The organism is Centipeda infelix ATCC 43532, from assembly GCF_000234095.1.
Lineage (GTDB): Bacteria > Bacillota > Negativicutes > Selenomonadales > Selenomonadaceae > Centipeda > Centipeda infelix.
The window spans coordinates 439610-497280 of sequence record NZ_JH376799.1; the positions used below are offsets into that span (position 1 = coordinate 439610).

Genomic DNA, 57671 nt, shown 5'->3' on the forward strand with positions numbered 1-57671 from the left:
CGTCTGATACGGCAGACGCTGCTTGATTCCGCCCGCCTCTGCGAGCGCACCGTCGAGCTCCGGCCCTGTCGAAGCGCCCGTCCAGATGTTCACCTTGAACGGATTCTTCTTCATGCGCTCGGCGATGGCAAGCGTGACCGCCTTCGGATAGCCGGACGGCGTAAAGCCGCTGGCACCGATGGTCATGCCGTCGGCAAAGTACTCTGCCGCCGTCTCTGCACTGACAACCTTGTCCGCTAGGGACTTGGGAATGCGATCGGAAATATCGATCATAGAAAAACCTCCCTTTGATGCTCATCCGACCGATGCACAAAACGCTCTTGCAGCACTTCAGAACTCGTATTTCGTCGTGTTCTACTATTCACGGCAGGAATGTTCTAAATAACTACAAGTTATCGTAGGTGCATAAGTCAATTATATCTTTCCATAGGATAGCACGAAAAAAAAATGCCGTCAAGATTACATTGACGGCATTTTCTGTGATTTGTGAAAAAAAGGGCAAGCAAGCGTCAAATTAATGGATTTTTGTCTGATAGCACATGTGAGTCCGTACTCACATGTGCCAGATAATACGACAAACTACTAAGTCCGACGGACAGATCCTCGCTGACAAACGGGATGTGCGAAGGCACGCGTAAGTTGACCGGTGCAAAATTCCAAATCCCGCGAATGCCCGCCGCGACTAGTCTGTCGGCAACATCCTGTGCCGCTGCTGCGGGGACGGCAATGACGCCGATGCGGATATCACGCTCTGCAATGATCTCCGCAAGGTAGGCAATGTCCTCCACGCGCCGCTCCCCGACACGCGTTCCGATGACAACAGGATTGACATCGAAAATGGCGGCAAGTCGGAAGCCGAGGCGGGTGATTCCCTGATAGTTTGCAAGCGCAGCTCCCAAATGTCCCATCCCAATGATCGCGACGTTCCAATGTTGATCCAATCCCAAAATCGAACCGATGCTCTCCTTGAGCTCCGCAACGTAGTAACCCACGCCCTTTTTTCCGAACTGCCCAAAAAGCGCTAAGTCTTTCCGAATTTGTTCGGGGTTGATGGCAAGGCGGCGGCCGAGCTCCTCCGAGGAGGCAATCTCCACGTCCTCGTCCGCCAGCTGACGCAGACAGCGATAGTAGCGCGGCAGACGGTCAACCGTTGCCTTCGATATCGATAGGTTTTCCTGCATCGTCATTCTTCCTTCATCTCCTCCGCAACTGCATACACCGCCGCAGTCACGGCGGCGAGCATCCAAAGCAGCATAGAGGACGGTATATTAAAGAGCAGATGATCTGTGAGCCCGTTCAGTGCAACAGAGATGAACGCAAGACCGAGCCCGGTCGAGAGCCCCTCGACAAAACGCCGTCTGCGCCAGCGGCCGAGTGCCGCACGCACATCGGCAACCGTGTGCCACTCATGTTCATGCGCAGCGAGCACCGTCTCCCACGGCGGTGTCCTGCGCGGCATACGAAAGGCGAGGACAAGCGTGCCGAAGAAGAACCAGAGAAACGACAGTGCGCCGGGGACACCGATCTCCGCCGCATAGTTCAAGTACATATTGTGTGCGTGGACGATCTGTACAGGGGCACCCTGCAAGTAAAAGTCGTACTCGGGGTAGACCATGAAGTACATCCCCCATCCGATGCCGAGGAAGGGATGATCCATCACCATCGCGACCGTGCTCTCCCAGAATGCGAGCCGCATTTCCGAGGAGGTATCAATGCGCGTAAAGACGGAGAGCAGTCGATCCGCAAGTACGGGATCGGCGAGAAGCGCCCCCGCTCCGACGATGACGATCCCGAGGAGGATGCGCCAATCGCGCAGTGCACCGTAGCCCGCCAGTACGAGGGCAACGACAAGGCACGCACCGCGTGCATAGGTCATGCCGAGGCACGCGAGTGCGGCGACGAGCAGGAGAATTGCAAGGATGCGCCAGCCGCGCTGCAGAACGCCGATCAGTCCGACGGCGACACAGGCGACGATGTCCAGATAGCCCGCGAGGATGTTCGGATTCTCCCACGTCGAGAAAACGCGCTTCGAGAGTTCGGGGAACGCCTCCCCATCCACCCATTTCATCGCCGCAATGTCGATGCCAAAGACGAACTGATAAAAGCCGTAGAGAATAACGAGTGCCGCCGACAGTGCCATCGCAAACACAACGCGCTGCAGCTCACGAGTTTTCCGCAGGGTCTGTCCCGCGAGCAGGTAAGTCAGAGCGTAGATGGGCACGAGATGGTAGAAGTTATAGAAACTGAATGCCTTGTCCGGCGCAACCGCCACGGACAGGAGACCGATGACGACAAAGAGCAGCGCGGGCGCATCGTACGGCAGCCGATGCAGGTGAAAGTTCCGATCGATCCGCAGACGCAGGAGCATCGCCGCGCAGCCGAGGAGCAAAGCAACCATCGCTACAAGCGGTGCGAGAGGGATGAGGAAAGCCTCGGCAATGACAGCGTACATCATGATGCGCGCCATGCGTCCGCCCCAACGGCGACGGCGCAGAACGCGCCGCCGCTCCTGAAAAGAATCCTCTGCCATGCCGTCACCTCCCCGCCGTGAGGAGCGCACGAATGCCGCCCACGAGATAGAGCGATCCCGCGACAACGAGCAGCGCACCGCGTTCCCGTGCGCGCGCCCCCGCCTGTACAAGCCCCTCTGCCGCATCGCTGCAAGCGTGACTCTCAAGCCCCATCCCAAGCGTTACAGCGGCGACCACGTCTGCGCTCGCCGCACGTTCCGAGTTTGGGCGCACAGTGATAACCGTATCTCCCGAGCGCAGGAGTGCGGCGAGCATCGCGTCGATATCCTTGTCCTTCAGGATGCCGAGCAGGAAAACGCGGGGCAGATCGGGAAAATACGCATCCAGTCCCGCACGCAGGGCGCACATCCCCGCAGGATTGTGCGCACCGTCGATGACGACGGGCAGATTCTCCTGCGTGAGGATTTCAAACCGCGCGGGATGGCGCACTGTGCGCAGCCCCGTACGCAGTGCGGCCTCTGTAAAGCGCGCATCCTCACGCTCGAGGAGCGTTGCCGCCATGATGACGAGCGCGGCGTTCTCCGCCTGATACACCCCCGCGAGCGCGAGATCGAACGGCTCCGGCGCACGGCAGAGAGCGGAGTGGAAGGCAACGCGCTGCCCCCCCTCCTGTGGAAAGAGGAGTTCGGCCGAAAAGTCCTCGCCGCAGACAAAGACATCCGCACCGAGTTCCTCCGCACGCCGCTCGATGATCTCCAAGGGCTCTCCCGTCGCTGCCGTGATGACGGGCACGCCCTCCTTGATGATGCCCGCCTTGTGCTCCGCGATGCCCGCGAGCGTTCCGCCGCAGCGGTCGGCGTGATCCATCGCCACATTTGTAATGATCGTGAGCGCAGGTTCGACGACGTTCGTCGAGTCGAGCAGTCCGCCAAGCCCCGTCTCAATCACAGCGATCTCGACCTGCTCCTCAGCAAAGTAGAGAAACGCAAGCGCGGTCAGAGCCTCGAACTGTGTCGGGTGCTCGTGCCCCGCCGCGACCATTTCGTCTGCAGCCGTGCGCACGCGCGTGAGGAGTTCTGCAAACCGCTCCTCGGAAATATCGTGCCCGTCCACGCTCATACGCTCCGTATAGGAGATGAGATGCGGCGAGAGATAGCGCCCTGCACGGACATCCGACGCACGGCAGACGGCATCCATCATCTGCGTGACAGAACCCTTGCCGTTCGTGCCCGCAATGTGAATAGTCGCATAACATCGCTCTGGATTCCCCAAACGTGCACAGAGCTCCTCCATGCGTGCAAGTCCGAGACGAATGCCGAACGTATTCAGTTCATCGAGATAGAGAAGGGCTTCCGCATAGTTCATCGGCACACCTCAGAGCTTCGCCAGATCCGCGAGGCGGCTGCGGATGAGCCCGATCTTCTCCTCATAGCCCGCGAGCTTTTCGCGCTCCGCGGCCACAACCGCCGCAGGAGCCTTCGATGTAAAGCCCGCGTTCGCGAGTTTGCCCGAAAGGCGTGCAATCTCCTTTTCGAGGTTATCGCGCTCCTTCGTCAGACGCGCGGTCTCCTTCTCCACGTCTATGAGCCCCGCGAGCGGCAGATAGACCGCCGCCCCCGCGAGTGCGCCCGTGACGACGTTCTCCGGATCGGGTGCGGCCTCTGCGAGGAAGGTCACCTCGGATGCCGAGGCAAGCGCGTGGAAATAGTCCGTATGCGCCGCAAACACATCGGCAAGTGCCGCATCGCGCACGCGCAGGAGGAGCGCACTCTTCTTGCCCGGGGGCGTGCCGAGCTCCGCACGCAGGTTGCGTGTCACCTTGATGACCTCCATGATCGCGGTCATCGCCGCCTCTGCCTCTGCGTCAATTTCCTTTTCATCGACCTCAGGCCACGGTGCACGCATAATGCTGTGCCCCTCGTGCGGCAGCTTCTGCCAGATTTCCTCGGTAAGGAACGGCATAAAGGGATGCAGGAGGCGCATCGTGCGCTCCAGCACCGTACGCAGGACGTAGAGCGCAGTGTTCTTTGCACGCACATTCTCCTTGTCATAGAGACGTGCTTTCGTCAGCTCGATGTACCAGTCGCAGAACTCGCTCCACAGGAACTCATAGATGGCGCGTCCCGCCTCGCCGAGCTCGTAGTTCTCAAGGTTCGCCGTCACCGCGCGCGCCGTCTCGGCAGAGCGCGTAAGGATCCAACGGTCGGCAAGCGTATAGTCGCTCTCCTCGGGCACAAACGCATCGTCCGCGCCCTCAAGGTTCATCAGCATATAGCGCGATGCATTCCAAATTTTATTTGCAAAATTGCGCGCCGCCTCGACGCGTTCCCAATAGAAGCGCATATCGTTGCCCGGTGTGTTGCCCGTGATGAGCATGAAGCGCAGCGTGTCCGCGCCGTACTTCTCAATGACCTCCACGGGGTCGATGCCGTTGCCGAGCGACTTCGACATCTTGCGCCCCTCGCTGTCGCGTACAAGCCCGTGGATGAACACATCGCGGAACGGCACATCGCCGCCGAACCGCAGCCCCATCATGACCATACGAGCCACCCAGAAGAAGATGATGTCGTAGCCCGTGACGAGCGTCGCTGTCGGATAGAAATGGCGCAGATCCACTGTCTGCTCGGGCCAGCCCATCGTCTCGAACGGCCAGAGCGCGGAGCTGAACCACGTATCGAGCACGTCCTCATCCTGATGGATATGCGTGCTGCCGCAGTGCATACACGCCGTAATGTCCGTACGCGAAACAGAGGTCTCACCGCAGTCCTCACAGTGCCATGCGGGAATGCGATGCCCCCACCAGAGCTGGCGCGAGATGCACCAGTCGCGGATATTCTCAAGCCAGTTTTCATAGATTTTGGTAAAGCGTTCGGGGACGAAGCGGATGCGTCCGTCCTTCACTGCCGCGATGGCGTGCTTCGCCAGATCCTCCATGCGGACAAACCACTGCTTCGAGACGAGCGGCTCGATCGTCGTCTTGCAGCGCGAGCAGTGCCCGACCGAGTGCTCGTGCTTCTCCGTGCGCACGAGTGCGCCGATTTCCGCGAGCTCCTGCACGAGCTTCCTGCGGCATTCGTAACGGTCAAGACCCTTGTACTTTCCTGCGCCCTCGCCCATCGTGCCGTCGGCATTGATGACGACCACCTGTTCAAGATTGTGGCGCAGCCCCATCTCAAAGTCGTTCGGATCGTGCGCCGGCGTCACCTTGACCGCACCCGTACCAAATGCGGGATCGACGTACGCATCCGCAAAGAGGGGAATGCGACGCTCCACCACAGGCAGGATCAACGTCTTGCCCACGAGGTGCTTGTAGCGTTCATCGTCGGGGTGCACCGCGACACCCGTATCGCCGAACATCGTCTCGGGACGCGTCGTTGCAATTTCAACGTAGTCGTCCGTGCCCTCAATCCGATAGCGAAGATGCCAGAGATGCCCCTCCTCCGTCTCATGCTCGACCTCGATGTCGGAGATCGCCGTCGAGCAGCTCGGACACCAATTCGTGATGCGCGTGCCCTGATAGATCAGCCCCTGCTCATAGAGGCTCACGAACACCTCGCGCACCGCACGTGAACAGCCCTCGTCCATCGTGAACCGCTCGCGCTCCCAGTCGCAGGACGCGCCGAGCATGCGCAGCTGATACATGATGCGGTCGCCGTACTGCTGCTTCCAGTCCCAGACGCGCGCGAGGAACTTCTCACGCCCGAGTGCAAAGCGGTTCGTCCCCTCCGCACGCAGACTCTCCTCCACCTTTGCCTGCGTCGCGATGCCCGCATGGTCGCAGCCGGGAATCCAGACAACATTTTTTCCGCGCATCCGCTGATAGCGCACGAGAATGTCCTGCAGCGTTTCGTCGAGTGCGTGCCCCATGTGGAGCTGCCCCGTCACATTCGGCGGCGGGATCACCACACTGTACGGCTCGCGTGATTCATCCGCCGCATCGTGAAAAAGATTGTGTTCTTCCCAATATGCGTACCATTTGCGCTCAAAGCTCTGCGGGTCGTATGTCTTTGGAATATTTGCACCGGATTCCTGGCTCATCAATCTGTTCCTCCCGAAAGAAACGCCCCCGTCCCGAGGGGACGAGGGCGTCCGCACGTCGTCAATGCTATTATTGCAACGATAAGATTAGCATAAATCGACGTATTTTGCAAGAATGACACACAGGAGTCTTTATCAGCGGTTCAGCTCCTGCACGAAAGGATCACTTCGCAAATACGATCCACCGCAGCCTCCTCCAGATCCGGATAGATCGGCAGTGTCAGCACGCGATCCGCAACAGAACGGGCAACGGGGGTCTGTTCCACATCATACTTGCCGCGGAAGCAGTCAAACGTATTTGTGAGCGGATAGAAATACTTGCGGCTGTGTATATCCGCCCGTTCCAATGCAGCAAAGACCTCGTCGCGTGTGCTGCCAAATGCCTTTTCATCGAACACAACGGGGAAATAGGCATAGTTCGGCACGACATCCGCCTGCGGTGTGTTCAGCTGCACGCCGTCGATGCCTTCCAGCCGTTCGCGATAGCGTTCCGCAACGACCTTGCGCCGCGCGATATCTTCCTCTACATGACGCAGATTGCACAGCCCCATCGCCGCACAGAACTCGTTCATCTTCGCATTCGAGCCGACACCGTCGACACACTCCGCATCGCGAATGCCAAAGTTCTTCAAGCGATACAACTTCCTTCCAAGCTCCTCATCGCGAAAGCATGCCGCGCCGCCCTCGATGGTGTGAAAGACCTTCGTCGCGTGGAAACTGAAGCACGCAACATCCCCGTACACTGCCGTACTCTTTCCCCGATAACGCACGCCGAAGGAATGTGCGGCATCGTAGATCACCTTCAGCCCATATCTGCGGGCAATGCGCTCGATTTCCTCCACGCGGCAGACATTTCCATAGACATGGACAGGCATAATGGCAGATGTGCGCTCTGTAATCAAGAGCTCAAGCTTCGTTACATCCATCGTATAGTCATGCGGGTCAATGTCGCAGAATACCGGCTCCAATCCGTTGCGTACAATCGCGTGCGTCGTCGAGGCAAACGTGAACGGTGTCGTGATGACCTCACCCGAGAGATTCAGCGCCTGCAGCGAGAGTTCGAGTGCCATGTGCCCATTCGTAAAGAGCTCGACCTGCGCAGCGCCGAAAAAGTTCCGCAGGGCTGATTGAAACTCCTGATGCTTTGCCCCCATATTGGTCAGCCAGCGCGACTGCCAAATATCGCGAATCTCTGCGATGTACTCCTCCATCGGCGGCATCGACGACCGCGTCACCATGATGCTCATATCCCGCCTCCCCTCGATCAATCCTCGTCCATCTGCAACACAAGCGTCGTGTCAATATCAAAATCAATTCGACAATCCTTGCGGAGGGCCTCCGCCATCGCTGCATACACACATAGAAGATCGTGGAACTCCGTCCCTGCCCAGAGCTCCGGAATCATCGCAGCAATCCGAAGGACTTCGCTCGCCATCTTGAGCCATTCCACAATTGCCTTGCGCCGCGTACCGAGATCATGGAGGAACAGATCTCGCTCCATCGCCTCACGGATCGTCAGTGCCCAACAGATGGCAGCACAGACGCGGGTTCTGTACTGCAGCTGCTCATTGCCCGGATGCATGCGAAATTTACTGAGCGGTGTCGGAATATACATCATATTGCCCTGACTGAGCAATCGAAGCCACATGGGGAAATCCGATATGAGATACTTCCCCTCTTTTCCCGAAAAGCCAAAATCATGTCCATCCCGCAAAAACTCCTTTCGGAGCAGGGCCGTGGTCGGCTCTCCAATAAAATTTGTTAAACTAATGAGGATTCCTGCCCCAATTTGTTCGCCGCTGAACTTCTTGCATTCATTCGTGATCGGTGCCGTCGTGTCCGTATCCGGCAGCTTGTTGCCGTTCACATCCATACATTCCCGATACGAGGTGACAAGACTAAGATCGGGATGTGCAAAGAAACAGTCCATCATGACCGCAATCTTATCCGGCAGGAAGAGATCATCGTCCATCAGCCAGTTGACATAGTGTGCATCCGCGTTGTCATAACTGCGGGCACGTGTCCAATTCTCCGGTGCCCCATAGGAGGGATGATGTTCGTAGTGAATGCGCGGATCGCTTGAGAAATCGCGCCGCATCATGTCCGCCGTCTCCGTGTTATGCGAGTTGTCCGTGATGAAAATGTCCAGATTGCGATAGGTCTGTGCAAGCACGCTCTCAAGAGCGAGACGGAAGTAGTGCGGCCGCTCAAACGTTGGAATAATGATCGAGACGAGCGGATAAATCTCCGATGAATACGTGTCGAGAAACACCTCTTGGCTCGCTTCATCCACTGCACACGCCCGCTTACGTGTGAGCAGCCACGGATCATCCTGCTGCGGCAGGACCGTACGATACCCCTTGCGGCGAAATTCGATGCACTGCGCTTCCGCAAAAAAACAATCGCCATGAAAAAGGTCACTGCGCCACGGGATATCGTACTGTGTGGCGATGAGATCTGGGCTCACCGCCATGACCTCCTCCGTCGCCCCCTCGACCGCCGCTCCATGAAAGGAGGTATCATCGGTATAGAGCAGTCTGCCCTTGAGCATCGGCGATGCGCCAAGCTCCCCCGATGTCGAGAGCTGTGCTGTGCCAACGAGCCCCATAATGCCGATTGCGGGATCCTCCGCAAATACGCGCAGCATCTCCGCAAAGAAATTCAGCCGCAAGAGGATGCTCCCCGCCGACAAATAGACCTTATACTTCGCATCGCTCTCGTGCATCGCACGCTGATAGGCAGCAGCGACATTCCCATCGACAGATACCTCAATCAGCTCCACGGTAAATCCCGATGGCACATCAATTGCATCGAGATACGAACGGATGGCAGAGCCTCCGCCCACATCGCACTGTGCAATGACTGCGATTTTCCTGTCATTCATAGCGGCTTTCCCTTCTATCGCCAAAGTCCATGTCTCTGCAAAAATGCAGCCGGATCGTTCATGACATCCAGATTGTCGTGGATCTTCTCTAGCGGCCAGTCCCACCAGCGCAGATGCAGGAGGGCTTCAATCATCTCGGGTGGAAAACGGTACTTGATGATCTGCGCGGGGTTGCCGCCCACAATCGCATAGGGCGGTACATCCTTCACAACGACACTGTCCGCCGCAATGACAGCGCCATCCCCGACCGTCAGAACCCCGCTGTCGCCCGCCGCTTTCAGTCGGCTGCCGCGTCCGATCCAAACATCCGAGCCAATGTGTACCCCACCCGCAGGACTCTTATACCCCAGAGAGGAACACCAATCCTCCGTATCAAAGTCCATGCAGCCGGGATCGTATGTGGTGACACGGCGATAGTCATGTTGGTTATTTAGTCCAACCTCAAGAACAATATGCGGACCAAAGGACGTGTAGTTCCCGACGCGCACCTCCTGCGCCCCGCTGCGATAGCCCCACTCGATTCGCCCTCCGACTCTGCTCTTTACCCCAACCGAAACCATACGTGAACCGTACGACCAGACGCGTGGAATCTCCGCATGCGTCGCATCCAAGAAGTTTTCTTCCCGATCCGTAAGTTCCGCCTGAAGTGCCCCATAGCCAACATTTTCCGCGAAGAGGCGCGGCACATCCAGCCCCGACATCCGAAAGATGCGCCCGTCGAGCAATGACGCACGCGGAATCTCGGGGGCATACTGCCTGAGATATGCGAGCATCGGATAGAGCTTCGAGCAGGAGAGAAGCACACGCTGCACGCTCACCGTCTCCGACGCCCCCTCGATCGAAAGCCCCTGTCCCGTGCAGGTTGCATAGCCGACGATCGAAAGTGTACCATCCTGCTCCGCACGCCGATACCGAGGAACAAGCTCCTCATCCAAGTCGCCGCCGAGAACGACAAGCACCTTCGTACACATGGGCATATCCCCTTCCGTTCAAATTGCCGAAATCACACGGCTCATGGTCCGAATGAGATCAACACCGTCCCAGACGAGCGCAAAGTCCATCGTGCGCCCCATCGGCACGATGCGGTCAACACCTGCAGGACGCATGGCGAGCACCGCCCGCAGGAGACTGTCCCGTTCCACGCCGTAATACGAAAGCGTCTGGCACGAAATGCCGCACAGCGGTCGTATCTCTGCAAGTTCCTGTGCCCGATATTCAATAAAGAAGCCGCTTCCTGCCTTGTATGCTGCAAGTTCCTCCGTCAGCTCCGCCACACAGACGCGCGTGATCAGATTGTCCTCCATAGGTATTTGCTGCGCTGCAGCGTGCACGCCGAGCCGATAGAGCTGGGTCAGCTTATCCACCGCCTGAACGCCTTGCAGCGTGTAGCGCTCCCTCACAAGCGTATGCAGGGTGCTCCAAAACACCTCCTGCGCCGCCTTGACCTTCTCTGCTGTGCCGAGCCATACGACAAAGTGCGGCGCGGTACACGCATTTTGATCGCTGAGGTACGTGTCATTGTAGAAATCCTGCGCGATCCGCCCCTTTTTCTCTGCAGCGAGATAGGCAGGGGCATCAATCACGGCAAGCGAATGACGGTCAGCAAACGTGATTTCATTCGCGCGCGGAGCAAGGGGCGCGCGGCGTATCGCTTCAATCGTCGCATCGCCGCCCCAGATCACGCGTGTATTTGCAAGCCGTGAGTAGTGCTCGGTTACGTCCTGCTCGTGTCCGTAACGGACGAAGAGGAAGTAGTGGAGAAGTGCAGGGAAGTCCACCAGCGTCTCCGCGAAAATCCGACAGAGAACATCGACCTGCGGGAAGTCTTTCGACGGCAGACGCACAATGCTTGCATTTCCCGCAAGAAATGCCGCAAGGCACGAGTAGGCGAAGTTCACAGCTACATTCGAGGGTGCGATGTGAAAGACAATGCCGCGTCCAACCCGATTCCTTTCCGCATCATAGAGCTTCTGCATCTGACGCAGCGCGGCGGGGCGGCACCAAAAGCCGAGTGTTACGATATCGGGGTACGCCTTTGCCTCCGCATCTGCGAGAATCCTTGCCGAGAATGCGGCAAGAAAAGCGACCGCCTCCTCCGAAAAAATTGGAAGCGGGCGCACATCCACCATCCGCGCCTCGCTTTCCGCACCGCCGAGCACATAGGTCACGCCGTCAAAATGCTGCCGCATAGGCATCGCTGCACCCCCTCAGTTCCGCTTGCTTCAGCCTGCCGAGCACCTTGAAATACTTCCCCTTGCGCCCGCACGGGCAGTCATCCTCACCGATAAGAACACCCTCGTCCTCCGTTAGGAGCGCGTGCCCAGGGTATGACTCCGGCAGGAGTGAGACCACCTCGATGATGCCGCGCTCACCGAAGGCTGCGGGCGAGAAGTCCAACGGACGGCGCACAATGACATCGGCATACGTACTCGTGTGAAGATGTCCCTCCGCACATTCGAGATGAATGCAGCCCGTCTGCTCGACCATACCGTAGTAGTCCGCAACATCAAGATTGCCGCAGGCCGTACGCAGCGCCGCACGAAACGCCGCAGGCGTAACCGCCTCAGAGGCGAGCTTTTTCCAGCCGCCGCCATGAACCAGTATGGCATTCGAGAGATCAAGACGCTCGCCCGCCGCCTGCAGCGCCTTGTAGAAATGCTGCCACACCATAAATGTGAAGCCAAAGAGCAGGATGCGCTCGCCCGCGTGCTCTGCGAGAAATGCGCGAATGGCATCCAGCTGGAGCTCCATTGCGTCATTCAGCGCATAGATCTTCTTGCGCCCGAAGAGCGAAAATCCGAGGATGCCCGCCCCGCGTGCCGAGAACATCGCACGATTCTTGACGACGGAGGGACAGTCGAGGATGAGCATTGGCATACGGCTGCCCCCGATCCGATCGGAGACAATGCGCACGAGCGTCTTCTGCTGATTTGTTGCTGTCCCGCGATCGAGGAAAATGCGCGATACCTGCTGCCCCGTTGTCCCCGACGAGGTCATCGTCTTGAACACGTCCTCCTCCGCCACACTCCGCAGCTCCATCTCCTTGAAAAGCCGCACAGGCAAAAAGGGAATATCCTCCACCGAATGAACGCCCGCAGCAGAAAAACCAATCGTCTCCATCATGCGCGCATAGGGCGCGCAATGCGCCCTATGCTGCTCCGTCAGACGCAAGAGCTCCTCATATATGAGTTGCTGCTTCTCCTCACGTGTTACGCCAAACGGCGGCAGAGCAAGCACTTCCTCATACGTCATAATACTGCTCCAATTCGCGATAGACCGTCTTGCCCGAAGCATTTTTTGGAATCTCGGCAATACACTTTGCCGTAAACGCCGTGTGGTGCAGCCCGAGCTTTGTACTCAAAAACGGCACAATCTTGGGAACAAGTACCTCCTGCGTCACAAAGACATAGAGTTGATCGTCAACCCCCGCACACGCAACCTCAACTTCACCAAACTGCCGACGGAGAATATGCTCGACCTCCTGCAAATTCGTCCGCTTGCCGAACATCTTCAAAAAGCGCCGCTTGCGACCGACGATGGTATAGTACCCATCCGCATCGCGCTGCGCAAGATCGCCCGTCTCATAGCGTCCATGACGCTCATCGCCCCGTGCGAGATCCGCGCCGCTCTCCGCATAGCCGAGCGTGACATTTGCGCCGTAGTAGACCAGTTCACCGACCGTATCCGTGTCTGTGATTTCCTTTCCCGCCTCGTCGGCGAGCGCGAACCTGCCGCCCGGGATCGCAATCCCCATCGCCCCGACTTTTTCCAGTGCATACTGCGGCGGCAGATACCCCATACGTGCCGTTGCCTCTGCCGCACCGTACATCACGACGAATTTCTTCCCATACGCATCTGCATAGGCAGCAAACTCGCTGTGCAGCTCGGGATCGAGCTTGCCGCCCGCCTGCGTCAGCGTACGGAGCGCGGGGAGATCCATGCGGAAGAAGCGGAGCCGCTTCAGCATCGCGTACGTATAGGGGACACCGGAGAGGTTTGTGACTTCTTTTTCCCGCATAAGCTGCCAAAAACTGCGGTCAAAGAGCGTTTTCTCCGTCACAACAACGGAAGCACCGACAGCGAGGTGCGTATTCAGAACAGAAAGCCCATAGACATAGTGCAACGGCAGATTCGTAACAGCACGTTCATCTTCGTGAAGATCCAAATACTGCACAATGGACTCTGTATTTGCCTTGAGATTATCATAGCTCTGCCGCACCAGCTTCGGGCTGCCCGTCGAGCCCGATGTTGTCATGAGGAGCGCGAGATCTGCGTGGAGCGGGTATGGATACTGCTCCCCCATATCGTAAAGGACACTGCCATCGATGTGTAAAACCTGCGTATAACGATTCAAAAAATCGAAATGCGCTTCCTCTGCAAAAATATAGGCCGGTGAATACTGCTCCAAAAGGCTTCGGAACAGGCCCTCATCCAAATCCTTATCGACCATAACGGGAACAATCCCATGATTGATAAAGCCCACATATGCCGCAATCGTTACAAGTGTATTGCTGCATAGCAAAAATACCAACGAGCGCGTTGGTATCATCTCCGCAATTTGTTCTGATGTATCAAGCAGTTTGCTGTATGCCCAAACCTCATTTTCCATGAACAGCGCGGGCATCTCGGCAAAAGGTTTCAGATCGAAAAACACGGATACAGCCTCTTAAAATGTGATGTTGTAATTCTTCGACAGGATCTCTTTTCCATGATCGAACGAATTAAAGTCAATGATGTCATCGGTGTCCATCATGATATCAAAGGCATCCTCGATGGCAGCCACCAACTCCATGTGTCCGACCGAATCCCACGCACTGATGGACTGATATGTGAGCCCCTCCACATCGTCCTTGGAAACGCCAAGGTTGTCAGAAAATATCTGCGTGTACTTCTCCAAATTCGTCATGGTATTTTCTCCTTCTCTGCAAACGTTATTGGTTGTTAATTTTTCTGGAAAGGGTCAACGGCAGATCATAACCGTCCCAAACAAAGGACAGATCAAGACTGTGCCCTACGGGAACGACTCGATCTCCTCCCCTCAGCCCCTTTTGAAAGATCATCTCCTTGATTTTATCATGCAGATGATCTCCCAGATACGTAACGGTCTGACACGACTTGTCAAGGACGCACGCCAGTTCATCCAAGCTTTCTAAACTATATTCGAGAAAGTACCCGCAATTCCCTTTATAATCCATCACACCCTCATACAGTTTCGGCAGCTCGATCCGCACCAACGCATTATTCTGCCGAATCTCCTCGATGCCGGGACAGGCATCCGCGAACACTGCTGTTTGCAGCAGCTTTTCCGACCCGCTAATATCGCTCAGTCGATACTCTTGATTTACTTTTTTTTGAAGGCTCTCCCAAAAAAGCTTTTTTGCCTGATCGACGCGTTTTCCTGTCCATAGAACCAGCCGCGTTGAACTGCAGGCATTCTGATCGGAATAGTAAGTATCAAGATAAAAATCTCCGGCAACAATTTGATGGTCCATCTGCAAATATGCATCCGCATCAATCACAGCAATCGAATACCGATCCGCAAACCCCAGCTCCACGCATCGGGCTTGTGTGGAGTTTCTTTTTATATCTTCGATCGTTTTATCGCCCCCCCATATCATTCTGAGATCACAGATCGATGACAGCACGCGCGTCGCCTCGTTGTCATGTGCATATCGTACAATGCAGATGTAGGGACGCAAATCTTGAAACTCCCTCTGTAAAAGCATGCTGACCGCCTCACACAGCAGATCAACCTGTTCAAATTGTTTGTTGGATACGCGGATCACAGATGCATTTCCGGCGGTCAACGCATAGACAAGGGAAACCGCAAACTGCACGGGAATATTCGAGGGCGCGATATGGAACGCCATCCCCCAGCCGATTCTTCTGCCAAAGGCTTCATATTTGGCGGCCTCTTTTTTTATGGATGCCTTGCGAAGCCAAAAAGCAAAGGCGGCGATATCCCCATACGCCTTCGCTTGGGGATCACGGAGCAGCACCTCGGATAATCTCCCCAGAAAGGATACGACATCTTCTGAAAACATCGGCAGTGCCCGTGTCTTCTCCATATTGCAGAGGACATCCATATTTCCGACTAAAAAGTCGATGTCCCTATATATGTGCTCCATAGGTATCGCTGCACCCCCTTATTTCCGCCTGTTCCACCCTGCCTAGGATACGGATGTATTTCCCTTTTCTTCCGCACGGGCAGTCATCCTCCCCCTCGATGATACCTTCATCCTCCGTGAGAATTGAGTGCCCAGGGTACGAATGCGGCAGCGAAGACAGGAGTTGAATGAACCCGCGCTCTCCTATTTTGCACGGGGAAAAATCACGAAAACGGCGTATCATCACATCCGAATAGATGCTGGCATGAAGGTGTCCATATTCGCATGCAGCATAGATACATCCTGTCTGTTCTGCCATTCCATAGTGATCCACATAATGTTTTATTCCACAGACAGCCTGCCCCATTTTCTGGAAATCTTCATTGGAAATTTTCAGATTAACTAACTTTTTCCAACCACCTGCCGTAAGCAGATAGGCGTTCGACAAATTGGCGGTTCTTCCTGCTTGCTTTAATCGCCGGAAAAGATGCTGCCAGACCATAAAAGTGAAACCAAAAATAAGGAATCGATCAGCTCCGTGTGCTTGAATAAAGTCATCCAGTACATCTTCCTTGAGCTGCATCTGTTCATCCAGTGCAAAAACCATGCGTCTGGCGGCAAATTCCAGCCCCATGATCGTCGCACCTCTCGTGGTAAAGTTTCGTCGATCCTTGATCACCGCATCCGAATCAATCACGAGCATCGGCAGTCTGCGGTTCCCGATAAAGTCTCCCAACAGTCTTAGCAGCACCTTCTGCTGCAAAACAGCCGTTTCTCGATCCAAGTAAATCCTTGACTGTTTTTGACCGCTTGTTCCCGACGACATCATCACCTTGAAAACAGCATCATCTGATATACTCTTCATCTGCAATTCTTTGAATGCACGAATGGGAAGAAACGGCACATTCTCCAGTGTTTTGACACCAGCTGGATCATAGCCGATGGCATCCAAATACCTTTGGTACGGAATGCAGCGATGCCGATGCCATTCGGTCAATTCTCGCATAGCAGACAATAAAAGCTTTTCCTTTTCAGCTTTCGGTAATGCATACGGGGCAAGCTTGTGAAAGACTTCTAGCATATCTCCATCCCTGCACTATTCCAGATCATCCGACAGAAGCATCTCATCGGCTTCCATATCGCGTTTCACTTTCTTGCCAACCACACGCGCAAACTCATTGGGAGGTATTCCATCCCCCGGACGTTTTGCGTCAAGATCTTCCATCGAAAGCACATGCCCCGCAGGAAGATGCTTCGCGGCAACAATGCTCCTTCGCATCTTTACCCGCTGTGCAAGCTCCTCTTCCGTCACGCTTCTCTCATAAGCCCCCAGCGCCGACGCAACATTTCGACATTCCCGCACCAACTTCTCCATTTGTTCCGGCTCGGTCGCCATCTGATTATCCCAGCCAATCATGCTGCTGTCGAGGGTAAAATGCTTTTCGATCATCACTGCCCCAAGTGCCGTTGCGGCACACGCAGCTTCACTTCCTATGGTATGATCCGAATATCCGACGCTGCATTCTGGGAACTCCTTTTTCAGCATGCGCATATTATTCAGATGAACATGTTCATGCGCCACGGGATACAGTGAAACACAATGAAGAATACAAATCTGATGATTGCCTCTGCCCTCAATCGCACGAACAGCCGCCCTGATTTCGTCAAGCACTGCCATTCCCGTAGAGAGTACAATCGGAACCATACGCCCTGCAATATACTCCAAGAAAGAAATGTTGTTGATGTCCATGGATGCGATCTTGATATACGGAACGTCACACGCATCAATCAAGAGATCAACCTCACTGCGGGAATAAGGTGTGGATGCGAAATCAATGCCGCTCTCCCGGCAATAGGAGGACAGTTCCACAAGCGCCTCCGGCAAAAGTGCAAAGCCCTTCACCATGCGCCGCGCGATCGGGTTCTTTGTGTAATATGTCTTGCTGTAGAGAGAGGTCTCCGTCCATGACTGGAATTTGACCGCATCACAGCCACACGCCTTCGCCGTATCGATCATTTTTTTTGCGACGTCAACCTTTCCCCTGTGGCTGGAATTCAGCTCAGCCACAATATACGGGCGCGCTTTATCCAAGTACATTCCACAGGCCTCCTTCGCTTAAATTCAGTTTCATCGTCACCCCCAATGCTTGAGATTTTCGACCTCCATCAACTACAATATTTTGCCCAGTAACGAACGATGCCATATCCGATGCCAAGAATAAAATTACGTTTGCAACTTCTTCCGGAGCCCCCTGCCGTTTCAATGGGGTCTCTTGAAGTATTTTCTCCTTGAGCGCATCGCTGCGCGCGTGCCACATATCCGTATCAATAAACCCGGGAGAAACCGCATTCACCCTAATGCCGTACTTCCCGAGTTCGAGCGCCATCGTCTGTGTTGAAAAAAGCACAGCTGCTTTGCTGCTCCCATATGCGAGCCCGCCTTCCACCGCTTCCATCCCGGCAACCGAGGCCACATTGATGATCGCGCCCTCTCTATTTTTCATCATATACCGTGATACAAGCTGAGCCAACTGCACCTGTGACATAAAATTCGTATACATACAATCTTCAATTACCTTGATTGTGGTCATCGAAAATAATTGTTCCACGGAGACTCCCGCATTATTGACCAAAACATCAATGCGCTTTTGGCTGTTTCCAATGGTTTTAACTGCTTTTTTGACTGCGTCCGCATCTGTGACATCAAAATAAAGCAGATGAATTTTCGTTGCATACTTCTCCGATAATGTCTTAATATTTTTTTCAAATTCTTCCGTCTGCCGTCTTGCACAAGCCCAAATGCAGGCATGATGTTCGGCAAATTTCTGTACCGTTGCCCATCCAATGCCCCGATTCGCTCCTGTAACGACCGCAACTTTACCGTTCAGCATTTTTCTCCACTCTCTTCGGTCGATATTTGTAAAATACAGAGGGAATCAAAAGTGTCACTTCTGCCTCACAGGCGAGTTCACCATCCACATACCCTCTAGACACACCTTTTCCGATTCCTCTCGTATACGATTTTACTTCTGCAACAATATCTAGGCGGTCCCCAGGACGAATTTTTTTAATGAATTTGACTTTACATTCTACACCTTCAATATTGATATCCTCGACCCCATCCATCGTATTGAGTGCAATCGTCAGCATTTGACACAGTGCTTCCATCTGAACGGCACCAGGCATAAGAGGCTTCCCTGGATAATGTATGGGAAAAAACCACTCATTATTGGTCAGGTTTTTATATCCCTTGGCATATTTCCCAGGCACACATTCCGTTACTCGATCAATATAAAGAAACGGATAGCGGTTCGGCTCGTATTTCTGGAGCTCATCACTATCAAATGATAAAATTTTTTCTTCTGCCATATTGGTGTAACCTCGCTCTCATCTATTTCCGAAATACCCTATGCTCATCATTTCCCTTTGTTACTCTGGCAGGGTTCCCAAGAACAGTACATCCATCCTCCACCGACCGAAAAACCATGGAGCCCATTCCGACGATGACGTTATCTCCTAAATTTGTGCGTTCCTTCATCGAGGAATTCAGACCGATAAACGTATTTTCACCGACGGTAGAGCCGCCACCAACCGTTGCCATCGGACATACAACGGTATTCCTTTTCAGATGTGCATCATGTCCGACGACTACATGGAATCCCAAAAGACAGTTTTCCTCCATGATGGCATTGGCCGACACGATGGACTGTGCATTGACAATACACCCTGGGGCAATCTGCGCCGTAGGTGAAACTATGGCAGAAGGGTCAACAAGGGTTGCCAGCTTATAGCCGCTTTCCTCAATGCGTTTCAGCAGAGAAGCACGTGCCGCAGGTTCCCCGACGGCAATAACAAATTCAAATTCTTCCGCTGCGATTGTTTCACACGAGGAAAAATGAACGCGCTCTGTCCCGTAATACGGCGCTTCTTCCTCAAAATCATCAACGAGATAAATGTTAGAATATCTGCAGGATAAAGCATTCACGCGCTCTGCCAAGTCATAGACCTCGATGGCAGCACCGCTTGCTCCATATATAAATAAAATCATCTATGAATCTCTCACAAACCTATAGGACTTGTAGATGTCTGTCCGATCATGCGACAGCCCCTCGCACAACTCTATATACCATTAGGACAAGCCATTCGTGTATTCGCACAAGAAAGAGCTGCCTCCGCACGAAAACAGCTCGTAAAGCGCTCCATACGGACACAGCTCATGATATTCCTCCGCCATTGGCCCACTCTCCTCAGAACAGCCCTGTAATCACGCCGTCCTCGGTGATGTCCATGCCCATCGCCGCAGGTGTCTTCGGCAATCCCGGCATGGTGAGGACATTCCCCGTGAGGGCGACGACGAAGCCCGCACCGCAGGAGGCACGCAGCTCGCGCACGGTGATGCGGAAACCCGATGGACGGCCGAGAAGCGCAGGGTTGTCCGAGAACGAATACTGCGTCTTTGCCATGCAGACGGGGGTCTGCGTCATCCCGAGTGCCTCCATCTCCGCAAGCTGTTTCTTTGCCGCGTCTGTGAAGTCCACGCCGTCCGCACCATAGATTTCTCGGGCGATGGTTTCGATCTTCTCTGCGATACTTGCCTTCTCATCGTAGACGGGGTGGAAGTCCGCACGTTTACCGAGAGCTTCCGTCACGGTATCTGCAAGAGCAAGACCGCCCGCACCGCCCTTCGCCCAGACCTCGGAGCGCACACACTTTGCGCCGAGCCGCGCACAGAGTTCTTCGAGGAGTGCAAGCTCCGCTTCGGTATCCGTTGGGAACACGTTGACGGCGACGACGGCGGGTACACCGAACTTGCCAATGTTCTCAATATGTTTTTCGAGGTTTGCCGCGCCTTGCTTAAGCGCATCGAGGTTCTCCGTGCCGAGCTCGTCCTTTCCCGCGCCGCCATTCATCTTGAGCGCACGCACGGTGGCAACGATGACCGCCGCATCAGGCGCAAGCCCCGCAAGGCGGCACTTGATGTCAAAGAATTTCTCCGCGCCGAGATCTGCGCCGAAGCCCGCCTCTGTGACAACATAGTCGGCGCAGCGCAGCGCGTACTTCGTTGCCATAACGCTGCTGCACCCGTGCGCGATGTTCGCAAACGGGCCGCCGTGGATGAATGCGGGCGTGCCGCCGATGGTCTGTACGAGGTTTGGCTTGATCGCGTCCTTAAAGAGGAGGGTCAACGCGCCCGTCGCGCCCAGTTCGTCCGCATGGACGGGACGGCCGCTGCGCGTCCAGCCGATGAGAATGCGCCCGAGACGGCGTTTCATGTCCGCGAGCCCGTCTGCAAGGCAGAGGATCGCCATCATCTCCGATGCGACCGTAATGTCAAAGCCCGACTCGCGCGGTACGCCATGCACGCGCCCGCCAAGGCCCGTAACAACGTGGCGCAGGGCACGGTCGTTGATGTCGAGGACACGCTTCCACACGATGCGGTTCACATCGAGGTCGAGCGCATTCCCCTGAAAGATATGGTTGTCAATCAGCGCGGCAAGAAGGTTGTGTGCCGTCGTAATGGCGTGAAAGTCGCCCGTGAAGTGGAGATTGATGTCCTCCATCGGTACAACCTGTGCATAGCCGCCGCCTGCCGCACCACCCTTCATCCCAAAACAGGGTCCGAGTGACGGCTCACGCAGGGCGACGATGGTCTTCTTCCCCTGAAGGTAGAGCGCATCGGCAAGCCCGACGCTCGTCGTGGTCTTCCCCTCGCCCGCAGGGGTCGGATTGATCGCCGTGACGAGAATGAGTTTGCCACTTTTCCCCGTTGCACCCGCAAGTGCCTCGGGGATCAGCTTTGCCTTGTACCTGCCGTACGGCTCAATGTGTTCCTCGGCGATGCCAAGGCTCTTTGCAATCTCCGCGATCGGGCGCAGCTTTGCTGCGCGTGCGATTTCTACATCCGATTTCATTGACTTACTCTCCTCCCGCTTCCGTCTGCGCCTTTGCCGCCTGTACGACGTTCTCCATCAGCATGGCGACAGTCAAGAGCCCCACGCCGCCCGGTACGGGCGTGATCGCTCCCGCAACCTCGGACACGCTTTCAAAGTCCACATCGCCGACAAGTTTCTTCGGCGCAATGCGGTTGATCCCAACATCAATAACGGTCGCTCCGGGCTTCACCATATCTGCTGTGACAAAGTGCGGCTGCCCGACCGCAGCAACGAGGATATCCGCCTCACGCGTGATCGCGGCGAGGTTTTCCGTACGCGAGTGACAGAGCGTAACGGTCGCGTGCCGCTCGAGGAGCAGCATCGCCATCGGTTTTCCGACGATATTGCTGCGCCCGATGATGACCGCGTGTGCGCCCTCCATCCGTATCCCCGCATATTCGAGCATGCGGATGCAGCCCGCCGGCGTACATGGGCGCAGCCCAGGCGTACCGAGAAAGAGGTGTCCGACACTCACGGGATGGAAGCCATCCACATCCTTGCGCGGATCGATGCGGCTCAGCACCTCCTCCGAACTCTCCGAAAGAGGCTTTGGCAACGGCAGCTGCACGAGAATGCCGTGCACTTCCTCATCTGCGTTGAGCTCGTCGATACAGGCAAGCAGTTCCTCCCGCGTAGTCTCAGCGGGCAGAGGGATATGATGGGATCGTATTCCCAGCTCCGCGCAGGCTTTCTCCTTGTTGCGGACATAGACCTCCGAGGCAGGATCGTTCCCCACGATGATAACGGCAAGGCATGGATGGACGCCGCACTCACGCAGCATGAGCGCCCCATGCTGCGCGCTTGCCTTGATGCGCGCGGCAAATTCCTTGCCATACAGTATGCGTGCCATGATGCTCTCCTTTTTTAGTATTCCTTACACCAAATAACTGATCCACGTAAAGACAAAAATTGCGATGGAAACAATCCCGTTCCTCATAAAATACATCTGCGTCACGCGTGAGAAATCCGTTGGGCCCGCAATGCGGTGCTGATAGACAAGCGTTCCTGCCGCGATGCCGACACCGATGTAGTACGGGAATGTGAGGTGCATCATCACGCCGAGCGCGACAAAGAGGAGAATCGAAAAGACGTGCATCGCACGCGAGATTTGAAATGCACCATGCGCACCGAACGTGACCGCGAGGGAGTGGAGTCCCTGACTGCGGTCAAACTCCTCATCCTGTGCCCCATACATCGCATCAAATGCGGCGATCCAAAGCGCAACGGCGATGAAGAGGACGACCATCGGCAGCTCGATCTTCCCGCTGATCGCCACCCATCCACCCGCAGGTGCCATGCCGATGGCGATGCCGAGGAAGAGATGCACCCAGCCCGTCACGCGCTTCATGTACGGATAGATGAGGAAGGGCACGGCGGCAAATGGCAGGAGACGGATGCAGACAGGGTTCAGCTGCAAGACGGCAAATACAAGCACAAGGAGGCACACGCCTATAAAGACGAGCGCCTCCTTCTTTGTCACGCGCCCCTGCACCATCGCACGATAGGCGAGACGGGGCTGCTGTTTGTCGTATTTCAGATCTGCGAGATTGTCGAGAGCGAGTGCGGCGGAACGCGCCGCCGTGATAGCGAGCACGATCCAGCCAAGGTCGCCGATCGGAGGATTCCCTCCCGACGCAAGCAGGGCTCCCATCAGAGCGAACGGCAGGGAGAACACCGTATGGTGAAAGGCGGTATTGTTGATATGCGCCCGCAGACGCTCCATCCACCAGCTCAATCCAGACCGAACTCCTTCCAGCGTTCATTGACACGCTTCACAATGTCCTCCGACATTTCGATCTCATCGGGCCACTCGCGTGTGTGCCCTTCCTCCGGCCACGTCTTCGTCGCGTCGATGCCGAGCTTCGAGCCCCACTTTGCCATCGGCGAGGAGTGGTCGAGCACGTCCAAAGGCCCCTGTACGATCTCAAGGTCATACTTCGCGTCGATGTTGTTGAAGACGCGCCACCAGACTTCCTTCATATCCTGCACGTTGACGTGTGCGTCCACGACAATGATCATCTTGACGTTCATCATCTGCCCCATCCCCCAGAGCGCGTGCATAACCTTGCGTGCGTGCATTGGGAACTGTTTCTTGATGGAAACGACGATGCAGTCGTGGAACACACCCTCAAGCGGCATGTTCACATCGACGACCTCGGGCAGCATCTGCTTCAAGAGAGGCAGGAAGATACGCTCCGTCGCCTTGGCGAGGAAGCAGTCCTCCATCGGCGGCTTGCCAACCACCGTCGCGGAATAGATCGGGTCCTTCCGATGGGTGATCGCCGTGATATGAAAGACGGGATAATCGTCTGCGAGCGAGTAGTAGCCTGTGTGATCGCCGAACGGCCCTTCGCGGCGCATCTCGTTCGTATCGACGTAGCCCTCAAGGATGATCTCCGCCGTCGCGGGCACTTCGAGGTCGACGGTCACACATTTCACCAGTTCGACCGATTTATGACGCAGGAATCCCGCAAAGACCATCTCGTCAATGTCGCGCGGGAGCGGTGCCGTCGCTGCATAGGTCACAACGGGATCGGTGCCGATGGCGACCGCCGCCTCGATACGTTCACCGCCACGCGCCTTCATGTCGCGGAAGTTCTCCGCACCGTTCTTGTGGATGTGCCAGTGCATCCCCGTCGTACGGCTGTCGTACTTCTGCAGACGGTACATGCCGACGTTGCGCTTCCCCGTTGCGGGGTTCTTCGTAAAGACGAGCGGCAGAGTCACGAAAGGACCGCCGTCATCCGGCCAGCATTTCAGTATGGGGATCTCGTCAAGGTTCGGATTCTCCGTCTCGATGACCTCTTGGCATGGCGCATTCTTCACGTATTTCGGGAAGTTGATCGCCTTGCGCGCCATCGGGATAAGCGTCATGAGGTTCATCTTGTTCTGGAGCGAGATGTGTGGGATCTTGAGGAGCTCCGTGAGCTCGTCCGCGACATCGTCGAGTTTCTCCACGCCAAATGCAAGCGCCATACGCTCGTAGCTGCCGAACGCGTTCATGAGGACGGGCATCTTCGAACCCTTGACGTTCTCAAAGAGCAGGGCGACGTTCTCCGCCCCCTCGCGCTTTGAGATGCGATCCGTGATCTCGGTAATCTCGAGCTCGGGGTCGACCTCCGCCGTAATGCGTCGGAGCAGTCCACGCTCCTCAAGTGCGGCGATGTATTCGCGCAGATCCTTATATGCCAAGATGTTCCCTCCTATTTTCTGAGTATAAAACGAACAATCAAATAGCCGACACCGTAGAGCGCGATCATCGGCAGTGCGATCATCGACTGCGTGAATACGTCGGGTGTCGGCGAGATCACAGCAGCGATGACGAACGAAAGAAAGATGACGATGCGGGCGTATTTTTGCAGGAATGCAGACGTGATAATGCCCATCTTGCCGAGAATCGTGATGACGAGCGGCAGCTCAAAGACGAAGCCAAACGGCAGCACGAACATGATGACGAACTCGAAGTAACGGTTCACAGAAAAGAGTGCCTCAAGTTCCTCGTTGCCGAATCCCTTGAAGAACATGATTGCCGCAGGGAATACGAGGAAGAACGAAAACGCGAGCCCCAGGAAGAAGAGGATGACCGAGACGGGCACAACAATCCCGAGCACAAGGCGCTCCGCCGGCGTGAGTGCTGGCAGGAAGAACCGCCACACATGGTAGAAGATCACGGGCAGCGCGAGAAGAAAGCCCACGACAACAGCGATCTTGATGTAGGTAAAGAACGCCTCCGCAGGCTGCATATAGTAGAGTTTTCCGACCGGTACGGTCAGATAGTGCATGATGTCGTCGATGAAGTAATAGCCGACACCCGAACCCACTGCAACTGCGAGCAAGCACTTGATAAGGCGCGAACGCAGTTCCGTGAGGTGTGCGATAAGCGACATATTGCCGTCATCGTCCGCCGCGCCCCCCGCATCCTGCTGTTCAGGCAATGTAGGCGGTGTCACGGGTGGGGCATCCACAAACACAGGGGCAGGCTGCTCCCCGCCCGCGGCCCCCTGCTGCTCCTGCTCAGGGGATTTTGATTCCTCCGCCATGGGTCAGCTCTTCGCCTCTGTTTTCTCGTGCTCGGGCAGACGCTTTGCCTCCTCAGTGACGTTGATCTCCGTGCGAGCGTCCTGCTGTGGCTCGTTGTTTGCCGATTTGAACTCCTTGATGCTCTTGCCGAGCGCCTTGCCGATGTCGGGCAGACGACCGGGACCGAAGACGACAAGACCGATGATGAGGATGAGGACGAGTTCGGGAACTCCCAGACCAAACATAAGAACCTCCTAAAATATACTATGCTCTATTTTCTGTATTAGATGTATTCTGCTCTGCCTTGTGCGCCTCGACTGCCGCCGCTGCGGTAGCTGCGGTCGGTGTTGCCGTGGGTGTCGGTGCTGCGACGGTTGCTTCCGTCGTCGCCTGTACCGTCTGTGCGGACTGGGCGGTGGTCTGCGCCGTAGGCGGCGCAGGCGGCGGCTCGGGTGCATTGATCGCCGCTGTCAGAGCGTTCGATGCCTTGCGGAACTCGCGGATGCCCTTGCCGAGCGAGCGCCCCATCTCGGGGAGCTTGCCGGGTCCAAAGACAATGAGCCCGACCACTAGGATCAGGATCAGTTCGGGTACGCCAATGCCAAACATGGATATCTCCTTCTTATGGCTGATAAAATATGTTCTAAAATTCTCTGCGACCGATAAAATCCGCCGCCATCAGGCAGGTCTCGCGGATGCGCTCATCGAGTGTCTCTGGCAGGGCGTTCTTCGCGCGTTCCAGATAGGCATCCGCCTTCTCCTGCGCATAGTCCAAACCATCCGTTGTACGGACGATTTCAAGGGCGCGTACGACCTCCGCCTCCGTCAGCTTTGGATTCGTAATGAGTGACGTCAGCTCCGCGCGTCCCGCCATATCGAGCACCTCAAGAGCGCGTATGACGGGCAGAGTTACAAACCCCTGAGCGAGATCATGCCCCGCCGGCTTTCCGATGTCCTCTGAGGTCTGCCGATAGTCGAGCAGATCGTCCGTGATCTGGAACGCCATGCCGATGGCATGCCCGTAAAGTGCCATTCTCTCCGTATCCGCCGCACTCATGCCGCCGATGGCAGCTCCGAGCTCGCAGCAGGTCTCAAGGAAGTCCGCCGTCTTCTTGCGGATGCGCTCATAGTAGTCATCCTCACTCGCGGGCACTTGATAGACGGTATGATCCTGAAGGATCTCGCCCTCACTCAGCGTGCAGACAAGCTGCGCAAGCTTAACGTAAACCGACGAATCATATCCTGCCTCCGCAACGAGCTTGAACGCACGCGCAAAGAGGTAGTCGCCGCTCAGGATCGCGACCTGATTTCCCCATTTGGAATTCGTGGTCGCCGCACCACGCCGCGTATCTGCTTCGTCAATGACATCATCGTGCACGAGGGAAGCCGTGTGGATCAACTCAAGTGCAATCGCAATCGGCATCGCACGCGTACGATCAAACGATGCGCCGCCGCGTGCCGCAAGCAGGAAGAGTGCGGGGCGCAGGCGCTTCCCGCCGGAGGATACAAGATGTTCCCCGACATCCGTAATGAGCGGGGTATCGGAGATAACAGACGCAGCAAGCGCCGGTTCAAATTCCTCAAGATCTGCCTGTATGACATCAAACATGTCGCTTTTCAACGTCGTATCACCTACAATGGGCGCATCTGTGGAGCGCCGCCACTTTCTGTTATCTGTATGTAAACCTCCACACATTCTATCATATTGCGCCCATACCGTCAAAATTATTTCATGGCAGTCTCATGAGATGCATACAATTATCTTTTCTGCAAAATGAGTGCACTGCCAACCGAACGCTCCGTACCGTCCGAGGGAGAGTTCACCACATCTCCGTCCACATAGAGTGCGGATGAGCCCCCGCCGTCGAGATTGATTGCGTTCTGCACGCCGAATTTTACGAGCAGCTCGGCAAACTCCGTGAGCGTCAGCCCGTGGCTGTGCTCCTGACGTCCGTCGACGACGGCAAAGACGATCTTGCCCGCCTTCGTCACACCGACGGCACTGCGCGGTGCACGTCCATAGCGGATGTCGCCCGGAAACTGTTCCTCGCCCGCTGTCACACGCACAGCGCCGTTCTCGACGAGACGCGGCCCTGCACCGACGATCTGCTCCGCACGATCCCACATAGCGCCCGTCTGCTCCGTAAGCACGGTCGGATCACCGACGCGTGTGCCCGCTGCCGCAAAGGCATCCATCGATGTACCATGCACGGAGATGACATAGCCGTCCGAGGGAATCGCGGAATCATTTGTGTTGATCTCTGCAACACGCCCGTCACGGATCACGTATTCCAAACCGTACGGATTTGTCCCTGTCGATCTGCCGTAGGCGCGGTTATAGATGACGAGTCCATTCTCACCGCGCTCGACATTGACCCCTGAGACGGGAAGCGTCACCTGATCGATCTTCACCGTCCCGTTGTAGGAGACTTTGCCGAAAACAAAGGAATCGTCAGGCATCACGCCGAATGCACTGCGGTCATAGTACGTCGTGCCGACAATCGTGCCGTCGATCTTCGTCACACCAAGGATTGTGCCGTCGGACGCAAAATAGGAGGCGTTGATCGCCGCTGCCGCATTGGTATCGTGTGCAATTCCGCTCACGGTCTGCCGCCCCAGGATAATTCCGCGTGCAAGTGCGGGGCGCACGCGATATTTCGTTGGATCAGCTTCCGCAAAGTATGCCGTCACCTGCCCATCCTCATCTTCGTAGATGTAGGTGCGCATCATCAGCCCTGCCGCAATTGTTTCTTCCTTCAGAATGGGCAGTTTCGGTTTTTCGGTCTGCTCTTTTGTATCGTCGTCCAACGGCTTTACGGGCTGTACAGGCGGCGTTTCCACCTTTGCAGGGGACTGTTTCCCCGCTCCCGCGGGAGCAATATCGAGGAAGACGCGGAACGGCTTCGTCAGATTGCCAATGTTGTAGTTCATGCCCTTTGCCATTGTGACGGTGACGTAGAAATGTCCGCGCCGCGCGGCATAGGAAACCCCATCGATGCGCTTCGTCCGCACGGAGGGGCGCACGAGCTTCGCCGCATCCGTATCCACAAAGTCAAAGGTGAGCTCGCGCCCATCGTCCGATAGATTGACGTGATAGACGGGCATCTCCGTGAAGTCAAAGACAATACGGTCGCGTTCCGCCGTACTCGACGTACGCAGACCGTTCAGGCCCGCCGCCCACGCATAGGAGGATGCCGCCAGCAGCAGCGCCCCTGCCAGCACCATGATTTTCTTTAGAATACGCATAAACACTCCAAACTAAGCGAATAATCAGTGCAATAGAAAAAGGAAGCTGCACGGGCAGCCTCCCCTCATAAATCTGTATTATCTCTCACCGTGTCTTGATGGTCAACTGCTTATACATCATATCCGCGATGCCGATGCCGCCGCTCTTTGCCGCCGCGTTCATCAGCTCTGTATCGCGCATATCCTCAAAGATCTCAAGTGCATTGGACTTTTTCCCAAACGGCTCGCTCTCGGGCACGGTCGCACGCATCTGCTTATACATCATGCTGAGGAACATCGCCTCGAAGCCCTCGCACGCCTCGCGCAGCTTCTTTGCCTCGACATTCTCCGCTGCCATCGTATTCTTTGGCGCATAGCCTGTCGTCTCCGAAACAGTGTCTCCTGCCACCTTGCGCTGAAGCTCGTCGAGTTTCGCTTGGAAGGACTGCCCCTCAGCGTTCATACGTGCAGCATCGTAGGAGGGCTGTGCTGCACCACTCAAAAGAGAGTGATCGATTGACTGTATCGTCATGCGTTCCTCCTCCTGTCTACACAATATCAAGCTCGGCGTGCAGCGCACCCGCCGCCTTCATTGCCTGCAAAATTGAGATTGTATCGCGCGGGGTCGCGCCCACAGTATTGAGTGCACCCACGATATCGCTGATGTTCGTCGTCGCGGGCAGGATGATCGTGCTGCCCTTCGTCTCCGTGACCTCCACGTTTGGATCGTCCGACACCACCGTATTGCCGTAGCTGAACGGTCCCGGCTGCGAGACATCCGTATTGGACTGGATGCGGATCGTGAGCCCGCCCTGCGTGATCGCAACGGCATCCACCGCAACATCACCGCCCATGATGATCGTCCCCGTGCGCTCGTTCACAACGACGCGCGCCATGTTGTCGGGACGGACGGGCAGGTCCTCAATCGAGGCGACAAAGCCGACCACGTTCCCGCGGAAATAGGACGGGATCGCCACATCCACACGCCCGGGATTATTTGCCTGTGCAATGCTGCCATACTGTGCGTTGATCGCCCCCGCGACACGCGATGCCGTTGTAAAGTCGGGACGCGCAAGCGAGAGGGAGATCATCCCGTTCGAGCCGATGCCGTCGTCCTCAACCGTGCGCTCGACAATACCGCCATTCACGGCGATACCGACCGTCGGAAACGCCTTTGTCGTGCTGCTGCCGCCGCTTCCTGCCGTAAAGCCGCCCGTGGAGACACCGCCCTGCGCGACGACGTAAACCTCGCCATTTCCTGCGCGGAGCGGGGTCTGGAGGAGCGTCCCACCGCGCAGGCTCTTCGCATCGCCGATGGAGGAGACCGTCACGTCGAGGGTATCCCCCTCACGTACGAAGGGGGGCAGCGTCGCCGTCACCATGACCGCTGCGACGTTCTTGAGCTTGATCGAGCTGCTGTTGACGGTAATGCCGTAGGTTGTCAGCATATTTGCAATCGACTGCACCGTTTCGCCCGAACTCGAGCCGTCGCCCGTGCCGTCCAGGCCGACGACCAGTCCATAGCCCATGAGTTGGTTGGAACGCACCCCCTGTACCTTGGAGATGTCCTTGATCCGCGTCACGGCGGAGTCCGCCGCCGCAGTCCCCGGCAGTGTGCCGAGCACGAGCGCGAGGAGGAGCAGAAGGACGGTAAATTTCTTCATAACATGCGCCTCCCGTCAGAACAGAATGTTGAAGATCTGTGTAAGAATACCCTGCCGCTGCTTTGCGTTGAGAGGACCCTTCCCATCAAATCGCACCGTCGCATCCGCGACGCGCGTGGAGAGGATTGTATTGGAGCTCGAGATGTCCTCTGGGCGGCAGGTGCCGCGAAAGACAATCTTGTGCTCGTTTTTGTTCTGCCAGATCGACTGCGTCCCCTCGAGGACAAAGTTGCCGTTCGGCATGACATCCACCACGGTAACGGTGACGTTGCCCGCAACACGGTTCGATGAGGATGCGGAGCCCTTTGCACTGAACTTGTCCGAGCCGCTCGCCGATGCCGCCTGCAGGAAGTCAAAGATGCCAAGTCCCGCACCGAGATGGACCGAGCCGCTCTTCTCGTTCGCGGAGCTGCGCGTCGCCGAGGTCGTCGTCGACTCACTGATGACGATGGTGACAATATCGCCGATGCCCGTCGCGCGATGGTCAGCGAACGGGCTCTTCGCAGGATGCCCGCTCGGGGTGTTCCACAGGGATTCTGCCGAGACGGCGGGAGCAAGACTTGCCGTACAAAGGACAGCGGCCAGCATCCCTGCGAGCCATTTTTGTTTTCTCATATCGAACTCCTTATGGAAATATCTGCCTACGCCGCACCATCACAGCACAGCTCTTCCTTCATCCGATGATCCGCACTGTCGCGCCATCAATCACCTTGCCGCGCAGAATTTTGCCTGAGCGCACATTGCGCACACGGATCTCATAGCCGACGCGTCCGGGCTCGAGTGCCACGCCCTCGGCGCGTACGACGATGCCGTTTGCGTCCAGGATCAGCTCCACCGCGTTGCCCGCGTGCATGACCAGCGGCATCGCAAGCATCGAGGGCGTGATGGTCGCATCTTTGCGAATGTAGCGCCCCGCCACACGCCCCTCAAGCCGTGTAAAATCTGTGAGGGTAAGCTCCGGCGGCGTATCCACCGCACGCTCCTCAAGCCGCGTATTTGCAGCGGAGATCTCTCCCTCCGCACGAATGTCCGTCATGGCAACGAGCACGCGGTCATAGACCGACAGTCGATAGTAGCTCGTCGCACGCCGATTCAGCACGCCGTCGATGTAGACTGCAAACACGGCGGGAAACTCACGGCTGTAAGGCAACCCACGCGGAAACTCGACAACGGCGGTCACCTCGCCCGCAGGGAGGTGCAGGGTCGATGCCGCACGCTGCAGGCGCAGCTCATGCCGACGTGTCTCCCCCATTGCAGAAAGCTTTTCCTCGATCTTCTGCGCGGCAAGCGCGTCAAGCTGCGCAGAGGACAGGACCGTCGGGAAATAGTCGCCCTGCGTCGGTCCATATGCGGCAGCAGAAGGTGCTCCCGCCCACAGAAAAGCGAATAAGCCACTCCATAGGCATAGAATGGCTGTTATCGTACCTTGCTTGAGAATCAACGCTTGAGCGAGTTTGCAATCTCGAGCATCGAATCTGATGTCGTGATCGCCTTGGAGTTGGACTCGTATGCACGCTGGGAAACGATCATCTCGACCATCTCCTCTACGATCTGCACATTGCTCATCTCAAGCGTTCCCTGCGCGAGCGTACCTGCGCCGTCCACGCCGGGATTCGACTCGATCGCCTCGCCCGAGGCATCGGACACGACGAAGAGGTTCTTGCCGATGGAGGTAAGCCCCGCCGGATTGACGAAGCGTGCGAGTGTGATCTGCCCGGCCTCCTGCTGCTGCGTCTGTCCCGCCTCGCGGTAGGAGACACGCCCATCACCCGAGATCGTGATGGAGTCCGACGGTGCATTCTGACCGATCGTAATGCCGTCGGCGAGCAGGTAGCCATCCGTCGTCACCATGCGGCGATCGCTGTCGAGCTTCCACGTTCCGTCGCGTGTATACGCCGTCGATCCGTCGGGCATTGTGACGCGGAAGAAGCCCTCGCCCTGAATGCCGATGTCCGTTGGGTTGTCCGTTGTCTGCAGGGGTCCCTGTGTAAAGACGCGCTGCGTCGCCGCCACGCGCGTACCGAGACCGATCTGAAGTGCGGTTGGGTACTGCGAGTCCGCACCGTTCTGTGCGCCCGCCTCGCGGAGCGTCTGATAGACGAGATCCTGGAACTCCGCACGCACCTTCTTGCCGCCATGCGTGTTGACATTGGCGATGTTGTGCGCGACGATGTCCATGTGCGTCTGCTGCGCCTTCATGCCGGACGCTGCAGACCAAAGTGCTCGCATCATAGTCGATATCCCCCTCCAAGGAATGATTACACGTTGTTCACTCTATTATATCGTATGGATCTAACATTTTCTTAAGTATTTTTAAGTCGTGCGGCCGACATCATTGACCGCCTTGTCGAGCAGCGTGTCCTGCGTCTGCACTGCCTTCGAGCCCGCCTCGTAGACGCGGTAGTTATTGATGAGCTCGACCATCTCTGTGACGACGCTCGTGTTCGACATCTCAAGCAGTCCCTGCTCGATCGTTCCTGTCGCCTGCTGCGGCCGTGCGCCCTCCTGCGGACGGTAGAGGTTGTCTCCCTGCTTGATAACCGCTTCGGGCGCATCGAACTCTACAAAGCCGAGCTGGGCGATCTGAGCGCCGTCCGCGTAGATACGCCCATCGCCCGTGATATTCACGCGCTGTGCATCCGCCGGAATGGTGATCGGGCGTCCTTGCGCCGAGAGGACTGCCTGTCCGCGCACATTCTGCAGCTGCCCGTTTGCGGAGCGGTAAAAGCTGCCATCGCGCGTATAGCGCGGTCCCTGCGGTGTGTCGATAACGAAGTAGCCCTGCCCCGAGATCGCGAGGTCATAGGTGTTCCCCGTTGTCTGCATTGCACCCTGCAGGTGATCCGTCGCAATCTCGTCGACGGCAGAGCCGAGGCCGAGCATGCCGACACGCGGTGGACGATTGCCTTCGATGCGGAAGCCCTTGAAGCTCGTCACCTCTGTGTCGGCGGAGTGATCGTTGATGCGGCGCAGAAGCATCGGCTCGAACTCGCGAATCGCCATATCGTCGCGCTTGTACCCCGTTGTCGAGGCGTTCGCGAGATTGTTCGCGATCATATCCGTATGCTTCGTCTCTGTAATCATGCCCGAAGCCGCGATATAGAGTCCTCTCCACATAGTTCATCCCTCTTTTTCCCACAAAAGTTCTGTATCTATATAGTTTCGCTGTATTCGCTGATTTTCCTCTAAGGAAGGTTATTTTTTTCGTCCGAAGCTCGTATTCGTCGCCTTCCCATCGAATTTGTCAAAGATGTCGAGTGCCTTGCCGCAACCGAGTGCAACACAGCTCATGGGCTCGTCGGCAACAACCGTCGGCGTCCCCGTCTCACGCTGGATCAGCTCCGGCATGCCGTAGAGCAGTGCCCCACCGCCCGTCAGCACAATGCCGCGATCCATGATGTCCGCCGCAAGTTCCGGCGGGGTCTCCTCGAGCACTTTTTTCACACAGTCGACAACGCGCATAACGGAGCCCTCAATCGCAGCAGATGCCTGTGCGGTCGAGATCGTGATATTCTTCGGCAGCCCCGTAAGAAGATCCCGTCCGCGCACATCCATCTGCTCACGCCGCGCCGCTGTATGTGCCGCGCCGACGCGCAGCTTGATCTCCTCCGCCGTGCGCTCACCGATGAGCAAGTTAAACTCGCGCTTGACGTAGGCGATCAGATCCTCGTCGAACGTATCACCCGCGACGCGGATGCTCTCACTCGTCACAACGCCGCCGAGGCTGATGACGGCAACATCCGTTGTGCCGCCGCCGACGTCGACAACCATCGATCCCTGTGCCTCCACGATGTCGAGCCCTGCGCCCATCGCCGCCGCGAGCGGTTCCTCGATGAGCTGGATGTGTCGTGCGCCTGCCTGTTCGGCAGCCTCCTGCACGGCCCGCTGCTCCACCATCGTCACCCCCGAGGGAATACAGATCATGATGCGCGGGCGGAATACGATGCTGCGCCCGACCACCTTTTCAATGAAGAAGCGCAGCATACTCTCCGTAATGTCATAGTCCGCGATAACCCCGTCGCGCAACGGACGGATTGCAACGATATTGCCGGGCGTACGCCCGATCATCTGCCGTGCCTCCTCACCGATCGCGAGCACCTGATTCGTGTCGCGGTTCACCGCGACCACCGAGGGTTCTTTGAGGACAACCCCCTTGCCCTTGACATAGACGAGCACATTCGCCGTCCCAAGGTCAATTCCGATATCCATTGACATACCGAACATTTACGGCAAGCCTCCTAAACGTTATTTCACTTCATCGTCTGCGGTACTCTCGTCCGCCACTGACGACGGCACTGGAATGAGTGCCGCACGAATCTCCTCAAGGGATTTTTCCAAGGAGTCCCGATACTCGTCCCGCAGCGTCTCGTTATCCCATTTGCACTGCTTCCCATAGTGGAGAATACCGTCGAGATAGGTTAGCACCATCTCCGCAACATAGGAGCGCGCGACCTCGCTCGTAGTCATGTAGGACTCTTTTGTCTGCAGCTCAAACGCAATGCGGTCGATGTAGTGTTCTCCCTCGATGAGATAGGCAAGTGAACGCAAGCGCAGCCCGATCTCACGTACCGTTACGGCATCCTGTGAGTTTGCGGAGCGATCCGAGGCGATTTTTTCAAAAATCGCCCATGCCTCGTCGCAGAGTTTCCCCACTGCATCGAGCATCCGGTCACGTGCACGCTTCTTGCGCCACAGCACATCACGCACGGATGGTTTCTTCTGCTCGCCCATGGTCTTCCCCCCGATTCCGTTACATTTCTTCCTCAGCTTTCTTATTATATGATGTTCACCCCATATCGTCAATAATTATTCGCATGGGCGCTCCCTTGCATTTCTATATGAGTTCAATGTAAAATAAAGAATATCAACGAAAAGAGGGGGACTTATGGCAGAAATTCTAAAAGAGGGCATCCGTTTATGTCTGCGCCGCGCAGAGATGGCAGACCTCGACTTTATCTGCGCACTGCAGGAGGAACGTGAGAACAGCGACTACATTGTCCCGTTCTCACGCGCAGATCACGAGACGATCATCACACAGGCACAGGCATCCATGGATATCATTGTCGAGGAGCGCGCGAGTGGGGAGCGCGTTGGCTACCTCCATGTCACGGGACTGCTGCTCGCGTCGAAGGAACAGGAGTGGACGCACGTTGTCATCGCGAAAAAGGGGCTCGGGTACGGACACGAGGCGATGAAACTGCTAAAGGCATGGGCATTTGAGGACAGGGGTGCACATCGCGCGTGGCTCGACTGCAAGGACTACAACGCACGTGCGCTGCACCTCTACGAGAGCGAGGGCATGGTGCGTGAGGCGCTGATCCGCGAGACGATCCTGCACAAGGAGGTCTACGAGAACCTCGTCGTCCTCGGCATTCTCGACCGTGAGTACCGTGCGCGTAAGCGCAGCGGGCTCGAATTATAAGGAGGAAATGACATGAACGACAGCGAACTCATCGCACGCGCGGCAGAGTTCCGCAGCCGCGCCTACGCGCCCTACTCGGGCTTCGCCGTCGGTGCGGCACTCCTCGGGAGGAGCGGCAGGGTCTACGGCGGTGTCAACGTCGAGAATGCCTCCTATCCCGTCGGCATCTGCGCCGAACGCACGGCAATCGCCGCTGCCGTTGCGGCGGGTGAGCAGGAATTCGAGGCACTTGCCGTCATCGCAGACAGCCCCGAGCCATGTGCTCCCTGTGGCATGTGCCGCCAGATGATTGTGGAGTTTCCGATCGCACGTATCATCCTCGCAAATACTGCGGGTGATGTACGTGTCCTCACGCCTGCCGACCTTCTTCCGCACGCCTTTGGCGCAGCAGCACTGCCTTGAACGATAAATTGGTAGGAGACTGTTTATGAAGATACTGATTGTTGACGACTCGCGCCTCGTACGCATCAAACTCAAGGCGGAACTCTTCGACCGCGGGCATACCGTTGTCGAAGCCCGCGACGGCGAGGAGGCACTGCGGCGCATTGCGGACAAATCCCCCGATGCAGTCTTTCTCGACATCATTCTCCCGAAGCTCGACGGCTGCGAGGTACTGCGCCGTCTGCGTGCGACACACCCAAACCTCCCCGTCGTCATGCTCTCGACGGCAGCAAGCACAGAAAACATTGCGTGCGCGAGCGAAAACGGCGCACTCATGTTTATCCAGAAGCCCTATTCCGACCATGAGATCACAGCAGCACTGACCAAGATGCAGCAGTGCGTGGAGGGGCAATGAGCGAATTTTATCAACGCTACGCCGCAACCTTTCTCACAGGGCTTGCTGACTATGCGCGTGTGACCGCCGTACTTACCACCGAGGCAGAGGATGCCGGCTACATCACGATATCGCAGCGGCTCGACGTAGACAGCAGCCCGCTCATCGTCGCTCTCGCTGCCTCCGTGGATGCATTCTATGCGCTCGCGAGCGGTTACAGCGGTGTCTCGCTTGACGGTATGGACGAGCTTGCCGTCGACGCCGTCGGTGAGCTCTTCAACGTCATCAACGGGCATTTTTCCTCGCGGATGCGTGAGGACGGCATTGCTGTCTCCATCATCGACCCGCCGCGCCACTGCCACGGAGCAGCAGAACCTGTGGAAACCGTATTTTCACACGGCATCGCAAGTCCCGTCGGCGGGATGTACCTCATGGCGGCACATGAGGAATTTCTTGCTGCCGAACCGCATTGATCCAATTCCTGAAAGGAGTCTCCCTTGACCATATTCTCACATACACTCAACTTTGACAACCTCGTCGATCTCCTCCTGGTCCCCGCGTGCATTGTCCTCGCATCGCTCACGGTGGGCATCATCGCCGACCGTCTCATCCGCCGCTACATCGATCATCACCTCGCGGTGGAGGAGAGCACATGGAAGTACGTTCTCATCCGTTCCATGCAGGGTGTTCCCATCTTCTTCAGTTTCATCATCGGTCTCTACTGGGCGATCGATGCCGTGGAGATCTCGCCGACACTCACAAAGCTGCTCTCGTACATTCTCTTTACCAGCAACGTCTTCTCCATCACGCGCGTCCTCGCACGTACCGTCGACGGTGTCGTCACCATGTACTTCGAACGCTCGGGCAGGAACCTGCCCAAGACGACCCTGCTCAACAGCATCCTCATCGGTGTCATCTACGCCATGGGACTGCTCGTCATTCTCCAGTACTACGGCATCTCCATCGCTCCGATCCTGACGGCGGCAGGTGTCGGCGGTATGGCGGTCGCTCTTGCCCTGCAGGAGACACTCGCCAATATCTTCTCCGGTCTCCACCTCATCCTCTCCAAGCAGCTGCGCATCGGCGACTACATCCGCCTCGGCTCGGGCGAGGAGGGGCGCGTCACGGACATCACATGGCGTTTCACCACCATCATCCCGCTCGGCGCGAGCAACACCATCGTCATCCCGAACAAGACCATCGCGGGTGCGAACATCACGAATTACAGCCTGCCTACACTGAACATCAACGTCAGCGTCCCCGTCGGTGTCGCGTATGACAGCGACCTCGCCACCGTCGAGCGCGTCACCATCGAGACGGCGAAGGAAGTGCTCTCACGCGTGGATGACAATCCGAACGCGGAGCCGCTCGTGCGTTACACGGACTTCGGCGACTCCTCCATCAATTTCGTCGTCATCCTGCCGTCGAGCCTATTCGACAACCAAGGCATCATCAAGCACGAGTTCATCAAGGCACTCACTGACCGCTACCGCGCGGAGGGCATCGACATCCCCTATCCCATCCAAACCATCATTCAGGAGAAGGCGGACGCGGAGAAAAACAATCCACAGGACTCTGCCTCGTAACCGCCTGTATCCGGCATAACTTATCCACAAAACCCACGGTTTCTCCCTGGGGAAACTGTGGATAACTTTTTGTCCAAAGATAACCCCGCCATGCCTTTTCCCATCGGCATTTTCACCTCAGACGCACCCAATTTCCGAAAAATCCCTGTGGATAAGTCTGTGTAAAAACAACTAGATATAGATTTCCTATTGACGAGCACCCACTAGATGTTGTATAATCCTCACGAAACGGCGCATGGTCGCCAAGAAGGAAAACGCGCCGCAGACGGCGCGCGAAAAAGGAGAATGCAGCATGATCGTCAACGATATCAACGTCACAGTAAACGGCCTCTCGGACATCACCCCGCACGAGGTGGAGAACTATATTGCATACATTGAGGGGCAGACGCATGAGAAGCTGGATCGCCTCTCCATCACGGGGACGGACGACGGCCGTGTCACCCTCGGCTACGAGATGCGCCAGCCGAAGTTCGAGCGCGTCCGCCGCATCACAGGCTACCTCGTCGGCACCACGGATCGCTGGAACAATGCCAAGCAGGCCGAGGAGCATGAGCGTGTCAAGCACGGACTCCACTGAGATCCACATCTCAGGGATTGCGCGGGACTCCATCGTAGATGGTGAGGGCATACGGCTGACGGTCTTTACACAGGGCTGTCCGCGCCGCTGCCCCGGCTGTCACAACCCCGATACGCAGCCGCTCGTCGGCGGTCGCATGACAACTGTCGGTGCGGTGCTCGCGGAGATCGATGAGAATCCACTCCTCACGGGACTCACGCTCAGCGGCGGTGAGCCCTTCCTGCAGCCGGCGGCCCTGCTCCCACTCGCACGCGGCGCACACGAACGCGGCCTTGATGTGTGGAGTTACACAGGCTACACACTTGAGGAGCTGCGGGCGCAGAAAAACCCTGCGGTGGATGCGCTGCTCGATGAGCTCGATGTCCTCGTAGACGGGGACTACCGCGCTGAGGAACGCGACCTCACGCTGCACTTTCGCGGCTCGCGTAACCAACGGGTGATTGACCTCGCTGCAACGCGAGCAACGGGTCAGCTTACACTACGATATGCAGACGAATAAAACAGGGAATCGGTTTTATGCCGATTCCCTGTTTTATTCGTATATCATGGAGCTTATGCGCACTCCTAAGCAAACCCTAGTGGAGCAAACGGAGAAAAGCCTGCGACCCGCCCCCTGCGGATTTCTTTCGTTCAAGCAAAGCGCGTTTAAGAAGTCCGCAGGTATTTAGGCGGACAAGCAGGCGACCGTTTGTGTAACTAAGCGTTTGCGTGGAGTGGGCAGGCGACGTTCATGCCCCGAGCATACTGCCGACGATGATGCCGATATATGTGCCGATCGCGTAGCCGAACGTGCCGACGAGCATTGCAGGGCCCACGAGACGCGTCCACCCCTGCGAGATCGCCATGCCCGCCGCCGTCGTCGGACCGCCGATGTTCGCATTGGATGCGATGAGGATTTCCTCCAGCGGGAAGTTCAGTATTTTCCCGCCAATCAGACAGAACAGCATATTGACGACTACCATAATAAAGCAGAAGGCAAAGAGCAGCGGCGCATTCATCAAAATTTCCATGATAGAGGCGGGCACACCGATGATGAAGAAGAACATATAGATGAAGAACGTGCCAATCTCCTGTGCACCGTGCATGGAGTTTGCCTGTTTCTCAAATGTGCTCGCAAAGACAACGGACAGCAGGGTGATCCATACGTATTGGCTGCCGAGAAAGGTGCCGCACATCTTCGAGAGCATCCCCTCGTCAGCGGAGACGAGCGTCGCACATGTGCCGCCGAGGAATTTCGAGATCGTCACGACGATGACAGCGTAGGTAATGCACATCGCAATGTCGCGGAGCGAGATATCCTTGCGCCCCCAGTACGCCGCTGCAAGGGTTTTCCCCTCCTCCGAGCCCCCCCGCTTCTCAACCTCGTCGATCAGCGGATGATCGTAAATGCGACGAAAGAACGCGTTGCCCGCGATCCCGAGCAGGATCAGAAAGTAGACCGCCATGTTGAGATTGTCAGCAACGATGGTCGACGAGATGAGCGTTCCACTGGCTTTGAACGCATCGGCAAGTGCCGTGAAGTTGACTCCGCCGCCGATGTAGGAGCCGGTCATCACCGCCGCTACCTTCGGCAACCCCTCGATGGATTTTTGCAGCAGAGCGCAGCCGATCACTGCGCCCGCGATCGTTCCGATCGACCCGACGAGGAAGATCGCGAGGAGCTGCCCCGTCTCGCGCCAGATCTTGCGGATGTTCGTCTGAAGCAGCAGGAGCGGGATCGCGAGCGGGACGAAGTATCCCCAGACGACATCGTCATAGATCGGTGCGGCAGAGGGAATGACCCCCGTATTGACGAGCGCCAGTGCAATGACAAGTGCGATCACCGCCCCCGTAAGCCGCGATGCCCACGTATAACGCTGTTCGAGGTAGATCGAGGCAGCAACTGCCGCCATCATGACAGACAAGAGAACCCATGTGTTCTCGGGCTGAATCAGTGTATCCATGTCGACTCCTAAGGAAATATTGCTAAAATCAGTCCGCCCGCCGCAATCATCGCAATCGCGATTCCATGCGCAAGGCTGACCTTTTCGCCAAAGATCATAACAGCAAGCACAACGGCAAAGACAACGCTCAGCTTGTCGATCGGAGCGACTTGCGTAACCGCGCCGTCCTTGAGCGCCATAAAGTAGAAGAGCCACGAAAGAGCTCCTGCAATCCCACTGAGTGCGACAAAGGCAAGCGCCTTTCGGTCGGCAAACACCTGCGGCAGATCGGCGGTATGCCCCTCAGCGACAACCACACCCATGAGGAACAGTGCCATGATCGCCGCTCGCACCGCCGTCGCAGCACTACTGTCCAGCCCCGTGAGCCCGACCTTGCCGAAGATGGAAACAAATGCCGCGCACAGTGCCGAAAGCAGCGCATAGACGAGCCAAGCACTCATCGCCATTCCCCCATTCAAAAACGTGCTTTAGTATAGCATTATTTCCCCACCGCCGCAAACACTTCTTTCAAAATATTACATAATCGTGTAGAATAGGAACGTCAGGGGGATTGCAATGATACGACAGGCTACGGTGCAGGATATTTCTGAGATCCTGCGCATCTATGATGCGGCACGTTCCTTTATGCGCCGCTCGGGCAACATGACACAGTGGAGCGGCGGCTATCCGTCGGAGGAGATCGTACGCGCAGACATCATGCACGGTGTGAGCTACGTATTGGAAAATGAGGCAGGGCATCTCCATGCTGTCTTTGTGCTCATCCCCGGAGACGACCCAACCTATGCCCACATCGATGGCGCATGGCGCGACGACTCCCCCTATGCCACGATTCACCGTGCGGGCAGCGACGGGACGGAGCGCGGTACATTCCGCACCATTCTTGCCTTCGCACGCGCGCAGTATGAGCACCTGCGCGCCGACACCCACGCGGACAATATCCCCATGCAGCACTGTCTGACGCAGAGCGGCTTTGCTTACTGCGGCATCATCTATCTCAAAAGCGGCGACCCGCGCCGCGCCTACGAGTGGAGCAGCAGTCTCTAGGGAGGCACACACGAAACATGCACTAAGCCAGTATTTTAGGAGAGCATATCTATGGCAATCATCTTTTATCCGAGCTGCAAAGTTCAGGCGGACTTCCCCGCCGAGAGTGCGGCGGTACGCCGCTATCTTGAGGAACGACACGGTGTGCAGACTGCAGGCTGCTGCCGCCCGCATCACCCAAAGCTGACGCCGGAGGATCACGCAATCGTTCTATGCAACAACTGCGCGAACATCGTCGAGGAGAGTTCCCACGCGGGCGCATTCACCTACGTTTGGGAGCTGATTGATCGGGACGCGGATTTCCCCTTCCCCGACTACGGCGGCGAGCGCATGACCGTACAGGACTGCTGGGCGGCGGTGGAACGGCGCGAAATGCAGGAGGCAATCCGCTCCCTCCTGCGTAAGATGAACGTAACCATCGTCGAGCAGGAAGAGAATTTCGACAAGACTCGCTTCCACGGACACGCCCTGCTCGCCCCCTGCTTTCCCGGCAACGCGAAACTCATTCCGCGCCGCTACGAGAACGGCAACTCTCCCATGTTCACCCCCATGACGGAGGAGGAGCAGCACGCCTACTTTCAGCGGCACGCACAGAAGCTGCCGACGGAGAAGGCAGTCTGCTCGTGCAAGTACTGCCGTGACGGCATCGACGCGTGCGGCAAGACAGGCATCCACGTCCTTCAGCTGCTCTTTCCGATAAAGGAATCGCTGATAAAATGAAGGCCGTCGTATTGGTGCAGATTTTTTGTCCTGTCAAGGAGACAAACCGGACGCATAGCCGTCCGCTATGTGGAGGATTTGTCGACACAGACAGGGCGAAAAAGATGTGCTAAGACGGCGGTGCTGAATTTGTCAGTGCTTCCTTAAGACAGGAGAATTGATATGATCGAGTGTATGACCGTCGGTGATATGATCCCGACGAATGCTTTTTTCTATATTGACGATGAAACAAATCACGGCTTCCTCATCGACGCGGGTGCAAACGGCGACCAGCTTGCCGCACATGCGAAGACAAAGGGTTGGACAATCGAGCGGCTCCTGCTCACGCACTGCCACTTCGACCACATCGGCGGCGCAGCAGAGTTCTCCACGCGCACAGGCGCACCCATCTATGCCGCCGAGGACAGCCCGCGCTACTACAGTGATCCAAGTTGGAATCTCTCACTCTGGGGCGGCGGCAAGATTACGCTCTCAGATGTGACGACCTTTGCTGACCGCGAGGTCATCACGCTCGCAGCAAATCCCGACTTTGCTCTGGAGGTACGCTACACGCCAGGGCATACGACGGATTCCTGCATCTTCTACAGTGCGCGGGATGGTGTCGCCTTCGTCGGCGATACGATCTTCCGTGCGAGCATCGGACGCACGGACTTCCCGGGCGGCGATGAACGGACGCTCTGGGACAGCATTGCACGCGAGGTCTTTCCCCTGCCGCCCGAGACCGTCCTCTACTCGGGGCACACGGAGCCGACCACCGTGGGCGCGGAGATGGCGCGTTACCGCCGATGAACTACACGGATTTCATGGCATCGCTCGCAAAGGGCGAGCTACCGCACGTCTTCCTGCTTGCGGGCGAGGAGAGCTACTATGTGCGGCGCGCGCAGGAGGCGATCCTGCGCCGCCTCCTGCCTGTGGCAGAGGATCGGACGGACGCACTCATTCGCTACGAGGAGATGCCCCCCCTCGACGCGCTGATGGAGTCGCTCGAAACAGCACCGTTCTTCACGGACAAGATCGTCGTCCTCGTGCGCGATGCGGCGATCTTTCGCGCAGCGAAAAAAAAGGACGGGGACGCGGATGCCCCCGCATCAAAGGATACGACGGCAGATGCACTGATTGCACGTCTCGCCGATCTCCTCCCGACCACCTATGTCATCTTTACGCTTGGCGCGAAACCTGACAAGCGGCGCAAGCTCTACCAAACGGTCGAAAAATACGGGCGTGTGCTGGAGAGCGAACCCGTACGCCCATGGACGGTGGAGACCTGGCTCAACGGGCAGCTGCGGGAGATGGGGCGCTCCATGCACCCGAAGGCACGCACATTTTTCCTGAATGTGGTCGGCATCATGCCGACGATTTCGCTTGAGTTCCTCGACCGCCAGCTGGAAAAGCTGACACTCTATACAGACAACGCCCAGTTCGCAGAGGACGATCTGCGTGCGGCGTTCTCGGAAATGCCCGAGGTGTCCGTATTTGCGCTGATGGATGCCGTGAGTGCGCGCGATGTCAGCCAGGCACTCGACCTCCTCGCACGCTGCCGCGCGGACGGCGTACACTTCACCGTCCTGCTCGCCCTCCTCGTGCGCCACGTCCGCCAACTTTGGCAGGCAAAACGCCTGCTGATGAGCGGCACGCCGCCGAAAGGGCTCGGCAAGACCATGGGACTACATCCCTTTATCGCCGAAAAACTCGGAGGACACACGAAGGCATTCTCTGAGACAACGCTCGAACGCGCCGTCCTCTCCCTCGCCGACGCGGACTATCTGCTCAAAACGGGGCAGGCGGGCGATGAACTATTAGAGGATATTGTGATTCGGCTGTGCAGAAAATAGCCTTGCAACGCAATAGAGAAAGTGCTATTATATAGGTGAGGCAAAAATGAATGATGTGGAAGTGCTCCATTGGCACGAAAAAATCCCCGCAACGGGCATTGCGGGGGTCTTTTTTTGACACAGGGAAAGATTTCTGAGCCCCTAGGCTAGTTGCCGGTTACTCGTCGTCTAACCATTTGCAAATATAGTGGGCAGCTACACTCGCCATGACGGAAAGTATGAATGATGTGATCATCTCCAATCGGCACACCTCCTTTCAGTGCCATTATAGGAGGCGGCAACACAGACAGTATAACATAAACACAAAAAGAAAAACAGAAGTACGAAATCAAAAAGAGCGACGCTGCGCCGTGCAGTGCCGCTCTTTTCGTTTATCTCAAATATCCCATATACGCCCCCACGCGCAGGATCTCCTCCGCACAGGCAATCTCCTCCGCCGTCGGTGCGGGCGTATCCCCGAGCCGATACGGCAGACGCAGGTCCTCGTACTTGTGGAGTGCCATCGCATGATAGGGCAGCACCTCCACGCGGTCAACCGTCTTTAGTCCTGCGATAAAGTCCGAGAGACGACTGAGATCATCCTCCCCCGTCGTCCATCCCGGCACGAGCACATGGCGAATCCACATCCGTTTGCCGCGCTCCGAGAGAAAGCGAGCAAGCGCAAGCGCGCTCTCGTTCGATACACCCGTGAGTGCCCTGTGCACTTCATCGTCAATCTGCTTCAGATCCAGCAGGAACAAGTCGGTGAGCGGCAGGAGATTTTCAAACGCGCTAAAAAACGGTTCGTCATAGGTGAACGGCTCGCCCGCCGTGTCAATGACGGTATTCACCCCCTTTGCCTTCGCGAGACGGAACAGCTCCGTCACGAATTCGAGTTGGAGCAGCGGCTCACCGCCGCTCACCGTGATACCGCCCTTCTGCTTCCAGTACGGGCGGTACCGCCACGCCTGTCGAAAGATATCCTCTGCCGTCGCCTCATAGCCGCCCGCCCGCTCCCATGTCTCGGGGTTGTGGCAGTACTGGCAGCGATAGCGGCAGCCCTGCACAAAGACGATGAAGCGGATGCCGGGGCCGTCGACGGAGCCGAAGCTCTCTGTCGCGCTGATTCTGCCTTTACATATGCTCATGGAAGGTACGCGCGATCACATCCTCCTGCTGCTCACGCGTCAGACTGATGAACTTGACCGCGTAGCCCGAGACACGGATAGTGAAGTTCGCATAGGCAGGATCCTCCGGATGCTCCATGATGTGCTCCAGCGTCTCGCGCCCGAACACGTTCACGTTCAGATGGTGCGCCCCCTGATCGAAATACCCATCCATCGCACTCACAAGGTTCTGCACGCGCTCATCCTCGTTGTGGCCGAGCGAGGCAGGTGTCATGCTCTGCGTGTTCGAGATGCCGTCGAGGGCCCAGTGGTACGGCAGCTTTGCAACGGAGTTGAGCGAGGCGAGCAGCCCACAGCACTCCGCGCCATAGCTCGGATTTGCACCCGGCGCGAGCGGCGTCCATGCGGGTCGCCCGTCCGGCATCGCGCCCGTGTACTTGCCATAGACGACGTTCGACGTGATTGTGAGGATCGAAGTCGTCGGCTCGGAGTTGCGGTAGGTGTGACGTGCCTTGATCTTCGAGAGGAAGGTTTTGAGCACCCATTTCGCAATCTCATCCGCACGGTCGTCGTCGTTGCCGTAGCGCGGGTAATCGCCCTCGACCTCGTAGTCCACGACGATGCGGTCATTGTAGATCGGTTTCACCTTTGCGTACTTGATCGCGCACAGCGAGTCTACGACGTGCGAGAAGCCTGCAATGCCCGTTGCGAATGTGCGGCGCACATCCGTGTCGATGAGTGCCATCTCCGCCGCCTCGTAGTAGTATTTATCGTGCATGTACTGGATGATGTTCAGCGCGTTGACATAGACGTGTGCGAGCCAGTCCATCATACGCTCATACTTCGTAATGACGTTGTCGTATTCGAGGTATTCCGTGCGGATCGGACGGTAGGCAGGGCCGACCTGCGCACCGCTCTTCTCGTCCATGCCGCCGTTGATCGCATAGAGCAGGCATTTCGCGAGGTTCGCACGCGCTCCGAAGAACTGCATCTCCTTGCCCGTCTGCGTCGCCGATACACAGCAGCAGATCGAGTAGTCGTCGCCCCACTCGGGCTTCATCACATCGTCGTTCTCGTACTGGATCGAGCTCGTGCGGATGGAGATCCGCGCCGCGTAGTCCTTGAACGTCTCGGGCAGCTTCGAGGAGTAAAGCACGGTGAGATTCGGCTCGGGGGAGGGTCCCATGTTCTCAAGCGTGTGGAGGAAACGGAAGTCGTTCTTCGTCACCATGTGACGGCCGTCCATGCCGATGCCCGCCATCTCCAGCGTCGCCCAGATCGGGTCACCCGAGAACAGCTCGTTGTAGGACGTGATGCGCGCGAACTTCACCATGCGGAACTTCAGCACGATGTGGTCGATCAGCTCCTGCGCCTCCTCCTCAGAGAGGATGCCGCGTGCGAGGTCGCGCTGGATGTAGATGTCGAGGAAGGTCGAGATGCGCCCGACGCTCATCGCCGCGCCGTTCTGCGTCTTGATCGCCGCGAGATAGCCGAAGTACAGCCACTGCACCGCCTCGCGTGCATTCTGCGCGGGCTGCGCGATGTCAAAGCCGTAGAGTGCCGCCATCTCCTTCATGCCCTTCAGCGCACGAATCTGCTCCGCGACCTCCTCGCGCTGCTGAATGACATCGTTGCTCATGATGCCGTCGCCGTAGTTCAGCAGGTCGCCCTGCTTGAACGCAATGAGATGATCGATGCCGTAGAGTGCGACACGGCGGTAATCGCCCACGATGCGCCCGCGCCCGTATGTGTCGGGCAGCCCCGTGATGATGTGGCTGCGGCGTGCTGCGCGGATCTCGTCCGTGTACGCATCGAACACCGCCGCATTGTGCGTCTTGTGGTACTTCGTAAAGATCTCGTGGAGCTTCGGGCTGACCTTGTAGCCGTAGTTCTCGAGCGCCTCCTCCGCCATGCGAATACCGCCGTATGGCATGAACGCCTGCTTCAGCGGCTTGTCCGTCTGGAGTCCGACCACCTTTTCGAGGTCTTTGTGTGCGGGGTCGATGTATCCCGGACCATATGCCGTCAGCCCTGAGACAACCGCCGTCTCCATCTCAAGCACGCCGCCCTTTGCGCGCTCCTCCTTCTGAAGTTCCTGCACGCGTGCCCACAGGCGGTTCGTCGCGTCCGTCGGCGGTGCAAGGAAGGACTCGTCGCCGTCGTACGGCGTATAGTTGCGCTGAATGAAGTCGCGGACGTTGACCTCCTCCTGCCAGACTCCCCCTTCAAAACCGTCCCAGCTCTTGCTCTGCAGCATATTCTGCCTCCTATTCTACAGGTGAAAACAGATTCCCATATGATGCTTTCATAATACTTGAATCACATTCACTTTTCAATAGAGCAACGAAAATAAATACTATCAATATTTTTCATGTGAAATATAATTTATGTATATAGGAAGCACTGATAAAAAGGGACTGTTGCACGCAGTTAGAAAACTTCGTGTAACAGTCCCGAGGATCATGCACAGCGTAAAAAAGTGTGCTACGAACGCGGCTCCGGTGTGATATGCGCGAGGATAGCCGCAAGCGGGAGTGCAAGGACGGAGACGAGGAGCGCAGGCGCGAGTCCGATGACATCCCCGAGTGCCGCCGTCGCCGCCACGCCGAGGCTGCCAAGACCGAACGACATACCGAGCATCATCCCCGATGCCATGCCTGCATTCTCGGGGAGTGCCTGCTGCGCCCAGATAATCGAGCTCGGCTGTGGTGCCATCAGAGCAAAGCCTGCGGCAAAGAGGACGATGCCGCCGAGCACATCCGCGCTCACATGGGTAAAGTAGTACGCACAGGGCAGGATGCCGAGCGCAAGAAAGGTCACAATGATCCCCCGCCCCGTGAACTTGTCCGCAAGATTGCCGCCGAATAGTCCGCCCATCATGCCACCAACCATGAAGATGGTGAGGAACAGCCCCGCTGCGCTCGTATCCTCCCCATTTCCGACGAGCAGCAGGGGCAGGAATGTCCCGAACGCGCCATGCGTCCAGCAGCGCAGACCCATCGCGAGATTCAGCGTGATCGTCGTGCGTGCAAAGAGGACGCTGCTGAGCTTCGGACGTGCCCGCACCGCATGCTCCGGCAGAGAGGAGACGGCGCATAGCCCCGAGCGGACAAAGAGTACGCCCATGAGCGCGGCAGGCAGGATCAGGAGCGGCAATGCCGCGAGTGACAGCTTTTCGAGGAATGCCACGAGGACGAGCGGCACGAATGCCATGCCTGCGTTGCCGCCCGCAATGAAGTAGCTCATCATGCCATTGCCGCGCCCCTCTGCCGCCGTCCGTCCGACGAGCATTGACGAGAGCGGGTGATACGCTGCAACCGCCGCCCCCGTCACCGCGACGAGCACAAAGAGCAGCGCCGTGTGTCCTGCAAACCCGACCATGCACATTGGGACGGCTGCGGCAGGCACGATGTACGGAAGCAGCGGGCTGAAATTGCGCTTGTCCATGAGGTAGCCGAAAATCGGCTGCAGCATATTCGTCGTCACGGACGCGACCATGACGAGCACACCGCACATCGTCAGCGACAGATCGAATTTCAGCATGAGCAGCGGCAGGAGGATCGGCAGGAAATTCGCATAGAAATCCACCATCGCGTGCCCCGTCGAGAGCAGCGCTGTCGCGTGCCGTATGTTCGTATTCATGACAAACATCCTCCTGTGACCAACATCCTTGCAAACCGTTCGAAAATGTGATGTAATGTATTGTAACAAACGAGACGAAAAAGTAAAGGAGTATTCACAATATGAGGAAATGGGCTGTCATCTATTCATCCACCACGGGCAACACAAAGGCAATCGCCGAGGAAATCGCGGGTGCATCGGGCGGAGATCTCTTCCGCGTGCAGGATGCGCCGACGGATCTCTCCGCGTACGATGTCGTCGCGCTCGGCTACTGGCTGCGGCGCGGCGGTCCCGATGACCTCATGAAGACATATCTGCCAAAGGTCAAAGATGCGTGTGTCTTGCTCTTCCAGACACACGGTGCAGATGTCGGCTCGGAGCACGCCGTCACCTCGTTCGCACGCGCCGCCTACCTGCTCGGTGAAAGCGCTGAAATTCTCGGCACCTTCTCCGCACAGGGAAAACTCTCGCCCGCGCTCATCGCCCGCCGCAAGAAATCCGATCCCGACGACACACACAACAGCCCCGAGGCACAGGAGCGTTGGGTACGCGCCGCCGACCATCCGAACGAGGAGGATCGCGCCGCCGCACGCACATTTGTCGAGAAGATGGAGCACAAGCTCGATCTCCTCGACAAATTCCGCCGCGCACAGGAGGAAAAGAAACACAGCCGTACTGCCATTCCTCGATAATTTTCAAGAAATGAAAGATTTATCGATATGAACACCGAAAAGAAACGAACAATGGAAGCGGATGTCATGACGGAGATGATCGCCCTCTACTGCCGTGGACACAGGCACGCACACCGCACAGCGGAGACGGACGGTGCGCCCGCACTGTGCCCCGACTGCCGCCGTCTCCTCGACTACGCACGCGACCGCATCATCCGCTGTCCGCGCATGGAGGTCAAGTCCTTCTGCTCCGCATGCCCCGTCCACTGCTACAGCCGCGCTATGCGCGAACAGATACGTGCCGTCATGCGCTACAGTGGTCCTCGTATGCTCCTCCATCGCCCCATCATGACCCTCCGCCATATGTGGATCGATCTAAGGAGTCGCTGATAAAATGAAGTCCGCCATCTTGGCGCATCCTTTTCGCCCTGCCTGTGTCAACAAATCCTCCACATAGCACAGCGGCTATGCGTCCGGTTTGTTTCCTTGGCAGGACAAAAATTCTGCACCAATCTGACGGACTTCATTTTATCAGCGACTCCTTGCGCACGTCGACGCGAAAAGAAAGGTCAACACTCATGAAAAAGATCCTCCTCATCGCTACGGGCGGCACAATCGCCTCACGCGAAACGGAGCACGGACTGCGCCCCGCCCTTTCCGGCGAAGATATGCGTGCGGCACTCGGCGCGACAGGCAGCGCAATCGAGGTCATCGATCTCCTCGCACTGGACTCCACAAACATTGCGCCCTCCCACTGGCAGACGATCGCACGCAAAGTTGCAGACTGCCGCACGGACTATGACGGCTTTATCATCACGCATGGCACGGATACCATGGCATATACCTCCGCCGCACTCTACTATATGCTCGAACAGATCGACCGCCCCGTTATCCTCACAGGTTCGCAGCGTCCGCTCGGTACGGACGGCTCGGATGCAGAGGGGAATCTGCGCCTTGCATACGAGGCGGCCTGCAGCGACTTTGTAGGCGTCTGTCTCGCGTTCGGCGGACGGCTCATCCACGGGAATGCTGCGAAGAAAATTCATTCCCTTGCGGACGACGCATTTCGCAGCATCGGACGCGCAGAGATCGACCTCACCGCCCCGTCCACACCGACCGTCCCCTTTCATCTGCACGATGCACTCGACACGCGCGTCGCCGTCCTGCGGCTCTATCCCGGCATGAAGCCCATCACGATTGACGCACACATCGCTGCGGGCTATCGCGGCATCATCCTGGAGGGCTACGGACTCGGCAGCGTCCCCGGCGACGATGCCGAGGAGAGCTTTCTCCCCACGCTCGACCGCGCACGGACACGCGCCTGCACCATCGTACTCACAACACAGTGCATCTATGACGGCGCGGACATCTCACACTACGAAGTCGGCGTCCGCGCCGCCGAGCTCGGTGTCCTCGCGGGCGGCACGCTCCCCATCGAGGCACTCTACGTGCTGCTGATGCAGAGGCTTGCAGAGACGCCCGAGGGAGAAACGGTGAAATCACTTGAGAAAAACTCCGGTGAACCGAGATGAAGCCGCTTGCCTATATTACGCAGGAAGTAATTGACCTGTTAGCGCTTCCGTGCCAAGCGAATACACCGATCTATTTAGGGCAAAGCAATAGAGAACATATGCAGACAAGTCACCCGCAGGACTATCAAAAATATCACGACTACATCTCGCTGATCCTAAGCACCCCCGATTATGTCGGTGCAAATCCAAGTGATCAATCCATTGAATATGTTCGCGAATTTCAGATTGATGAACACGAGTATGTAAAAGTAGCTGTTCGTATTTCTCTCTCTGGGAGATATTATGCGCGTTCTCTCTACGTACTGAATCCCAATCGAGTTCGTAATTTTATTCAAAAAGGCACTCTAAAGCATTTGACGAAATAAACAAAATGCTTTATACTAGACACAAGGAATGAGAAGCAGAGGACGGAACGGGCAGCCGTCACCGGATGGTCGAAAGACCTGAGTAGGAGATGCAGGAATGTCACCCTGCCTATTCTCAGAGCAGAAATGGGGCTACAGAGATGTAGCTCCATTTTCTAATTAGGAAGAGGATACAATGCAGCTTCAAGAAATCGGCGTCGTTCATAACGCCTACAAAAACCTCACGGACATCCCTCGACAAGGACGCATGAGCGAGGAGATCTCGGAGATCGAGATTCATCCGGACTTCTCGGACGGACTGCTCAAAATCGAGCAGAACAAATACCTCATCGTCCTCTACTGGGCGCATCTGGCGAAGCGGGACATCCTCAAGACCATCCCGCCCGCCGCGAAGGAGCTCCACGGAGTCTTTGCCAGCCGCTCCCCAGGGCGTCCGAACCCGCTGTCCCTCTGCATCGTCGAGCTGATCGAGTACAACGGCAGCTCCCTCCGCGTGAAGGGACTCGACGCACTCGACGGCAGCAGTGTGATCGACATCAAGCCGTATACAAAAATGGATATCATATCGATACCATAAATACCAGATATGCTGGACACCTTGTTTTCAAGTAAACAAGGTGTCCATTTTTGATATGAAGTTCATTTTATTTACTTCATTAGAAAAGAAAATTCAAAAATTTTTCCGTTATGTACTTGTAATGAATCCCATTCACCATTATAATACTCATGCGCAAATTAAGCTCGATTATCTTTTTCATTTATCATGATACGATAAAAAGATTTTCACGGATACATTTGCGGACACATGACGGAGTTCCGATGGATCGGAACGGGTTTGTTTCTGTACGAAGGAGGATCACATGGTTCGGAAAAAGAGTCAGCGCTCCCTGCGCCTGCTCTCTTACGCAATCTCGGCATGGCTCGCCCTGCCCGCCTATACCGCATGGGCGGACGATGGTACACGGGGGGGGGGCAGTGTTTCTACTGCTGACATTCACGTTGAGGTGGATGCCGCGCAGGAAGAAGCAAAGATGGAGTCCCAGCAGAAGACCATCATCACGAAGGAAGATATCGAGAAGAAACAGGCGAAGTCCGTCGAAGACATCATCTTCAGCGAGACAGGTGTCTCGCGCACAGTGGATGCGATGGGCCGCGTCGGTGTTTCGATCCGCGGCGCAGAGCCGCGCCATACGCTGATCCTCGTGGATGGGCAGCCCGTCCTCGGCGACCTCGCGAAATACTCGGGCGCGGCGGACGAGGTCATGCGCCTCGGCACGGAGAACGTCGAACGCATCGAGATCATCCAGGGGGCGGCAAGCTCGAAGTTCGGCTCGGATGCCATCGGCGGTGTTGTCAACATCATCACACGCAAGGCGACAAAGGAGCCTGGACTGCAGTTCAACTGGGAGGGGCTGAAGACCGAGAACGACGACGGGCTGCCGTTCTCGAATTTCTTCCTGCGTGCGGACTCTGGGCAGATGGGCAAGCTGCGCCTCGGGCTCTCGGGCAGCAAGCGCGAGATCATGCCCGTATACGCGAGCAGGGGGCTGCGGAGCACAATCCCCCCTGCGCTGCGCGATACCGCATGGAACAAGGTCAAGGACTGGCACGCTCCTGTTCTGCGCTACTATGGCGATACAGCGAACGTTGGTCTCGTCGGAACGTACGAGCCGGATGCGCAGAACACATTCGAGTTTCGCATGGATCACTACGCCGAGGATCTCGTCCGCGATGTCAAGCGCACGGACTCCGAGTTGGAGCCGCAGCAGCATTTCAAGCGGGTCGCAGACCGCAACGCCTATAACATCAGTTGGAACGGCTACAGCAACGTGAGCGATTGGACGGTCGAGCTGAACACGACGAATCTCAAAGAGGACAGCGTATCCCTCATCAACTACGAGGGCAAAAATATATACGAGGGCAAGAACGAGCTGCGCTATGTAGACAATGTCGATCACAAGCAGACGGATTTCAAGGCGTCGATGAATACCCAGATGAGCGACAAGCATCTCCTCTCCTTCGGCTTTGGCATCTCAAGCGAGTCCGGTGAGGGCAGCCGACTCAAGAGCTCCCCGAATACAACGACGCGCTATATCGACCCGTGGGACTATGACAAGAGCCTGCTCGTTGATAAGCAGGACCGTCTGCAGCGCGGTGAGGACGACAAAAATTATATCTGGTCACACATCCATGACTATAAATTTTTTGACAATCCGAACGGCGGAAGGCGCAAGTGGGACAAGGACTATGAGTACTACCACTACGACGGGAGTGCCGGTGCATTCAACCCGGGGGCCAAGAAACCCGACGGTTCAAGGGCGGGGCTGTCGTATGAGGACTATGTAGAACACAATATCAATCAGCAGCTCACTGAGGATTGGTACGGAGACTTATACGTCGGCACACGAAAGCTGAACAATCCGCGTGCCAATTTGAAAAGTGACTATGATACGCTAAAGACGCGTCTTGAAAATGAGTACAGTGCGCGTCATGGGGGTACGGCATATCCAGGATCCAATATTGTCGGCGATTACTATAAAAAAGGCATTGAGCGCGCGGACAAAAATGATCCACACACGCCCACACTCAATGGAAAGATGTTCCTCGAAGAGTATTGGGAGCGTGACCAACGCCTCACTGTCGGCAGCGGTACGATCAACAAGCAGCACTTCTTTATCGGCGACACATGGCAGCTCTCGAAGGACACGATGCTCTTCCCCATCCTGCGTGTCGATCACAGCAACCTCTTTGGTACGAATCTCTCCGGCAGCATCGGCATGACGCACAACGTCGGCGGCAATTCGCATCTCCGCTTCAAGACGAACATCGGCACGAGCTACGCAGAGCCGGGCATGGGCGAGCTCTGGTACAACTGGGAGATGTACGGCAGCACCCCCGTCGCCATCGGTGAGGCAAAGATGGGCTGGTGGTTTGAGGGCAATCCCAACCTGCAGCCCGAGAAATCCCTCAATCTCGATATGAGCATCGAGGGTGAGACGAAGAACACCTATGCCCGTGTCGGGGTGTTCCACAACCGCATCCGCAACTACATGACCGTCTACTACACCGGGGATGTGCAGGATTTTGCCCCGCAGCTCAGTGACGACGACAAGTGGATGCGCGCCCCCGATCTGATCTACAGCTTCAAGAACATCGGCAAAGCCGAGATTACGGGAGTCGAGGCAGAGGTGCGGCAGAAAATCGGGCCGCATTTCAGCACACGCCTTGGTTACACCTATCTCCATGCGCTTAACAAGAGCGACCCACTCATGCCGAAACGACTGCTCGATCGCCCAATGCACAAAATTGACATCGGCATCTCCTACGAGGACAAGAAGACGGGCTGGTTCGCACAGCTCTGGGGCGACTATTACATGAAGATGCTCGACAGCAACACCCTTGCAAACGGTGCGAACTACTGGACGGACTATCTGGACGGCTCCCTCGCAGTAAACAAGAAGCAGGAGTATCAGGAAAAGAGCTTCGGCATCTGGAACTTCATGCTGCAGAAGAAACTCAGCGAGGACGCGATGGTCTACGTCGGCGTGAACAACATATTAAACCACCGCGACGACGACCGTGCGACGCAGGAACGTGTCTACCGCATCGGCGCGAACTTCAAGTTCGACACGTCAGGTCCCAAAAAGAGTCTCCTCACAAATGGTACGACGGAGATGGGCGAACAGGAAGCGGCACTGCTGAACAACTTCCTTGCGCGCCCGTTCGACGAGAGCAAGGAGAGGGGCATCTCTCTCATCGGGGACTATCAGTGGCGCTGGACAGCACATGGCGGCACGAACCGCCCCCAGCCCACCTACACGGCGACCTCCTACATCCGCGAGAACGCCATACGCAATCTGCACGACGAGAACGAGCATGGTTTCGAGCAGCGTCTGCGCATCGGTGCGGATGCGCGTGTCGCCGAGAATACGAACATCAAGATCGTCGGCAGTCTCTCGGGTACCACGGGCGTTGACCCCGCACACAGCCAGCCGGACAGCAAGGGACTCGGCAAGGCGCGTCTCGATGAGGCGGATGTCACCCAGCGCATGAAGAAATGGGATCTCTCCCTCGGCCGTCTCACGGAGCCGATGGGCGTCACCGGCTACTGGTTCGGGCGCGAGTACGACGGTATCCGCGGTGTCTATACCGGTAAGAGCTCACAGGTGCGTCTTGGTTTTGGTACGTTCAAGCAATCGACCGGTGTCGCGGACACGGCATATACCCATGTCACCTACGAAACATTCTACCGCCCGCCGACCATTGCCGAATTCCTCGGCATCAACAAGGACATTCCCGATAAATACGATCTTTCAAAAACTACTGAACAGGGCAACAGAGAGTACGCTGCTGCAAAGATGGAAGGAAATACAGAGATCACCCAAAATCTCTACTTCTACCAACAGCTCAAGGATGCGGCGACAATAGAGCAGAAGACAGAGGTTATCAAGCGGATGCTGTCCATCGTCAATCAGGTGTATGGCAGCGCACTTTCCTCGAAGAATATTCCGCTCCGGCCGCCTGCGTTCGGTTCATACGTCTACTACCGCATCAAAGATTCTCACGGGAATGTGAAGATCAAACGGACACAGGTCAACTTCAACGGGCCGGACGGCGAGACATCGCCTGCCGGCAAGGCATGGGCGCGTGAGATGGAAAAGAAATTCTCCATCAACCCGAGCGACCCTGATGCCTTAAAATCGGATGGCTCCTACTTCCATAAGAACGCCGATGCCGTGAAGAGCACCTACGAGAAGATTGCCGAATATCGGGCGAAGGAGAATTGGAACGAGTATAAATTCGATTCCGAAGGACGCCCCATTACAGAAAAGCTGGGAGAAGTCTGGGATCTCTCCGGCGGACGCGGCAAGTCCTCCAGTGACTGGACGACAGAATCAGAGGACTATACCTTTGACGGTGTAATCGGTACCTATAAGGCAGACTATGAATACAGTGAGCCGTCTCCGTACAAGTATAAAATTACCAACGTCGATGTGCTCAACTTCTTCAAGGAAGAACTCTACCAAAAACCCTCCGCGGATGCAGCCAGCAACTACCTCCTGTCGAACATGAACCAGATCAGCTATGAGTATCTTCAGCGTCTGGAGCAGATCCTGGAGGAATCCGAGTCCGGCAACAAGCAGCCCCGTCCCGCCCTCGGTGATGTCGTCGGCTACCTCATCAAGACCTCCGGCACAGTGGTCGAGCGGGATACGATTCCGCCGATTGACAAGGCGTTCTTCGTCCAATACCGCAAGCAGGTGCGTCCGAACCTCGGTGTCGCAGCATGGTATCTGCGCTCCATCGGCGACAAGAACTATACGACGCGCATTGCAAACGGCAAGGACAACGACCGTCATACCTTCCGTCAGCTCGCGAACGTCTTTGCCCTCGGTGCACAATGGCAGATGAGTCCAAAGGCCGCCGTCTCGCTCGACTATGGGTATAACTTCACGCGCTTCGGCAAGTACATGAACGGCGTGACGATGTACGACCACCCTGCACGTACCGACATCTTCACCCCGAAGGGACGCAGCATGGGCAGCGCACCGAAGTTCTGGACGGTTCGCCTCGACATCGGGCGCGCGGACACGGATCACGCCGGAACGTGGAACGCATTCGTGGACTACAAGCACTTCGAGCACGGCTCGTTCTTCGGCGGCAACGGCACGGGCTTCCTACCTGACCGCTACCTCGACGGCATCCAGAGCTTTACGATCGGCGGCGGCTACGTCCCCGCGGAGAACTGGCTCGTCGAGCTGTTCTACACCTTCGACGCGAAGGGCACGAACCGCCGCGACACGATCCACGGCTCAGAGAAGTTCAAGCTCGGAAACTATACGCGTGCGCAGGTGACTTACCGTTTCTAAGAAAAACTTTTCGCACTCCACATTTCGCTGAAAATTTTTCCCAAACACCTATTGATTTTCACTCTCAGATGTGCTATATTTTATTCAGGCTTTCGTTAGGGAACGTCCTCGGATGTTTCCAAAGCTCTCCTAAAATATAATACACAGCAAAGATAGTCCACAGTGGAGTGTGGGCTATTTTTGTGTGATTTATCACAGTCACATCTTGACAGACATGCTATAATAATCAAAAGGTCAGAATTTATCAAAGGGGATGAATCTATGG

Annotated in this window: 58 protein-coding genes and 1 pseudogene (2 of these 59 running past the window's edge); 19 read left to right on the plus strand and 40 right to left on the minus strand. The window is 56.7% G+C overall.

Annotated features, from left to right (window positions below; genetic code table 11):
- From scpC to HMPREF9334_RS08355, 35 genes are all read right to left on the minus strand, one after another.
- A protein-coding gene (gene scpC / locus HMPREF9334_RS08185) for a succinyl-CoA:acetate CoA-transferase ScpC (protein WP_006692996.1) crosses the window boundary here: on the minus strand, positions 1-273 show its start. 1224 nt of this gene lie to the left of the window's left edge; only the first 273 of its 1497 coding nucleotides appear in the window; its start codon is at positions 271-273; its stop codon lies beyond the left edge, outside the window.
- A gap of 236 nt (positions 274-509) precedes the next feature.
- Entirely contained in the window at positions 510-1181 is a 672-nt protein-coding gene (locus HMPREF9334_RS08190; RefSeq protein ID WP_006692997.1) for a redox-sensing transcriptional repressor Rex, read from the minus strand.
- A gap of 2 nt (positions 1182-1183) precedes the next feature.
- Positions 1184-2530, minus strand: a complete 1347-nt coding sequence (locus HMPREF9334_RS08195) for an O-antigen ligase family protein (protein WP_006692998.1) — start codon at positions 2528-2530, stop codon at positions 1184-1186.
- Between the two features lie 4 nt (positions 2531-2534).
- Complete coding sequence (locus HMPREF9334_RS08200) at positions 2535-3836, minus strand: bifunctional folylpolyglutamate synthase/dihydrofolate synthase (RefSeq protein WP_006692999.1); 1302 nt, start codon at positions 3834-3836, stop codon at positions 2535-2537.
- Between the two features lie 9 nt (positions 3837-3845).
- Positions 3846-6509, minus strand: a complete 2664-nt coding sequence (locus HMPREF9334_RS08205) for a valine--tRNA ligase (RefSeq protein ID WP_006693000.1) — start codon at positions 6507-6509, stop codon at positions 3846-3848.
- Between the two features lie 143 nt (positions 6510-6652).
- On the minus strand, positions 6653-7756 hold the full coding sequence (locus HMPREF9334_RS08210) for a DegT/DnrJ/EryC1/StrS family aminotransferase (protein WP_006693001.1): 1104 nt from the start codon (positions 7754-7756) through the stop codon (positions 6653-6655).
- A 17-nt stretch (positions 7757-7773) separates the two neighbouring features.
- A complete protein-coding gene (locus HMPREF9334_RS08215; RefSeq protein ID WP_006693002.1) occupies positions 7774-9393 on the minus strand; it encodes a glycosyltransferase in 1620 nt (539 codons plus the stop codon).
- 14 nt (positions 9394-9407) lie between these two features.
- Entirely contained in the window at positions 9408-10364 is a 957-nt protein-coding gene (locus tag HMPREF9334_RS08220; protein ID WP_006693003.1) for a CatB-related O-acetyltransferase, read from the minus strand.
- An 18-nt stretch (positions 10365-10382) separates the two neighbouring features.
- Positions 10383-11582 (minus strand): acyl-CoA reductase, encoded by a 1200-nt coding sequence (locus HMPREF9334_RS08225; protein ID WP_006693004.1) that lies wholly within the window; start codon positions 11580-11582, stop codon positions 10383-10385.
- Positions 11566-12645: a LuxE/PaaK family acyltransferase gene (locus tag HMPREF9334_RS08230; RefSeq protein ID WP_006693005.1), complete on the minus strand. Its 1080-nt coding sequence runs from the start codon at positions 12643-12645 to the stop codon at positions 11566-11568. The genes HMPREF9334_RS08225 and HMPREF9334_RS08230 overlap by 17 nt, the downstream gene beginning before the upstream one ends.
- On the minus strand, positions 12635-14047 hold the full coding sequence (locus tag HMPREF9334_RS08235; protein ID WP_006693006.1) for an AMP-binding protein: 1413 nt from the start codon (positions 14045-14047) through the stop codon (positions 12635-12637). The genes HMPREF9334_RS08230 and HMPREF9334_RS08235 overlap by 11 nt, the downstream gene beginning before the upstream one ends.
- A 12-nt stretch (positions 14048-14059) precedes the next feature.
- Positions 14060-14299, minus strand: a complete 240-nt coding sequence (locus tag HMPREF9334_RS08240; RefSeq protein ID WP_006693007.1) for an acyl carrier protein — start codon at positions 14297-14299, stop codon at positions 14060-14062.
- A 25-nt stretch (positions 14300-14324) separates the two neighbouring features.
- The gene (locus HMPREF9334_RS08245) at positions 14325-15461 is read right to left on the minus strand and encodes an acyl-CoA reductase (protein ID WP_245535241.1); all 1137 of its coding nucleotides are present in this window, start codon (positions 15459-15461) and stop codon (positions 14325-14327) included.
- A 43-nt stretch (positions 15462-15504) separates the two neighbouring features.
- The gene (locus HMPREF9334_RS08250) at positions 15505-16581 is read right to left on the minus strand and encodes a LuxE/PaaK family acyltransferase (protein ID WP_006693009.1); all 1077 of its coding nucleotides are present in this window, start codon (positions 16579-16581) and stop codon (positions 15505-15507) included.
- Positions 16582-16596: 15 nt separating this feature from the next.
- The gene (locus HMPREF9334_RS08255; protein ID WP_006693010.1) at positions 16597-17598 is read right to left on the minus strand and encodes an N-acetylneuraminate synthase family protein; all 1002 of its coding nucleotides are present in this window, start codon (positions 17596-17598) and stop codon (positions 16597-16599) included.
- Positions 17585-18391, minus strand: coding sequence for an SDR family NAD(P)-dependent oxidoreductase (locus tag HMPREF9334_RS08260; RefSeq protein ID WP_006693011.1), 807 nt, complete (start codon positions 18389-18391; stop codon positions 17585-17587). The genes HMPREF9334_RS08255 and HMPREF9334_RS08260 overlap by 14 nt, the downstream gene beginning before the upstream one ends.
- Complete coding sequence (locus tag HMPREF9334_RS08265; RefSeq protein WP_006693012.1) at positions 18378-18869, minus strand: ApeI family dehydratase; 492 nt, start codon at positions 18867-18869, stop codon at positions 18378-18380. The genes HMPREF9334_RS08260 and HMPREF9334_RS08265 overlap by 14 nt, the downstream gene beginning before the upstream one ends.
- Before the next feature lie 22 nt (positions 18870-18891).
- Positions 18892-19548, minus strand: a complete 657-nt coding sequence (locus tag HMPREF9334_RS08270) for an acetyltransferase (RefSeq protein WP_006693013.1) — start codon at positions 19546-19548, stop codon at positions 18892-18894.
- A gap of 199 nt (positions 19549-19747) precedes the next feature.
- Positions 19748-21412: a formate--tetrahydrofolate ligase gene (locus tag HMPREF9334_RS08275; protein ID WP_006693014.1), complete on the minus strand. Its 1665-nt coding sequence runs from the start codon at positions 21410-21412 to the stop codon at positions 19748-19750.
- Between the two features lie 4 nt (positions 21413-21416).
- Positions 21417-22283, minus strand: coding sequence for a bifunctional methylenetetrahydrofolate dehydrogenase/methenyltetrahydrofolate cyclohydrolase FolD (gene folD, locus HMPREF9334_RS08280; protein ID WP_006693015.1), 867 nt, complete (start codon positions 22281-22283; stop codon positions 21417-21419).
- Between the two features lie 24 nt (positions 22284-22307).
- Positions 22308-23156, minus strand: coding sequence for a 4-hydroxybenzoate octaprenyltransferase (locus HMPREF9334_RS08285; protein ID WP_006693016.1), 849 nt, complete (start codon positions 23154-23156; stop codon positions 22308-22310).
- An 8-nt stretch (positions 23157-23164) separates the two neighbouring features.
- Complete coding sequence (locus HMPREF9334_RS08290) at positions 23165-24625, minus strand: menaquinone biosynthesis decarboxylase (RefSeq protein ID WP_006693017.1); 1461 nt, start codon at positions 24623-24625, stop codon at positions 23165-23167.
- 11 nt (positions 24626-24636) lie between these two features.
- Complete coding sequence (gene tatC, locus HMPREF9334_RS08295; RefSeq protein WP_006693018.1) at positions 24637-25473, minus strand: twin-arginine translocase subunit TatC; 837 nt, start codon at positions 25471-25473, stop codon at positions 24637-24639.
- A 3-nt stretch (positions 25474-25476) separates the two neighbouring features.
- Entirely contained in the window at positions 25477-25698 is a 222-nt protein-coding gene (gene tatA, locus HMPREF9334_RS08300) for a twin-arginine translocase TatA/TatE family subunit (protein WP_006693019.1), read from the minus strand.
- A 19-nt stretch (positions 25699-25717) separates the two neighbouring features.
- On the minus strand, positions 25718-26062 hold the full coding sequence (locus HMPREF9334_RS08305; RefSeq protein WP_006693020.1) for a Sec-independent protein translocase subunit TatA/TatB: 345 nt from the start codon (positions 26060-26062) through the stop codon (positions 25718-25720).
- 34 nt (positions 26063-26096) lie between these two features.
- The gene (locus HMPREF9334_RS08310) at positions 26097-27062 is read right to left on the minus strand and encodes a polyprenyl synthetase family protein (protein WP_006693021.1); all 966 of its coding nucleotides are present in this window, start codon (positions 27060-27062) and stop codon (positions 26097-26099) included.
- A 149-nt stretch (positions 27063-27211) separates the two neighbouring features.
- The gene (locus tag HMPREF9334_RS08315) at positions 27212-28699 is read right to left on the minus strand and encodes a phosphodiester glycosidase family protein (RefSeq protein WP_006693022.1); all 1488 of its coding nucleotides are present in this window, start codon (positions 28697-28699) and stop codon (positions 27212-27214) included.
- Between the two features lie 85 nt (positions 28700-28784).
- The gene (locus HMPREF9334_RS08320) at positions 28785-29210 is read right to left on the minus strand and encodes a rod-binding protein (RefSeq protein WP_006693023.1); all 426 of its coding nucleotides are present in this window, start codon (positions 29208-29210) and stop codon (positions 28785-28787) included.
- Positions 29211-29226: 16 nt separating this feature from the next.
- Positions 29227-30342, minus strand: a complete 1116-nt coding sequence (locus HMPREF9334_RS08325; RefSeq protein WP_006693024.1) for a flagellar basal body P-ring protein FlgI — start codon at positions 30340-30342, stop codon at positions 29227-29229.
- A gap of 15 nt (positions 30343-30357) precedes the next feature.
- Entirely contained in the window at positions 30358-30957 is a 600-nt protein-coding gene (locus HMPREF9334_RS08330) for a flagellar basal body L-ring protein FlgH (protein WP_006693025.1), read from the minus strand.
- Positions 30958-31015: 58 nt separating this feature from the next.
- On the minus strand, positions 31016-31783 hold the full coding sequence (gene flgA / locus HMPREF9334_RS08335) for a flagellar basal body P-ring formation chaperone FlgA (protein ID WP_006693026.1): 768 nt from the start codon (positions 31781-31783) through the stop codon (positions 31016-31018).
- A complete protein-coding gene (gene flgG, locus HMPREF9334_RS08340; protein ID WP_006693027.1) occupies positions 31780-32574 on the minus strand; it encodes a flagellar basal-body rod protein FlgG in 795 nt (264 codons plus the stop codon). Before flgG ends, flgA begins: the two co-directional genes overlap by 4 nt.
- An 81-nt stretch (positions 32575-32655) precedes the next feature.
- Positions 32656-33459 (minus strand): flagellar basal-body rod protein FlgF, encoded by an 804-nt coding sequence (flgF, locus tag HMPREF9334_RS08345; protein ID WP_006693028.1) that lies wholly within the window; start codon positions 33457-33459, stop codon positions 32656-32658.
- 78 nt (positions 33460-33537) lie between these two features.
- Positions 33538-34566, minus strand: a complete 1029-nt coding sequence (gene mreB / locus HMPREF9334_RS08350) for a rod shape-determining protein (protein WP_006693029.1) — start codon at positions 34564-34566, stop codon at positions 33538-33540.
- 21 nt (positions 34567-34587) lie between these two features.
- Positions 34588-35073: a hypothetical protein gene (locus HMPREF9334_RS08355; protein ID WP_006693030.1), complete on the minus strand. Its 486-nt coding sequence runs from the start codon at positions 35071-35073 to the stop codon at positions 34588-34590.
- 154 nt (positions 35074-35227) lie between these two features.
- Between HMPREF9334_RS08355 and HMPREF9334_RS08360 the strand changes: the two genes are divergently transcribed.
- From HMPREF9334_RS08360 to nrdG, 7 genes are all read left to right on the plus strand, one after another.
- Positions 35228-35764, plus strand: coding sequence for a GNAT family N-acetyltransferase (locus HMPREF9334_RS08360; protein ID WP_006693031.1), 537 nt, complete (start codon positions 35228-35230; stop codon positions 35762-35764).
- Between the two features lie 12 nt (positions 35765-35776).
- Positions 35777-36166 (plus strand): cytidine deaminase, encoded by a 390-nt coding sequence (locus HMPREF9334_RS08365; protein WP_006693032.1) that lies wholly within the window; start codon positions 35777-35779, stop codon positions 36164-36166.
- Between the two features lie 25 nt (positions 36167-36191).
- Complete coding sequence (locus HMPREF9334_RS08370) at positions 36192-36560, plus strand: response regulator (RefSeq protein WP_006693033.1); 369 nt, start codon at positions 36192-36194, stop codon at positions 36558-36560.
- Positions 36557-37012, plus strand: a complete 456-nt coding sequence (locus HMPREF9334_RS08375) for a hypothetical protein (protein ID WP_006693034.1) — start codon at positions 36557-36559, stop codon at positions 37010-37012. The genes HMPREF9334_RS08370 and HMPREF9334_RS08375 overlap by 4 nt, the downstream gene beginning before the upstream one ends.
- A 24-nt stretch (positions 37013-37036) precedes the next feature.
- Positions 37037-38125: a mechanosensitive ion channel family protein gene (locus tag HMPREF9334_RS08380; protein ID WP_006693035.1), complete on the plus strand. Its 1089-nt coding sequence runs from the start codon at positions 37037-37039 to the stop codon at positions 38123-38125.
- A 292-nt stretch (positions 38126-38417) separates the two neighbouring features.
- Entirely contained in the window at positions 38418-38702 is a 285-nt protein-coding gene (gene nrdD, locus HMPREF9334_RS08385) for an anaerobic ribonucleoside-triphosphate reductase (protein ID WP_006304909.1), read from the plus strand.
- A complete protein-coding gene (nrdG, locus tag HMPREF9334_RS08390) occupies positions 38674-39201 on the plus strand; it encodes an anaerobic ribonucleoside-triphosphate reductase activating protein (protein WP_039957439.1) in 528 nt (175 codons plus the stop codon). Before nrdD ends, nrdG begins: the two co-directional genes overlap by 29 nt.
- Before the next feature lie 229 nt (positions 39202-39430).
- Here nrdG and HMPREF9334_RS08395 read toward each other — a convergent pair whose 3' ends face one another.
- Both HMPREF9334_RS08395 and HMPREF9334_RS08400 read right to left on the minus strand, forming a co-directional pair.
- Complete coding sequence (locus HMPREF9334_RS08395; RefSeq protein ID WP_006693038.1) at positions 39431-40645, minus strand: DUF819 family protein; 1215 nt, start codon at positions 40643-40645, stop codon at positions 39431-39433.
- A gap of 8 nt (positions 40646-40653) precedes the next feature.
- Positions 40654-41085 carry an EamA family transporter gene (locus tag HMPREF9334_RS08400; protein WP_039957440.1) on the minus strand — a complete coding sequence of 144 codons (432 nt, stop codon included), beginning with the start codon at positions 41083-41085 and terminating at the stop codon, positions 40654-40656.
- Positions 41086-41200: 115 nt separating this feature from the next.
- Here HMPREF9334_RS08400 and HMPREF9334_RS08405 point away from each other — a divergent pair, with 115 nt between their 5' ends.
- The 5 genes and pseudogenes from HMPREF9334_RS08405 (at position 41201) to holA (ending at position 44241) form a co-directional block, all read left to right on the plus strand.
- The gene (locus tag HMPREF9334_RS08405; protein ID WP_006693040.1) at positions 41201-41689 is read left to right on the plus strand and encodes a hypothetical protein; all 489 of its coding nucleotides are present in this window, start codon (positions 41201-41203) and stop codon (positions 41687-41689) included.
- Positions 41690-41740: 51 nt separating this feature from the next.
- The gene (locus HMPREF9334_RS08410) at positions 41741-42409 is read left to right on the plus strand and encodes a hypothetical protein (protein ID WP_006693041.1); all 669 of its coding nucleotides are present in this window, start codon (positions 41741-41743) and stop codon (positions 42407-42409) included.
- Positions 42406-42556 (plus strand): annotated as a pseudogene (locus HMPREF9334_RS12640) (secretion protein HlyD). The gene HMPREF9334_RS08410 and the pseudogene HMPREF9334_RS12640 overlap by 4 nt, the downstream one beginning before the upstream one ends.
- 15 nt (positions 42557-42571) lie before the next feature.
- Positions 42572-43198: an MBL fold metallo-hydrolase gene (locus HMPREF9334_RS08415; RefSeq protein ID WP_006693042.1), complete on the plus strand. Its 627-nt coding sequence runs from the start codon at positions 42572-42574 to the stop codon at positions 43196-43198.
- On the plus strand, positions 43195-44241 hold the full coding sequence (gene holA / locus HMPREF9334_RS08420; RefSeq protein WP_006693043.1) for a DNA polymerase III subunit delta: 1047 nt from the start codon (positions 43195-43197) through the stop codon (positions 44239-44241). The genes HMPREF9334_RS08415 and holA overlap by 4 nt, the downstream gene beginning before the upstream one ends.
- 371 nt (positions 44242-44612) lie before the next feature.
- On the opposite strand, the gene pflA is transcribed toward holA, so the two are convergent.
- From pflA to HMPREF9334_RS08435, 3 genes are all read right to left on the minus strand, one after another.
- Positions 44613-45368, minus strand: a complete 756-nt coding sequence (pflA, locus tag HMPREF9334_RS08425; protein ID WP_006693044.1) for a pyruvate formate-lyase-activating protein — start codon at positions 45366-45368, stop codon at positions 44613-44615.
- Positions 45355-47604, minus strand: a complete 2250-nt coding sequence (gene pflB, locus HMPREF9334_RS08430) for a formate C-acetyltransferase (protein ID WP_006693045.1) — start codon at positions 47602-47604, stop codon at positions 45355-45357. Before pflB ends, pflA begins: the two co-directional genes overlap by 14 nt.
- Positions 47605-47831: 227 nt before the next feature.
- Positions 47832-48989, minus strand: coding sequence for an MFS transporter (locus HMPREF9334_RS08435; protein ID WP_006693046.1), 1158 nt, complete (start codon positions 48987-48989; stop codon positions 47832-47834).
- Positions 48990-49090: 101 nt separating this feature from the next.
- Between HMPREF9334_RS08435 and HMPREF9334_RS08440 the strand changes: the two genes are divergently transcribed.
- The 7 genes from HMPREF9334_RS08440 to HMPREF9334_RS08465 form a co-directional block, all read left to right on the plus strand.
- Entirely contained in the window at positions 49091-49660 is a 570-nt protein-coding gene (locus HMPREF9334_RS08440) for a flavodoxin family protein (protein ID WP_006693047.1), read from the plus strand.
- A gap of 27 nt (positions 49661-49687) precedes the next feature.
- Positions 49688-50029, plus strand: coding sequence for a nitrous oxide-stimulated promoter family protein (locus tag HMPREF9334_RS08445; RefSeq protein ID WP_006693048.1), 342 nt, complete (start codon positions 49688-49690; stop codon positions 50027-50029).
- Positions 50030-50217: 188 nt separating this feature from the next.
- Positions 50218-51171 carry an asparaginase gene (locus HMPREF9334_RS08450; RefSeq protein ID WP_006693049.1) on the plus strand — a complete coding sequence of 318 codons (954 nt, stop codon included), beginning with the start codon at positions 50218-50220 and terminating at the stop codon, positions 51169-51171.
- Positions 51168-51536 carry a PBECR3 domain-containing polyvalent protein gene (locus HMPREF9334_RS11765; RefSeq protein WP_006693050.1) on the plus strand — a complete coding sequence of 123 codons (369 nt, stop codon included), beginning with the start codon at positions 51168-51170 and terminating at the stop codon, positions 51534-51536. Before HMPREF9334_RS08450 ends, HMPREF9334_RS11765 begins: the two co-directional genes overlap by 4 nt.
- Before the next feature lie 175 nt (positions 51537-51711).
- Positions 51712-52113: a tRNA (N6-threonylcarbamoyladenosine(37)-N6)-methyltransferase TrmO gene (tsaA, locus tag HMPREF9334_RS08455; protein WP_006693051.1), complete on the plus strand. Its 402-nt coding sequence runs from the start codon at positions 51712-51714 to the stop codon at positions 52111-52113.
- Between the two features lie 283 nt (positions 52114-52396).
- A complete protein-coding gene (locus HMPREF9334_RS08460; protein WP_006693052.1) occupies positions 52397-57406 on the plus strand; it encodes a TonB-dependent receptor plug domain-containing protein in 5010 nt (1669 codons plus the stop codon).
- A gap of 261 nt (positions 57407-57667) precedes the next feature.
- Positions 57668-57671, plus strand: partial view of an NAD(P)/FAD-dependent oxidoreductase gene (locus HMPREF9334_RS08465; protein ID WP_006693053.1) — the 5' end (the start) only. It continues 929 nt past the right edge of the window; 4 of the gene's 933 nt are visible here — the first part of the coding sequence; the start codon lies at positions 57668-57670; its stop codon lies beyond the right edge, outside the window.

Bases quoted from the DNA above. Each gene is read 5' to 3' on its own strand.
- flgF (WP_006693028.1), bottom strand. From the start codon at position 33,459: ATGTGGAGAGGACTCTATATCGCGGCTTCGGGCATGATTACAGAGACG.
- HMPREF9334_RS08310 (WP_006693021.1), bottom strand. From the start codon at position 27,062: ATGTTTGATGTCATACAGGCAGATCTTGAGGAATTTGAACCGGCGCTT.
- pflB (WP_006693045.1), bottom strand. From the start codon at position 47,604: ATGCTGCAGAGCAAGAGCTGGGACGGTTTTGAAGGGGGAGTCTGGCAG.
- HMPREF9334_RS08265 (WP_006693012.1), bottom strand. From the start codon at position 18,869: ATGGCAGAAGAAAAAATTTTATCATTTGATAGTGATGAGCTCCAGAAA.
- HMPREF9334_RS08190 (WP_006692997.1), bottom strand. From the start codon at position 1,181: ATGCAGGAAAACCTATCGATATCGAAGGCAACGGTTGACCGTCTGCCG.
- HMPREF9334_RS08195 (WP_006692998.1), bottom strand. From the start codon at position 2,530: ATGGCAGAGGATTCTTTTCAGGAGCGGCGGCGCGTTCTGCGCCGTCGC.
- nrdD (WP_006304909.1), top strand. From the start codon at position 38,418: ATGATCGTCAACGATATCAACGTCACAGTAAACGGCCTCTCGGACATC.
- HMPREF9334_RS11765 (WP_006693050.1), top strand. From the start codon at position 51,168: ATGAAGCCGCTTGCCTATATTACGCAGGAAGTAATTGACCTGTTAGCG.
- HMPREF9334_RS08415 (WP_006693042.1), top strand. From the start codon at position 42,572: ATGATCGAGTGTATGACCGTCGGTGATATGATCCCGACGAATGCTTTT.
- HMPREF9334_RS08260 (WP_006693011.1), bottom strand. From the start codon at position 18,391: ATGCTGAACGGTAAAGTTGCGGTCGTTACAGGAGCGAATCGGGGCATT.
- HMPREF9334_RS08395 (WP_006693038.1), bottom strand. From the start codon at position 40,645: ATGGATACACTGATTCAGCCCGAGAACACATGGGTTCTCTTGTCTGTC.
- holA (WP_006693043.1), top strand. From the start codon at position 43,195: ATGAACTACACGGATTTCATGGCATCGCTCGCAAAGGGCGAGCTACCG.
- pflA (WP_006693044.1), bottom strand. From the start codon at position 45,368: ATGAGCATATGTAAAGGCAGAATCAGCGCGACAGAGAGCTTCGGCTCC.
- HMPREF9334_RS08230 (WP_006693005.1), bottom strand. From the start codon at position 12,645: ATGACGTATGAGGAAGTGCTTGCTCTGCCGCCGTTTGGCGTAACACGT.
- HMPREF9334_RS08225 (WP_006693004.1), bottom strand. From the start codon at position 11,582: ATGCGGCAGCATTTTGACGGCGTGACCTATGTGCTCGGCGGTGCGGAA.
- HMPREF9334_RS08375 (WP_006693034.1), top strand. From the start codon at position 36,557: ATGAGCGAATTTTATCAACGCTACGCCGCAACCTTTCTCACAGGGCTT.
- HMPREF9334_RS08320 (WP_006693023.1), bottom strand. From the start codon at position 29,210: ATGACGATACAGTCAATCGATCACTCTCTTTTGAGTGGTGCAGCACAG.
- HMPREF9334_RS08200 (WP_006692999.1), bottom strand. From the start codon at position 3,836: ATGAACTATGCGGAAGCCCTTCTCTATCTCGATGAACTGAATACGTTC.
- HMPREF9334_RS08325 (WP_006693024.1), bottom strand. From the start codon at position 30,342: ATGAAGAAATTTACCGTCCTTCTGCTCCTCCTCGCGCTCGTGCTCGGC.
- HMPREF9334_RS08315 (WP_006693022.1), bottom strand. From the start codon at position 28,699: ATGCGTATTCTAAAGAAAATCATGGTGCTGGCAGGGGCGCTGCTGCTG.
- HMPREF9334_RS08355 (WP_006693030.1), bottom strand. From the start codon at position 35,073: ATGGGCGAGCAGAAGAAACCATCCGTGCGTGATGTGCTGTGGCGCAAG.
- tatC (WP_006693018.1), bottom strand. From the start codon at position 25,473: ATGGCGGAGGAATCAAAATCCCCTGAGCAGGAGCAGCAGGGGGCCGCG.
- HMPREF9334_RS08450 (WP_006693049.1), top strand. From the start codon at position 50,218: ATGAAAAAGATCCTCCTCATCGCTACGGGCGGCACAATCGCCTCACGC.
- HMPREF9334_RS08205 (WP_006693000.1), bottom strand. From the start codon at position 6,509: ATGAGCCAGGAATCCGGTGCAAATATTCCAAAGACATACGACCCGCAG.
- HMPREF9334_RS08405 (WP_006693040.1), top strand. From the start codon at position 41,201: ATGATACGACAGGCTACGGTGCAGGATATTTCTGAGATCCTGCGCATC.
- HMPREF9334_RS08460 (WP_006693052.1), top strand. From the start codon at position 52,397: ATGGTTCGGAAAAAGAGTCAGCGCTCCCTGCGCCTGCTCTCTTACGCA.
- HMPREF9334_RS08240 (WP_006693007.1), bottom strand. From the start codon at position 14,299: ATGACGAATTTGGAGAAGTACACGCAGATATTTTCTGACAACCTTGGC.
- HMPREF9334_RS08285 (WP_006693016.1), bottom strand. From the start codon at position 23,156: ATGGAGCGTCTGCGGGCGCATATCAACAATACCGCCTTTCACCATACG.
- HMPREF9334_RS08220 (WP_006693003.1), bottom strand. From the start codon at position 10,364: ATGTGTACGAAGGTGCTTGTCGTTCTCGGCGGCGACTTGGATGAGGAG.
- HMPREF9334_RS08330 (WP_006693025.1), bottom strand. From the start codon at position 30,957: ATGAGAAAACAAAAATGGCTCGCAGGGATGCTGGCCGCTGTCCTTTGT.
- HMPREF9334_RS08270 (WP_006693013.1), bottom strand. From the start codon at position 19,548: ATGATTTTATTTATATATGGAGCAAGCGGTGCTGCCATCGAGGTCTAT.
- HMPREF9334_RS08360 (WP_006693031.1), top strand. From the start codon at position 35,228: ATGGCAGAAATTCTAAAAGAGGGCATCCGTTTATGTCTGCGCCGCGCA.
- HMPREF9334_RS08435 (WP_006693046.1), bottom strand. From the start codon at position 48,989: ATGAATACGAACATACGGCACGCGACAGCGCTGCTCTCGACGGGGCAC.
- tatA (WP_006693019.1), bottom strand. From the start codon at position 25,698: ATGTTTGGTCTGGGAGTTCCCGAACTCGTCCTCATCCTCATCATCGGT.
- HMPREF9334_RS08410 (WP_006693041.1), top strand. From the start codon at position 41,741: ATGGCAATCATCTTTTATCCGAGCTGCAAAGTTCAGGCGGACTTCCCC.
- tsaA (WP_006693051.1), top strand. From the start codon at position 51,712: ATGCAGCTTCAAGAAATCGGCGTCGTTCATAACGCCTACAAAAACCTC.
- HMPREF9334_RS08215 (WP_006693002.1), bottom strand. From the start codon at position 9,393: ATGAATGACAGGAAAATCGCAGTCATTGCACAGTGCGATGTGGGCGGA.
- HMPREF9334_RS08275 (WP_006693014.1), bottom strand. From the start codon at position 21,412: ATGAAATCGGATGTAGAAATCGCACGCGCAGCAAAGCTGCGCCCGATC.
- HMPREF9334_RS08210 (WP_006693001.1), bottom strand. From the start codon at position 7,756: ATGAGCATCATGGTGACGCGGTCGTCGATGCCGCCGATGGAGGAGTAC.
- HMPREF9334_RS08400 (WP_039957440.1), bottom strand. From the start codon at position 41,085: ATGAGTGCTTGGCTCGTCTATGCGCTGCTTTCGGCACTGTGCGCGGCA.
- HMPREF9334_RS08250 (WP_006693009.1), bottom strand. From the start codon at position 16,581: ATGCTAGAAGTCTTTCACAAGCTTGCCCCGTATGCATTACCGAAAGCT.
- nrdG (WP_039957439.1), top strand. From the start codon at position 38,674: ATGAGCGTGTCAAGCACGGACTCCACTGAGATCCACATCTCAGGGATT.
- HMPREF9334_RS08245 (WP_245535241.1), bottom strand. From the start codon at position 15,461: ATGGAGAAGACACGGGCACTGCCGATGTTTTCAGAAGATGTCGTATCC.
- HMPREF9334_RS08445 (WP_006693048.1), top strand. From the start codon at position 49,688: ATGAACACCGAAAAGAAACGAACAATGGAAGCGGATGTCATGACGGAG.
- mreB (WP_006693029.1), bottom strand. From the start codon at position 34,566: ATGTTCGGTATGTCAATGGATATCGGAATTGACCTTGGGACGGCGAAT.
- HMPREF9334_RS08370 (WP_006693033.1), top strand. From the start codon at position 36,192: ATGAAGATACTGATTGTTGACGACTCGCGCCTCGTACGCATCAAACTC.
- folD (WP_006693015.1), bottom strand. From the start codon at position 22,283: ATGGCACGCATACTGTATGGCAAGGAATTTGCCGCGCGCATCAAGGCA.
- flgG (WP_006693027.1), bottom strand. From the start codon at position 32,574: ATGATGCGAGCACTTTGGTCTGCAGCGTCCGGCATGAAGGCGCAGCAG.
- HMPREF9334_RS08255 (WP_006693010.1), bottom strand. From the start codon at position 17,598: ATGTACTTGGATAAAGCGCGCCCGTATATTGTGGCTGAGCTGAATTCC.
- HMPREF9334_RS08440 (WP_006693047.1), top strand. From the start codon at position 49,091: ATGAGGAAATGGGCTGTCATCTATTCATCCACCACGGGCAACACAAAG.
- HMPREF9334_RS08305 (WP_006693020.1), bottom strand. From the start codon at position 26,062: ATGTTTGGCATTGGCGTACCCGAACTGATCCTGATCCTAGTGGTCGGG.
- HMPREF9334_RS08365 (WP_006693032.1), top strand. From the start codon at position 35,777: ATGAACGACAGCGAACTCATCGCACGCGCGGCAGAGTTCCGCAGCCGC.